Source organism: Streptomyces sp. NRRL B-24085, from assembly GCF_001282115.1.
GTDB lineage: Bacteria > Actinomycetota > Actinomycetes > Streptomycetales > Streptomycetaceae > Streptomyces.
In genome coordinates this window covers 1-56,590 of record NZ_LJBR01000069.1, presented here as the reverse complement: position 1 = coordinate 56,590, position 56,590 = coordinate 1, and the positions used below count along the sequence as shown (strand labels likewise).

The window sequence follows — 56,590 nt, the reverse complement described above, 5'->3', positions numbered from 1 at the left end:
GTCTCCGGCGGAGGATCCAGGTAGTAGATCCAGCGTGCGGCACGTACGCGGAGCATGCCGGCGGTGGTGGTCCAGGCCTCCGCCTCCGCTTCCGACCCCTCCGGCAGCGGCCTGGGGCGCGGCGTGCGTCGCAGTACGGCGTCCACGGCGACGTGGGCCGAGCGCAGTAGCTGCGTGGGAGAAGGCTCCGGATCCGAGGACGTGGCGGACAGGCGGAGGATCGCCTCGGCAAGGACCTCGAGTTCGCCAGGATGCCACTGGCTGAGGGCTGCCGTCTTCCCGGGGCCGCGGGTACGGGTGGCGAGGGCCGCCGACGCGAACCAGCACGGCGCCACGTAGTGCCAGGCGACGCAGTGCCTTCGGTAGCCGTCGAGGTCGTGGTGGACGTTGTCGGCGCTGTCCTTGTCGAGTTGGTAGCGGCCTCCGATCCGTGCGTCGAGGATCCCGCGATAGAACCTCTCGTCCGCGCGGCTCCAGGGCATCATCTGCGCACGGGACTGCCACCGCCCGAGAGTGGCCGCGCTGCCCGTGACCAGGCTCCAGGTGGAGGTCTCGGCTGGTGACACCTGGTTCCGGTCGAGCTCGCCCGTAGTGAACGCGAACCCGGGTGGATGTTCGAGCAGTCGGCTGTGGGATGGATCCAGGAGTACCGCCCGGTGGTGGGCGGTGGCCAGCCGCTCATTCCACTCCCACCATGAGGCAGGGGTCTCGTCGAGGACGACGCGGATGTCGATGTCCGAGTGCGGTGCGATGAGGTCGCCGGCCTGCCACTTGTGCGTGAGCATGCTCGCGGTGACGTCCTGGGCGGCCAACTGCTCGGCGTAGACGACGCCGAGCTGCGCGTACGACGCGGTGGAACGAGCCCTGGTCACTCGGATTCACCTCCGGGTCGGCGGAGTGAGCAGCCCCCACCCGTACCGCTGGCCACGGGCAGCAGGGGAAGGACGGGCACGCCCTGCGGTCGCTCCATGCGGTCCCAGCGAAGGTCGTAGTCGACGTAGTGGAAGCCCTGCCAGGCCTCGTTGCTGTCCCGTTCGAGCATGGCGTTGAAGAGGTGGGCGTAGGCGTCGGCCATGGTGCCGACCGCGAGGTGCTGCTTCAGGGCGATGTCGCGGTTGTGCAGGATGCAGGGCCGGGCGATGCCGGTGGGCGTGACCTTGATGCGGTTGGCGTCGGAGCAGGTGGCGCAGGAGGAGTTGGAGATGAACCCGATGGAGCCCGCCCAGCCCGGCGGCCGCAGGTACTGGCCCGGGCTTCGCACTCCCAACTCGGTCCGGGAGATCTCGCCGGCCTTCTCGAACCAGGCGTGGAGGCGTTCGCGGACCTCCGCCTCAGACACGAACTCCGTGGGGAACAGCGCCTCCGCCGGTCCGATGCGCTGCAGTTCGATCAGCCGTACGGCGATGGGGAGTCGCTTGGCGAGTTCGGCGACACCGAAGGCGTCGTCCAGGTACGACCGCTGGAGCACACAGTTGATCTTGACTTTGAGGCCGAGTTCGAGTGCGCGGTCGATCGTTGCGCGGGCGACTCGTGGGTCGCCGCCGCCCATGATCTCGGTAGACCGTGCGGGATCGAGGCTGTGCAGGCTGATGTTCAGGTACGTGAGCCCGGCATTGTGCAACTCGTCCACTGTCAGGCCGCGGCGCAGGTTGCCGTGGCTGGTCATGCCGACGGTCGCCTCGTCGCCGAGCCCGTCGGAGAGCGCTCCGATGATGTCGAGGATGTCGGCACGCAGCGTCGGCTCCCCGCCTGAGCAGTGCGCCTTGCGGATGCCCCAGAGTCCGGCCTCGTTCGCGATGCCCGCGTAGTCGGAGACGGTGAGCGTCTTGTCCTTGTGCCCGTAGTCGGGCATGCACCGTGGCTTGCAGAAGACGCAGTCGAGATTGCAGATCGAGTTGAGAGTGAATGCCAGGTAAGGATGGTTCCGGCCCGACTCGGCGAACCGCCGCAACAGGTCGTTCCTGGGCGACTGCTGGTCAGTGGGGGGCATGTGTCCCTCCGTGGGTTGGGGTGACAGCACCGTTGAGGGGCTGGCCGGCGAGGTGAAGCCGGAGGTTGTCGACGAAGAAGGCGACCGCCTGGTCCATGTAGGCGTGGCTGAAGACGGCGCTTTTCGGTGTGAGCACGATCCGCGGGTGGTGGCGGAGCGGATCGTCGAGCGCTGGCGGCTTACGCGGCTGTACGTCGAGGGCGGCGCCGACCAGCGGGCCTTGATCGAGGGCGCCGAGGAGCGCGTCGTGGTCGACTGTGCTGGCCCGCCCTAGGTTGATGAAGACCGTCCCGGGGCGGCACGCCTTGAAGGTGCTCTCGTTGAAGAAGCCGTGCGTCTCGTCGGTCGCGGGAAGCAGGTTGACGACGGCGCGTGAGCGCGGGAGTGCTTCACGAACGCGGTGTGCCGGCACCCACTCGATCCCGTCGGGTTCGGAGCGAGGAGCGCTGCGGCGTACTCCTATGACATGCATTCCGAATGCCTGCGCCACCTCCGCGAGGCGGAGGCCGACGGAGCCGCAGCCGACGATCGTGAGCGTCTCGCCGTAGAGGTCAAAGAAGCTGTCTGCGAGGACGTCCTTCCACCAGACGGACCGGGTCTGAAGTCGTGCACTCGTGAACAGGCCCCGCGAGAAGCCGAGAAGCAGGCCGATCGCGTGCTCGGCCATCGGCCTCCCGTGGTAGCCGTACCCGCGGGTGAGCGTGATGCCCGCGGCATCGAGCGCGGCGGCCGGCCAGTGATCGACGCCGGCCGACGGGGTGGCCGTCCAGCGGAGCCGTGGGGAGGTCTTCAACCACTCGGCGTCGAAGGACCAGCCGAAATAGACGTCAGCGGTGCGGATCTCGACGGGGACGTCGTGCTCGTGGGCGATCAGGAAGCGGACGCCAGGAAAGGCGGACCGTAACTGTCCGGCGTGCCGATCGGATAACCGCCAGAAAGGGTAAGGGGAATTGATGGCGACCAGCGCGGTGGTTGTCACGCTCCACTCCTCGAGGAGACGCTGAGCGCCATCGCCCAAGGGACGTACTGGCGCAGGTAGGAGTGGATCGTGGCCTCGTAGTCGTGCCGGGCCATGAGCAGGGCCCTGCCGCGTTCACGCATCTGCTCACGTTCTTGGGCGCTGATGTGAAGCGCCCGCCTGATCGCGTGGGTGAGGTCCATGGGGTCACGAGCTTCCGCCGTGAACCCGGTCACCCCGTCGACGACGGTCTCCATGAGCCCGCCCGCCCGAGTCGCCACTACCGGCGCGGCCCCCGAAGCGAAGGCTTCGAGAGGAATCCTCCCGAACGGTTCGGCCCGGGAGGGCACCACGACTCCACGGAGGGCCGGGCTCCGCAGCCATGAGCGGTACTGAGGGGAGAACCGCGGCAGGAACGTCGCGTCGATCGCGTAGTCGCGGACCATCGTCTGAAGTCGTTGCTGGTAGCCGGTCAGAGTCTCCGCGTGCGTCGTGGGCGCAAGTAGGAGGTGCGGCACCCGTTCGCCCTGCATACCGAGGATGCGGACGGCCTCAAGCAGGTCCTCGAAGCCCTTGCTCTCCACCGCCCGGCCCATGGCCAGCAGGAACCCCGCTTCGGCCTGCGGCGGCAGCGGAGCCGGGGCCATGTCCTCGTGGTCGCTCAGGAGCAGGCCGTTGGGGAGATCGACCACCACGTGGCGCGGGACGCCGTAGACCTGCTCAAGATGGCCGCGCATGTGGTGCGAGATGGAGGCTACGCGTGCACCGCCACGCACTGCCGCTGTCAGCCCCTTGTGCTCCCATCGGATGCGTCGCCGGTCCTCCGGGCAGGCGAGTTCGCTCGTCGACCGAGGCAGGAGAAGGAGGCTGAACGGATCATCGGCGCGCCGATGGGGGCCGAGCCCGAGGAAGGGGATATCCAGGCCGATCAGTTGGGCCATGGGCGCGTCGGCGAGACGCTCCCGGGCGGCTTCCGTGACCTGCTCGCACAGTGCTTCGCAGCCCGCGAGGGTGGCGGTCGCCGCTCGACCACCCGGAACCGGAACGACCTTGGCCCCGGCCTGCCGCAGCATTCCCTCCGTCTCGGCCACCCACCGGGGGTCGTAACTGGGGTCGGTGCGTGAGATGTGAACGGGCATGACCAGGAGGCGTCCTCGGGGCAGTGTCCGCGCGAGTACCTCAAGGAAGGCCCTGTTGCTGAAGCCTGTGCCCGATGTGCGCCCGTAGTAGCCGTCATGCAGTGCGACGGCGATCTTCGGCGAGATCGTGGTTGCGGCCGGCTCGACGGTTCCCTCCGTACCTCGCTGACGCTGAAGGGGGACCATTTTGCCGGTCGAAACCGAGGACACGTCGTCTGACCTGCGCGTACGGGCTGCCATGGGAAGACTCCTCCAGTGCGGGATAGGCGGCGGAGAGCGATGGCTCGGGCAGAGAGGCACCTGGGTCGCGCATGGGTGGTGCGGTCCGTCGGGGATTCGCGCAACGGAGTGTGAAGAGACGATTCCACTCCGCGAGTGCGACGAGCGGACAAAGTGTCCGCAGGAATTCGCCGACGACCTATTGACAGCAACAGGCTTTGTTTCCCGGAGCGTTGAGGGTTACCGAGGTCCTGAATGATCGCTTCGGGCCGGTAGGGATTGCTCGGGCGTACGCCCGCCACCCCTCGCGAATGCGCTCCGCAGGTGCGACGAGGACCTATCGGGCTGCCTGGACGAACTCGGCAGGCCGAAGGCAGAGAGTGCTGGAAACCGCCAGCAAACCTGCTCGGCTGATCTCCGCACCCTTCGTGTGACCTTGGTCGGTCCTTTCGCGTGATCTTCTCCGGCGCGTCGAGTTGGCCTTGGAGTTCCGCGGGGAGCCTGAGTGAGCCATGAGTTCGCGCGGGAGGAGGACGTAGGTGCTCACGCTCGGAATCGCCAGGGACGAGGGCGAGGTGCGACGGGCCGCGGCCGTCGCCGAGAGCAAGGGCCGGGGCGGTGGCTGGCCCGACCCGGCACTCGACCAGGAGACCTTCGGCGAATACGCGAACCGCTGGTACGAGGCACAGGACCTGGCCGCCTCGACCATGCAGAACTACAAGCGCCACATCGAGGAGCACCTGCTCCCAGCCTTCGAGGACAAGGCGCTCGCCGGCATCCTGCACACGGACGTCGACCTGTGGGAGAAAAAGGAGAAGGCCGTCTACGCGGCCTCCAGTGTCAGAACCTGGCGCTCGACACTCCACGTGATCTTCGAAGACGCGATCTACGAGGGTTTGATCACGACCAACCCAGCTGCCAGACGGCGCGGACGCGGCAAGCGCGCCGGCCGCTCCCGCAACCGCGGCCCGGAGAAGGTCGTCACCGACGCGCTCGGCATCCTACTGACCGCCGAACGCGCCGCCCTGCTCGCCGGCCGCGATGACGAGTTCGTCGCCGTCGTCCTGAAGGGGTACACCGGCATGCGTTGGGGCGAAATCGTCGGCCTGGAAACGGAATTCGCCCGCCCGAGCTCCGTCCGTGTCGAGTGGCAGCTGTACGAACTCGACACCGGCGAGCTGGTGCGCTGCCCGCCCAAGGACGACAGCTACCGGACCATCGACTCGATGGACTGGCTGTCGGCCCTGGTCGCTAACCACGTCACCCGCACGAAGCCGAGACCCTGCCTGTGTCACGGCAAGACCTATGTTTTCCGCGGGCAGGGCGCGGCTCGCGGCAGCGGCCACCAAGGCGCGAAACTCGTCGACGTCGCACGCCATGCAGAAGTCTCCGCGGGTACGGTGTCCAACGTCCTCAACCACCCCGACCGCGTCACCGAAGCCAAGCGGATGAGGGTGGAGCAGGCCATCGCAGACCTGGGATTCGTGCGCGGCGGTGCGGTGCCAGAGCACGCCGCCCACTGGCGCCGAAACGGCTTCGCGACGTGGCTGTTCACCCCTGCGGTCTCCGGCTGGTACCCGAAGAAGGCTCCGCAGCCGGCCCGCCCCGTACCCCTGCTCGGAGAGCCGTGGCCCGGCGTCCCGGCCCGAGGCCGCGCGGCCAGCGATCGGGCCGAGGCTTGCTGGCTCCCGATCGCCAAGGGCCTCACACCCCACGGCCTCCGCCACACCCACCGGACCGTGATGGAGGACCTCGGCACTGAGCGGGTCCTGATGGACCAGAGGATGGGCCACATCGACGGTTCCGTCTCGGCGCGCTACGCCCACGTCACGCCCGGCATGCGCAAACGACTGATGGTCGGGCTGACCGGGCAGTGGGAGGCAGCGCTCGACGCCCGACTGGTCCTGTCCCCGACTTCTCCGGTGCGCGTGCTCAACGATCTCCTACGGGGACGCGCGTCCATGGTGCGGTCGCCCTGCCATCGATCCGCACCCTGCCGCCCATCACGATGGAGGGGCCCAGCCCGGAGTCGTTGAAGCGGATCTCGTTGGTTGCACCTGACGCTCGGCGCTTCCTGTACCGGTTACCCGGCGGCTCGTTCTGGTGCGTCGCAGTGGTGCGCCTGGAAACGCGGAAGGCGAGTACCGCGCATGGGGACTTACGATGCCCCGATGCGGCCAGAGCCTGGACAGTTACTGCACTTCTCCGAGGATCCCACGATCACCCGCTTCGCCCCGCGCGCCTCCCCGACGTCGAAGGACCGGGGGGCCTTTGTCTGGGCCGTCGACGCGGTCCGTTCCCCCGACTACTGGTTCCCCAAGCAGTGTCCCCGGGCGATGGCATGGATGACACCCGACACGTCCCCGTCGGACCGCGAGCGGATCATCGGCCCGGGCGGGGGAGATCGAGTACACGCGATCGAGTACGACTGGCTGGAGGAGATCCGCGACGTTCGCCTCTACGCCTACCGGTTCGACTCCACACCCTTCCGACCCATCGGGGAGCCCGTCCCACGCGCCCACGTGGCGGAGGAACCCGTCCAGCCGCTGGGCCCACCCGAGCCCGTCGGTGACCTCCTTGCCCTGCACGCCGAGGCCGGCATCCAGCTGCGGGTTCTGGACATCCTGTGGCCGTACTGGGAGACCATCACCTCCAGCACGTGCGGGTTCAACGGCATCCGGCTGCGCAACTCCCTCGGGCACCCCGCACACCGGCCCGAGGCCCGACCGCGAACGCTTCTCGGCCAGTCGCGCTCCGGTGGAGGAGCCGTGGAACGGCGGGGAGACGAGAGCACGCGGCAGCGCGGGGAGTCGTAGCCATGATTGATTGACCGTCAGCTCTTGGAGGAGCGGTACGTCCTCGAGACTGTCGAGCACCACATCGGCGCCCGCTGAGGCCAGTTCACGAGACGTGGTCTTGCCGGACGCGATTCCAATCACCGTGAGCGCTTGACTACTGTCTGCGGCCGGATACCGAAGGCGGGTTTCGGGCACTTGCGGGATTCGCGCGGACAAACTGTCCGTAGGTATTTCGACGCCGACCTCTTGACAAGAGGGCGACGATTCTACTGACCTCTCGCCCACTTCGTGGCGATATGCCTCGATTCGTTCATGCGGTCGGAGGGTCAGGGGGGAGCGGCAAGCCGCTTCGGGCCCGTGCCGCGGATCCACGTCGTGGGCGCAGCGCCATCGACTCTGTTAACAGTTGGCGGCCAAGGGCGCAGGCTTGGACATTATCCGTACTCTGATCCAAGTGCTTCATCGCGAAGGGACAGGTCCACCGATGAGTGAAAACCTGACGCTGGGAGACCGTCTCCGTATCGCTCGTAGGACACGGAAACTGTCTGCCGCCCAACTGGCACAGAAGATCGCGGTCTCCCCGAGCTACGTGCAGAAGTTGGAGTCGGGCGCGCGCAAGGCTTCACCCTCGCTGGTGCTGGCTCTCGCCAAGGCGCTGCGCTTCGGCCCCGAGGTCCTGACCGGCCAGCCGTACTACGGCGAGCCGGAGGCGGAGGACGGCGTCCACGCCGTCATACCCGAACTCCGCCGTCTCCTGCTCTGCTACGACAGCCCCGACGACCTGGATGTCGCTCCGCGGGCGCTTCCCGTGCTCGCCTCGGAGGTCGACCAGGTGGCGGCCCTGCGCCGTGACGCCCGTTACGCCCCGATGGGCCCCCTGCTGCCGCCGATCATCACCGAACTCACGCACGTCGCCCTCGGCGGCGACAACGGCGACCGGGCCAAGGCGTTCTGGCACCTGGCGCGCGCCTATCGCGCCGTCAACTCCCTCGCCCACAAGATGGGTCACCACGATCTGTCGAACACGGCGTTGGAGCGCGTCCGTTGGGCGGCGGACCGTTCCGGCGATCCGCTGCTGCAGTTCACGGCCGGCTACCTCGTCGCCGGAGCGATGCTGCGCCAGGGCGCGTACTCGCCGGCGCGCCGCAAGCTCCTTGGGCTGCGGACCGAGTTGGAGCGGTTCCAGCCCGAACGCTCCTTCACGGAGGAGGCGCTCGCCGTCGACGGCGCGCTGCTGCTGAAGCTTGCCGTTCTTGAAGCCCGCGAGAACAACGCCGATCGCGCCGACGACTACCTGAGGGAGGCGGAGCAGGTCGCGGCCATGGCCGGCAACCGCGACTCCCTGGCGTACGAGATGTCGTTCGGCCCGACGAACATCCGCATCCACGAGGTGCACGCGATGATCGACACGGGTGACACCGAACAGGCTCTCGCCCGCCTCGCCGAATGGTCTCCGGTTCCCGGCGGCGAGTGGGCGCCGCCCAGTACGACCGTCGGCGAGCGTTCGAGCCACCACTTCATCGACGTGGCCTCCGCGAAGCTCGCGGAGAACGACCGGGACGGTGCCTTCGCGGACCTCAAGCGCGCACGGAAGGTCGCACCCAACCACACGCGTTTCCACCCGTCCGTTCGCGAGACCGCCGCCGCGCTGCTCAGGATGGACGCCCACCCCTCCAACGAGCTTTCCGCGTTCGGTAGTTGGACCGGCATTAGCACAACCTGAGCTTCTGTCAAGGACGTTGGCGAGCGGATCCCACGGACAGACTGTCCGCGCAGGGCACCTTGCTGAATGGAATGGTCTCTTCACACGCAGTGGTGAGGAGGCCTTTTCCATGTCCGACGACAATCCGGCGGCCCGCGCGAACCCGCCGCGCTGGATGCCCATCGGCGAGGAGCCCGAGCTGTGCTCGGCGGGGGAGTGGTGGGATGCCGTACGCGCCGTGGAGGCCGTGGGCCGACGCGCGATCGAGATCCTCGGCGAGGGTGACGAACCGGTCGGCCCGGTGATCCTTGACCACGGAGGTCCGGAGCCCCGGCTGTACTTCCTGGTTCCCGTGGGCACCGCGGCCCGCTGGGAGGAGCCGGGTACTGTCGCGCTGGGGCAGAAGTGCCACGTCGTCGTGCCGTCCGCCGAGAGCACGACGCCTCCGGGGATGCACTGGCACGTCTTCCCCCAAGGCCCGCGATCGCTGACACGGCCCGATGCTCTGCGCCGAGCCCTGAGTCAGGCTCGCCGGGAGCGGCGAGGGCCCGCGGAGGAAGCGGCCTCCTGATGGCTCTGAGTATCTCCTTCGTGGTGCTGCTCGGCATCGTCGTGGTCGTTTTGATTCGCAGCAAGTCCGTGAAACCTGGACCCGCGATCGTCTGTGTGCTCTTCGGGTTCTTCCTGGCGAGTACTTCCATGGCCCCGAGCATCAACCGGTTCATGACCGGCGTCGCCGACATGATCGGCCAGATTCGCTTCTAGGGAGCCCGGCTCGGCTTCCGAATCCCTCTTCCATCTCGGCCGGCGGTCCGTCCCAACCACTCGGCGGCCCCTTCCCCCCAACCTGCCTGAGGCCCTCGATGACATTCCCTTCCAGTTCGGAGAGCACGTCTCCCCGTACAGTCCGCGCGCACCGGTCGAACGGCCCCGATCCCGTTCGCCGGCGGCCCTTGGTCCGGGCCGAGGGAGTCTGATGCGTCTCGTCTACCACCCGGCCGGCCATGACGACGACCTACGTGTGGCCTTGGTCGAACTTCAGGCGGGGCGTTGGAAGTCGGCGCGGGAGCTGCTGGGAAAGACGGCCACGCACTGGACGCTGCGAACGTCACGCACCCAGTTACTGGCCGTGGCCGCCGCCCGGTCCGACGTGGTCGACGTCTGGCTCGCAGAGGAGCCCGACAGCTACGACGCGCAACTGATGGCTCTTCGTGTCGCGGTCGAGAGGGCGCTGCGCGCTCACCGTCAACAGCACCCCCGAACGCTGGAGTTCGAGACCCGGGCGCGGCGTGCGGCTCTGCTGGCGGCTCGTCGCGCTCCGTACGATCCCGTCCCGTGGGTGTGCCTGGTGGCCCTGGCCCAGGTGGACACACAGCAACTGCGGCAGGAGCACCGGATGAGGTCCGCCGAGCCGATGCTTCCCAGCGGCCCCTGGGGGCTCCTCTACGAGGTCAACCAGCGTGATCCGTACAACCGCGAGGCCTACCATCGCGTGCTGCAGTTCCTTCTTTCCCTCGATGGTCTTCGGGCTTCCTCCCTGGCGGCGGTCGTCGACTTTGCCTGGTCGGTGGCGGGTCAGAGGCCCGTCGGCTCGCCTCTGTTGCTTCTGCCCGCGTACGCGCAGATCGAGCAGCGTCGGGCCCGGGTGGATCCGCTGTGGCGGCGGCAGTGGGCGGAGGATCCCGCGCTCGGCTACACACTGAACGCCTTCCATGACTGGTTTCGGAAGGCGCCTCCCGAACTGTGCTCAGTGGCCGACCTGAACCATCTCGCCTATGCGTTGTGGGCAGGCCATCAATACCTCGAAGCGGCCGAGGTCTTCGAGGCCATGGGCCCCTACGCGGCACGTGAGCCTTGGGCCGCGGCGCACGACGGCGCGGCAGCGGCGGACCCCGGTGAGGCCCTGCTGCTTCGGGCGCGCGCCGAATCCCTCTCCTACGCCCGGAAGCGCTGGCCTCGCGCCGGGCCGCACCCGTGATCAACCATCGGCGCCCACTCAATGCCGATTGGCATGAACCTGCCTATTTGCTCACCTTTCGATGCCTTGGAGGTCTTCCAGTGTCCCAACCAGCTCCGCACCGCCGCGTTCAGCGGCAGAAGTCCGATGACGCGTATCTCAGGGAACTCGGTTACGAGCCCGTGCTGACCCGACGAATGGGTCCGTTCGGGAACTTCGCGCTCAGCTTCTCGATCATCAGCGTCCTGTCCGGGTGCATGACCCTCTTCGGCTTCGGGCTCGTCACGGGTGGTCCGGCCGTCATGCTGTGGGGCTGGGCGCTGGTGGGTCTGATGGTGCTGGTCGTCGGTGCCGCGCTCGCCGAGGTCACCTCCGCCTACCCGGTGTCCGGCGCCCTGTACTTCATGGCCAGCAAGCTCGGCGGTCCCCGCTGGGGCTACGGCACCGGCTGGCTCAACCTGCTCGGTCTGATGGGAGGGATGGCCGGCGGCTGCTACGGCACCGCCCTGTTCACCGGCGCCTGGCTCAACCTCCAATGGGGCTTCATCCCCACCCCGGAACGGACGCTGGTGATCTTCGCGGTCATCCTGCTGCTGCTCGCCACGCTCAACCTGTTCGGCGTACGCCTGGTCAGCATCCTGAACTCGATCAGCGTGTGGTGGCACCTCGGCGGTGTCGCGGTCATCGTCGGAGCGCTCGCGTTCGTGCCCTCCCACCATCAGCCGGCGAGCTTCGTGTTCGGCGAGTTCACCAACCACACGGGCTGGAGCAACCCCCTCTACGTCGGGTTGCTGGGGCTCCTGCTGGCCCAGTACACCTTCAGCGGCTACGACGCCTCCGCCCACCTCTCCGAGGAGACCGAGCACGCGCAGGTCAGCGCGGCCCGGGGTATCGTCCGCTCGATCTTCTGGTCGTGGGTCGTCGGCTTCGTGCTGCTCGCCGGGTTGCTGTTCGCGATCCAGGACTACGCCGGAACCATGGGCAGCGCGACTGGCGTCCCGCCTGCCCAGATCTTCCTCGACGCGCTCGGGCCGACGGCCGCCAAGGCCCTCCTGCTGGTGATCATCGTGGCGCAGCTGTTCTGCGCGAACGCGGGTCTGGCCTCCGCCAGCCGCATGGTGTTCGCGTTCTCTCGGGACGGCGCCCTGCCCTTCTCCAACGTGTGGCGTCGCCTGAGCCACCGCACCCAGACTCCCGTCCACGCTGTGTGGCTCGCCGTCGCCGTGCCCTTCGTACTGGCCCTGCCGAGCCTGTACAGCACGACCGCGTACACGGCGATCACGAGCATCAACGTCATCGGCATCACGCCGGCCTACGCGATACCGATCTACCTCCGTGTCAAGAACCGGCACCTGTTTCAGCCCGGCCCGTGGAACCTCGGCCGCTGGGGCGTGACGGTCGGCACAGCCGCTGTCGTCTGGGTGGGATTCGTGACCGTGCTCTTCTGCCTGCCGCAGACCCGCCCCGAGGGCGACGCGTTGGTGAGCGTCGACTCCTTCAACTACGCGCCGATCGCGCTGGTATCAGTTCTGGCCCTGGCCTGGATCTCGTGGCGATTCAAGGGGAAGCGGTCGTACGAGGTGCCCGCCCAGAGCCTCGACCGGGCGGCAGGCGCGTATGAGGACGAGGTCGTCTGATGGCCGCGCACTCCTCCGACAACGGGACGGTCGCCCGCCTCGCCACCCGGCGCAACTCCTCGCCGCACGGCCGCTCGGAAGGCCAGCTCTCCCTCACTGACCTGCCGTCCCTGGTCAAGGCGGGTCGGATACGAACGGTTCTGCTGGCCATCCCTGACCTGCAAGGGCGGCTGAAGGGGAAGTGGTACGACGCTCGGCACTTCATCAGGAACGTCGCCCATGACGGAGCCGAATTCTGCGCGTACCTGCTTGCCACGGACGTCGACATGAACCCGGTGCCCGGCTTCGCGCTGGCCTCGTGGGAGACCGGCTACCAGGATCTGGCCGTCAGCCCGGCGCTGTCGACGCTGCGGACGCTGCCCTGGATGGAGGGCACCGCCGTCGTGCTGGGCGACGCGGTGCACCACGACGGCACACCGATCGAGGTCGCGCCCCGCCAGATCCTCCAGGGACAGCTGACACGGCTGGCCCGGCACGGCCTGCACGTCAAGGCCGGCCTGGAGACCGAGTTCGTGCTCTACCAGGGCACGTACGCGGAGGCCGTCGGATCCGGATACCACGGGCTGAGGCCGCTGACGACGGAAAACCTCGACTACGCACTTGATCACCCGCCTGGAGCCCACCGGTTCTTCCGCCGCCTACAGCGGGCGCTCGCTGCGGCCGGCCTTCCCCTGGAGGCGATCAAGACCGAGGGCGCCCCGGGTCAGGTGGAGGTCACCTTCCCGTACGGCGGGGCGCTCGCCGCCTGCGACGGGCACCTGCTCTTCAAACACGCGGTCCGAGTCCTGGGTGCAGGGGCGGGGCTGGCACCCACGTTCATGGCGGCTCCGGAGACCGGTGTACAAAGCGGCCTCCACCTGCACGTGTCGCTGTGGAGGGGCGGCATCAGCCAGTTCAACGAGCCCGGTGACGGGCGTCTGTCGCAGATCGCACGCCAGGCCATCGCCGGACTCGTCGACGCCCTGCCGGAGTTGGCCCCGCTCTACGCGCCGAACATCAACTCCTACAAGCGGTTCCTGCCCGGCTCATGCGCGCCCACCACGATGACGTGGGGCTACGACAACCGCACCTGCGCGGTCCGTGTCGTCGGACACGGCGACGGCCTGCACCTGGAGATCCGCGTCCCGGGGGCGGACGCCAACCCGTACCTGGCCCTGTCGGCGGTCCTGGCGGCCATCGACCACGGCATCGAGCAGCAGCTCGCCCTCGGCGCGGCCGCAACCGGCAACGCCCATGACGTGGATGGCGTAGCGGTGCCATCCACTCTCCAAGAGGCGCTCCACGCCTTCCGGAACAGCGCCCTCGCGCAGGATGCCCTCGGCGCCGAGGTGGTCGCCCACTACGCCCACCTCGCCCAGTTGGAGATCGACCACCATCACGGCCTAAGGGCTGTCCCGTAAGTGATCTACGGTGTGGTCGGTGGCGGTGGGGACCGCTCGCCTATCCCGCGAGGTTCAGGTTGTGCAGGCGGGCAATGCCGCGCATGGCGTGATGGACTCCGTCGCCTTTGAGGCGGCAGTCGCGAAGGATCTTCCAGCACTTCATGCGGGCGAAGACGTGCTCGACGCGGGCTCGTACCTGCTTGTGGGACTTGTTGTGCGCTTCCTTCCAGACGGGCAGTTCCTCGCCCGTGCGGCGGCGGTGCGGCATCACCAGGCCGGTGCCCGGATAGCCGCCGTCGGCGATCGTCATGGTGGCCCCGACGGCATCCCTGGCGCCGGATTCCGCCCAGGCCCTGCAGTCGTTGCGGTTGCCGGGCAGCGGGCGGCCGATCACCACGACGAGACAGGTGTCGGCATCGATGACGACCTGATGGTTGGTGGAGTACCGGTAGTTTTTCGACTGTTCGGCCACCGCGTGGTCGCGGGTGGGGACCAGGGTGCCGTCCACGATGAGCACGGTGCCCTTGCGGAACCGCTTTCGGGGAGGGAGCGCGAGCATCGGTCCGAGCTGGGCGATGACGCGGTCCGCGGCGGACTTCGAGATGCCGAACAGCGGCGCGAGTTGGCGCAGTGTCAGGTTGGTTCGCCAGTACGCCGTGACCAGCAGAACTCGGTCTTCCAGGGGCAGGCCCCACGGCCGCCCCCGGCGCACCTCGTCGGCGCCTTCGCGGCGCAGCGCGGTCACCAATCTTCCGAAACATCGCGGGCTCACCCCGGTGAACGGGGCTATCCAAGACGGCTCCGACGCCGTGATCACACCAGCCACACCAAGATCATCTCACCCGTGGTCTACGGGCTGGAGATGGTTGTCACTGGCGCCCAGCGTCCAAGAGTGCGTCGCGTTCCGAGCGGATCCAGCACTGCTCGGCCAACATCTCAGCCGCGTCACCGCGGGCGAGGAAAGTCGCCCATGGCTCGGTGCCCTGCCTGCCGAGGCGTTCGATGCGCGCGGCCTCGCGGGACTGAAGGACATCCAGCGCCTGGATCACAGCTACGGGCTGCTCTCCGTAGGCGGCACAGAGTGCATGAAGGCGAGCCCGCAGGGTGCTGGAGCCAGTGACCGACGCCCGTCGCTGCTGCTCCAGAGGCCGCAAAGGGACGACGTACCAGGCAAGTTGGGCCAAGTCGTCGATGGCATGGCCGGGTGCCGCGAAGTCCCAATCGATAAAGCCAGCAAGCTGACTGCCGTCCCAGATCGAGTTCCACGGCCCGAGGTCTCCGTGTCGGATCACCATGCCTGGCCGCCACTCTTCTTCCTGGCCCAGCCAGTGGGCATCGGCCGGCGGCCGGAAGGTCCGGACGGCATCGTGGTAGCCCCGCAGCCAGCGGCCCAGCTCGCTGACTCCGTGTGAGGAGCGCAAACCTTCTGGCCAGGGCGTGAATGCGGGCTCGCCATAGAGCAACGACAGCACTTCGTCGGCGCCGTCTGTGCCCAACGCGCGGGGAGCCCTGCTGAATCCCACCGTTTCCAGGTGGTTCAGCAGGGCGTGTACGGCAGGTGTCCACGCGCCTGTCGGCCTACGGATCGTCGCGCCGATCCGTCGCACTGTCGTGACACTGCCGCGGTCAGTGGAGCCGTCCTCAATCACTCGGCCAGCGTAGACCGGCTACCCCAGCCGGTGCCCTGAATATCAGGGCGCCAGCCCCGCGTCCCACGTCCGGCTGACAACACATGTGGCCATGCCGCCAGTTACGGGACAGCCCTTAGTCACTGATACCGAGCGGCAGCGGTGGCTGGCGCGCGCGTGACCCATTCCCCACGAAAGGATCTCTGGTTTCTGTGAGTGCCCGCTTGGTCCGCTCATCGCATCCCGAGCCAAAGATGACCAGCTCAGACCGCACTGTCAGTGGCCCTTGGCATGCTGCTCCCCCACAACAGGACACTGAGCGCGTCCGACCTGTCACTCGTCGTGGCGCGGTCGGGCGGCCCGGCGAGCGGAAGGGCGCACCGTTGACCGACATGCCCAGTGCGCTCCACCACCTGGTGGAGTCGGCGACCGACACGTACGCGGTGGTCGCCGAGCATCCCCGGCCCGGAGACATCCGGCCTTCCGTCTGGGAGGTCAAAGGGCCTGGCGGCCAAAGGTGGTTCGGGAAGTGCCACGCGGGCGCGAAGCTCCACCGACGCGAGGTGACCGCGTACGAGAAGTGGACCGTGGCCCTGGGCGCAGACCGCGCCCCCGAGCTGGTCTCCGCGGACACGCAGACGCGCACCGTCCTGGTCACAGCCGTGCCCGGACGAGGCCTCGACACGCTGCGCCTGCCGGCCGAGCAGGAACGGGCGGCCTACGAGCAGGCCGGCGAACTGCTCGCCCGGTTCCACGCCGCGACGGCCGACGAGTCGATGCCGGAAGTGACCGAGGAGGCCTGGGACGAGACGGTCACCCGACTGCTGGACCGAACGGCGGGGAACGCGCCGGAACACGACCTCGCGATGGTGCGCACGCTCGCCGGGAAGGCCCCTCCACGCCTGCCGCCGGTATCGCAGCACGGCGACTACATGCCCAAGAACTGGATGTGGGACGAGACCGAGCAGCGCCTGCGGGTCATCGACTTCGAACGCGCCGAACTTCGGCCCGCCGCCTACCGCGACCTGAGCCGACTGCGCTACCGCATCCTGTGCAACCGCCCCGACCTCAACGCCGCCTTCCACCACGGATACGGCCGCCCACTCACCGAGGAGGAACAGATCGCGTGCCGGACGTACGGGGCGCTGGATGCCCTGGACTGCCTGGACTGGGGGATCAGGCAGCGCGACATCGGACTGGTCGACGAGGCACACACCATGCTGGAGAACCTGCGTCTGGAGACCGGCAAGAGCGTGTGGGGCGGGTGGCGTGCGTGAACACCCTATCTGGAACGGTTCGCACGGACCGCTGTCTCCCTGTGCACGGCGGTCGGTGATCTGAATGAACGCAGCAGGCTGGGGCGAGACGCTCGCCGCTGAAGTGTTGGCGGAAAGGTACGGACTGGTCGCCGATGTCGTCGAACCGGTGCACATGGGCACGGACACCATCAACCGGCGAGTCCTGACGGACGACGGGGTGCGGCTGTTCGTCAAGCAGTACCGCTCGATGGCCGACCTGGACGCGGCACGCAATGCGTGGGACATGTCGGAGTACTGCCGGGCCGCGAGGCTTCCCGTTCCACGGGTGTGGCCCGATGCCGACGACAACCTGGTCACCATCGCGGGAGGCAGCGCTTGGGCCGTGGTCGACGAGGCTCCCGGCCGGGTGACCTCGTCGGCGATGACGATCCGGCTCGCCGAGCACATCGGCGTCGTTATGGGGCGCATGCACCGTGCGCTCGCTGCGTATCCGATGCCCAGGCGCGTACAGCACACCCGCTGGCGGACCGAGCCCGTCGAGGACGCGGTAGCGAGATGCGACACCGTGATGGCCAGGGCCAGGCGCCAAGGCCACGACCATCTGGATGAACTGCGTGCCGATCTCGACCAGCGGCGTGAGGACCTGCGCGCTCACGTCCCCCGGTTGAGGGCTCACCTCCCCGAGACGCTGGTCGAACAGGCGCTGCACGCGGACCTGACCCGCACCAATCTGATCACCCTCGCCGATGCCGTCACCGGCGTCATCGACTTCCGCTGCGCCGGCGCGCTGCCGGCCTGGGAGCTGGGGCGGGCGGCGTTCGACCCGCGCACCGTCGCGACCAGCACCGAGTGGGCCGCTTGCGCCCTGGCCATGGCTAGGGCCTACCGCTCGGAGCACCCCAGCCTTCCGATTCGGGAAGTGCGGGCCTGCGCTCGGATCGCCCTGCTGTACATGCTGTCCAGCCTCTACGGGGCCACCACAGCCGAGTACGACCTGCCCGGAGAGGCGGAGACGGATCTGAAGCGCTACTGGCGTGAGCGCCAGATCGCAATCCGCCACCTGCTCGGTGACCTTGAGGGCCTCGAAGACGAGCTCACCGCCCTCGGAGCGAGTGGAGGCACGGCGTGACCATCCGTCTGGTTCCGACCGTGCCGAACGAAACGACCGACGAGCGACAACCTCAACCACCTACACCACACAGGGGGACGTCTTGGCGCATCGAACCGTGACCGGCCCGCACCCGTTACTCATCCGCGAACGGCGTGCTGCGCTGGGATCCCGTACGCCCCTGGTCGGGCACCGCAAGTCCACGGAGGGCTGGAGCTGATGACAACCATCCCAAAGCCCGCCGGGACAACCGCGCCGACGGACGAGTCGGAGGTCTCGGACGAGGAACTGAAGTTCGTCATCCCCGGCGATCGCCGCATCGAGGCTGCCAACGCGATCACGACCCGCTCGATGGCCAAGCGTCTGCCCCAGCTGATCCGCCGCTCCCTCGCATTGGGCTGGCAGGTGGACCGCACCGCGGTCATCGCGCTGCTCGGCGTTCAGCTCCTCTCCGGCGTGCTGGAGGCGTTCGGGCTGATGGCCACTACCGGGGTGATCAAGCCGCTGATCGCCTCGCAGCACATCAGCGGCGACCAGCTCCGCGCCGCCGTACCTTCCCTTGTCGTCCTGTCGGGTGCCATCGGTCTGCGCGCCCTGCTGGGTATTGTCTCCACAGCGCTGTCGGCCCGATTGGCCCCGCGTATCGCCCGGGAGGCCGAACTCAAGCTCCTAGACGCGGCGACGAAGGCGGAACTGGCCGCGTACGACAACCCCGGATACAACGACCGCTGGGACGCGGCCGACCGGGGAGTGGAGGTGTCCAGGGACCTTCTCACCCAAGCCCAGTACATCCTCGCCGCATCGGCATCGCTGATCGCGTCAGCGTCCGTTCTGACCGCTGTGCACCCGATCCTTCTGCCTCTGCTCGTCACGGCGGCCCTGCCGAAGGGCCTGGCCAGCGTGAGGGCAGCACGTATCAGCTACATCGCCTCGCTTGCCACGTCGAAGGACCGGCGGCTACTGGGCATGCTGCGCTGGTACATGGTCGACAAGCAGACCGCCGACCAAGTCCGCTCGGGCACCATGGCGCCGTTCCTGCTCGACAAGTACCGCACGGCTGGGTCGCGGATTGACGCGACGACCGACCAGGCCAGCTGGCGCTCTGCCAGGATCTCCCTTGTGGGTGGGGCTGCGGGAGGTCTCGCCCACGCGCTCGTGTGGGTGGCGTTGGCGTTGTTGGTGTCCGCCGGGCAGATCACGGTCGCCGCGCTCGGCACCGCGTTCCTCGCGCTGGGCCGCGTCAGCGCGGGACTGGACGGGATCGTCGGTTACGGAGCCCAACTCTTCCGCACGGGAATGTACTTGGACGACTGGGCGGACTTCATCGACGAAGCCGGCGGCCACCGCATCGACCGCGGCCCTCGGGTGCCGACCGCGCCCATGGTCGTCCGCGCCGAGAACATCACCTTCAAGTACCCGAGCGCCGACCGACCTGCTCTCCACGACGTGTCCCTGGAGGTCCGGCGAGGCGAAGTCGTCGCGCTGGTCGGCGAGAACGGCTCAGGCAAGACCACCCTTAGCAAGATCCTCTCAGCGCTGTACCTACCTGATCAAGGAGCCGTCTCCTGGGACGGCACCGACACCAGAGACTTGGACGCGTATGCCGCCTGGAACCGTGTCGCGGTCGTACCGCAGTCCTACGCGAACTGGCCTCTGTCTGCGAGGGAGAACATCACCCTCGGCCAGTCCACCGAGGAAGGAGACGACGCGGTGCTCGCCGCAGCGCGTGCCGCAGGTGCCGACGAGGTCGTCGATGGGTTGCGCAGCGGGTTGAACACCCTGCTGGCCAAGGAGTGGTGGGGCGGTCAGGAACTGTCCGGTGGGCAGTGGCAGAGGATCGCGCTCGCCCGGGCGTTCCATCGGCCGGCCGGACTGCTCGTCATGGACGAGCCGACGGCTGCCCTCGACCCGAGGGCCGAGCACCGTATCTTCACCGGACTGCGCCGCCTCGCCGCCGACCGCGCAGTCGTCTTGGTCACCCACAGGCTCACCAACGTGACCGTCGCAGACCGCGTCGTTGTATTGGACAAGGGGCATGTGATCCAGCAGGGCACTCCCGACGAACTGCTGGCCCAGCGCGACGGCTTGTTCCGTGAACTGTGGGACCTGCAGAACGAGCGCTCCGGGCGTGTACCAGCCCCGGCCGACTCCGAAGAGAACGTGCCGCTGAACCAGCCAGCCTTGTTCTGAACGATTCGACATCCGACAGAAGGACCCAGAGGTGAGCAGACACAACGTCTCCCGCCAGGCGCGACATCCCGTGCAAGGTTGACGACGGAGCCGACACACCTGATCCCTGCTCCGCCGCGTGATCGGAAGGTACGCTCGCTGCCATGGCTGTGGTCGGTTGGGCATACGAACTCGCGGAGTCCCTGCTCGCTGAGTCCCTGCCTCGCCGGTGGGCTCACACTCGCGGGGTGGCGGCCCGCGCCGAGTCGCTGGCTCCGGCCCTCGGAGATGATGGCGAGGAGCTGGTCGCAGCCGCGGTGCTGCACGACATCGGGTATGCGCCGGTCGTGGCGCTGACGGGCTTCCACCCTCTGGACGGGGCTCGCCACCTGCGAACGCTGCCTGGGGTGGAAGAGCGGGTCGTGCGGCTGGTGGCCAACCATTCCTTCGCCCTGCTCGAAGCCGAGGAACGTGGGCTGCGGGAGATCCTGACGAGGGAGTTTCCGCAGCTGGACGACGAAGTCCTGGTGGATGCCCTGGTGTACTGCGACATGACCACCACTCCCGACGGATCGCCAACGACGTCGTATGCGCGGGTGGACGAGATCCTCGGTCGCTACGGAACGGACAGCGTGGTCGGACGCTTCATCCGCAGAGCCGCACCCGCCATCCACGAGAGTGTGGCGCGGGTGCAGGCGCGAGCCGACGCGGCTGGGCTGACGGTATAGGCCCGGCTCAGCCCAGATACGGGTATTTGCCGGAGAGGTAGTGGCCGATCTGCTCCCGCATGCTCGCGTGGATGTCGAGGCCGTCGAGTTCCTCTGGCAGAACCCAGCGCACGCCGTCGGCTTCGTCGTTCACCGTCGGAGCGCCACCGACCGGGCGGCCGATGTAGGCGGCTTCGTACTGCTGCCGGATCTCTCCATCGGTGTACTCGATGATGTGCGCCGGGTTGGAGTAGACACCGAGGAACCCGGTGACTTCGGCGACGATGCCGGTCTCCTCCTCGCATTCGCGCACGGCGCACTGCGCGGGGCTCTCCCCGATGTCCTGGGCGCCACCTGGCAGGGCCCACTGTCCGGTGTCGCGGCGCCGCTGGAGCAGGATCGCGCCTTCGCTGTTGACGACGAGGAGGTTGCTGGCTGGGATCAGGGTGTTGGCCTTGGGTGCCATCGGGTCGTTGTAGTACTCAGTCCTGCCCACGCTGGTGGTGCTCCTGACGGTCGGGCGCCCAAGGGCGCGCGGTGTTCCATACGGCTTCGAAGCTCTCGGTGTAGCGGTCGCACCAGTCGGTGCCGTCCGCGCGTCGGAGCTGGAAGAGCGGGTTGGCGCTTGCCGGCTGGCCCCAAATGTGCGGATTGACCAGTAACTGATCGTCGTACCGGAAGATCGAGTTGTACAGCGTCGTGTCGTGCAGCCGTACCTCGCAGCCGGGGGCGCCGAACAGGGCACGGTAGTACGTCAGTGACGCCCGGATCTTCGCGGCGAGCGTGTCACCGATCCCTTCCTCGCGCCCCCGGACGGCCACCGCTTCTCCATATGGATCGCCGAAGCACAGTCGGACCTTGACTCCGGCCTGCGCACGTTCCTGCAGCATGCGGGCGATGTGTGGGTTGGTCTGGGCGAAGAAGGTACCGGAGAAGACGAGGACATCGATGTGCTTCACGGCGCCGAGCAGGAGGGAGATCCAGACGTCCCTGGGAACGCTGGCGCGGTTCGGGTAGACCTCGACGATCTCCGACCGTAGTGCTTCGAGGTGCACCGGTCGCTGGCGGTCGTTCGGCCAGAGGTAGACCTCGTCCACTTGCAGGTGCTTCGCGACGACGAAGCGGTGCCGACGGTGGGGCACCCTTCCGGAGAGCCAGCGCCCCACGGTCTTGGGGTCGACGGAACAGAACTCGGCGAGATCTTCTTCGGTGATCCCCCGCTGGACGAGTGCCGAGCGCAATCGTTCATTCACTCGGATAATCCAATCGCACCCATGGTCACACTCGCAAGGACGACCGGCTCATCGAGAGCACGCGAGCGGTGTGCTTACGCTGGCAGGATGCCGCTCATCGTGCTCTGGGACATCGACCACACCCTCATCGACAACGCCGGTGTCAGCAAAGAGATTTATGCCGCCGCGTTCACGGCTCTCGCCGGTCGGGTGCCGGTACGTCCCGCACGCACGGAGGGTCGGACGGACCGGTTGATCATCGCGGGCATGTTCCACGATCACGGCCTGGAACCGCCTGCGTGGGAAGACGCGCTGGTCGCGCTGGAGGCGGCAGGGGCAGGCCGTGAAGCGGACCTCAACCAGAGGGGCCGGGTTCTGCCAGGAGTTCGCCAAGCCCTCAAGGCCGTGGCAGAGGAGGACGACATGGTCTCCTCCGTCCTTACGGGGAACATCGCTGCGAACGCGCGGGTGAAACTCGGCGCCTTCGAACTGGACGCCCTCGTGGACCTCAGAGTCGGCGCCTACGGTGCCGACTCCGCTGACAGGGCGGCGTTGGTGGACGTGGCGCGGAGCAGGGTCCGGGCCGTCTACGACCTTCCGGACGACACCGCCGTGGTGCTCGTCGGCGACACCCCCCGCGATGTCGATGCCGCCATCACATCAGGCGCGCACATCGTGGCGGTGGCATCCGGAGTCAACAGCGAAGACGAGCTACGACAAGCCGGCGCCCACCTTGTTCTCCCTGACCTGAGCGACGTCGACGCCCTCATGGTTCACCTTCGCGAGTTCGCTCGCCCCTGAAACGTCCCAAGACGTCCTCGGATCGTCCCGGGATGCGGTTCTGCCGTCCCGGTGTTCTCCAGCACGCTCTTCTCTCATCGGCCCCGACGTGGAACGGGCCGCCGATGCAGTACCAGAACCCCATACGGCTGGCTGGGATGGAGTGCGCGCATGTCCGCAGTGCTTGGTGAACTACCCGCATCAACGGCTTCGCTCACGTCTGTTGAGCGCCTCGCGGCCCGATACGCGGTTCCCGTCGAGGACGCGCTGCTCATCTCCATCAACCTGCACGGGATCTCGTCGGACATCCCACGCCACCGGGCACGCGTGCTGGTGCGCCTTGCCACCGCTCCGTCCGTGCCCTGGCAGGTCATCGTCCCTCTGAACGCGGCTCGTTCGCCGTTCCGTCTGGAGGACGGACAGCTGACGATCGGCGGTGAGCCGATCGGGAGCATTGAACGCATCGACGCCGACGAGGCCGTTGGCGGGTACTTCCGTGACGGCGGCCGAGCGGCGACGTTCAACCCGAACGCCCGGAGCCGCTGTGTCGGATGCGCCTTCTGCCCCAACACCCTGGAGGCCGCCGCTGATCCCCGTCTGTCGGAGGAGCGGGAGCTGAACGAACTGCTGGCGGCGATGTCGGAACAGCATCCCCGCGGCGACCTGACCGAACTTCGTGAGATCACTGTCTCGACCGGCTGCTTCGAACGCGAGGGGGCAGCGACCGACCATCTCCGATCGCTCCGGAGCGTGCTCACCGAGCACAACATCAACGCACGGATCGGCTTCCTCACTTCGGTGCTGCGCACCGAGGAGGCGTTCGAGGACCTCGCCACGCACGCGTCCCCCTTCGTGCTGCGCCTCACCGCCGAGTGCTTCACCCGGCGCGACCTGCTGCTCAAGGCCAGCAAGGCCACACTCGCAACCTCCGAGATGGCGCAGGTACTCCAGCGCGCGCTGCGCGTCGGCCACGGCACCTCGTTCACGTACATCGTCGGCCTGGACGGACTCGAAGCACTCCGCGAGGGTGTCGCAGCGCTCGCGCCGTACGTCACCGAGTTCCCGAACTTCCAGGTGTACCAGGCCCACAACTCGATCATGGCCGGGTTGCGGGCCGACGGTGCCCAGGACCTGGAGTTCTACCTCCAGGCTCGCAGGGCCATCGAGGAGATCATGGGCTCCAGCGGTCTGCGTCCCGTGGCGTGGGAGTGCTACCGGCCCTTGTGGTACTTCACTTTCGCCGGCGAGAGCCTGGTCGGTGGGCGATGACCGACGTCGCGGTCTTGGCCGACGCCCTCTGGCGAGCCACGACATACGCCTCGGTGTGCCAGCTGCACCTCCGCGGGAACGTACTGCTCTCCGAGCCCCTGTCCCACGAACACGTGAAGCCCGACCCCTCCGGTCACTGGGGCACCGTTCCGGGCACGGCCTGGGCACTGGCGCATGTCGCGCTGGCCGCGGGCCAGACGTCCCCCGAGCGGGACGTGGTGCCGATCCTCGGCGCCGGCCATGCAGGGATCGTCCAGCTGTCGATGGCCTGGCTCAGCGGAGAACTCCAGGCGATCCGCCCCCAGTTCACGCCTGACGTGGACGGTCTGATCCGGCTTTCACGGGCATTCCCACATGTCGACGGACTCGGTGCCGAGGTACATCCCGCCCTGTGGGCCGGTGACTACCTCGGAGGACGGCTCGGCGGTGCGCTGGCGTTCGCCCAGGGTGCCGCGCTCGACGCGCCCGACCGCGTTCTGGTCCCCGTCGTCGGGGACGGTGAATGCGAGACGCCCACGACGGCGGCCTCGTGGCTGGCGACAGGCGTCGTGCCGGGCGCACAGGTTCTCCCCGTCATCCACGTCAACGGATTCCGGATGGGCGGCCAAAGCCTGCTGGGAGGAATGACCGACGACCAGCTGCGCGCGTACGCCACCGGCCAGGGCTGGGACGCCCGAGTGGTGCATGTCGTCGAGGGCTCCCAGGAGGAGCACGCGGCCTTTCACGAGATGTTCCAGCAGGCCCTGGACACGACCAGCCGTAGCCGCCGTGTCGCCGTCTTCCTACGGTGCACGAAGGGCTGGGGTGGACCGGAGACGGTGGAAGGCCGCCGGATTCTCGGCACCCCGCGCGCCCACAAGACCCCGCTGTCAGCCCCCGGACGCGTGGCCGACCAACTGGAACTCCTGGAGCGGTGGCTCGCCCGGTACTCGCCACACGAGCTGTTCGATCCCGACGGGCGCCCGCTAGGCGGACTGGCTCGTGCGATGGCAGCGGCCCGGTGGTGCCGACTACGCCCGACGCACGCCGAACAGAGGCCGGCCGATCACCGAACGCCGCTCGGTTACAAGGGCTTTGGCACGTTCGCCGGCGCCGTGACCACCGTGATCCGCGACCACGCCGCGGACGGCGGGTTCCAGGTGTTCAGCCCGGACGAGCTGGCCTCCAACCGTCTCGGGGGCTTGGCCAGAGAACCCTGGACGAAGGAGTTGCTGGCCGAGGAGGTCCTGCTGGAGTGGCTCGCCGGCTGGACAGCCAGCGGCCGTCGCGGAGTCCTGGTCTCCTACGAAGCCTTCGCTCCGCTGCTGCTGAGCGGAGTCGCCGCTCACCTCAAACAGCGCCGCCTCGCGGGGGCGCCGGTTCTGCCCAGCCTGAACCTGCTTCTGACGTCGTACGGCTGGAACAACGTCTTCACGCACGGAGATCCGTCCTTCGCCACAGCACTCCTGGCCATGGGCGACCCCGCTGTCCGAGTGCTCACACCCGCCGATCCGACCCGTACCGCAGTCGCATTGGAAGAGGCTCTCCATTCGGATGGAGGTGTCAACGTCGTCGTGGCGGGCAAGCACACCGCGACCGCCCACCCCACTGACACCGTGCACGAAGAGCAGGCCTACGGGCTCGCCATCTGGCCGCATCTGAGCGATGACGGCGAACCGGACATCACCATCGTCACCGCGGGCGACCTCCCGGCCGCCGTCGCCGCTGAGGCCATCCCGCTGCTTCGCGGAAACCGCGGATGCCGCGTCCGGGCCGTGAATCTCCTCGACCTGACCGTGCTCGGTGATCCCACGACATGGCCGCGAGGGTTGTCCGACGCGGACATCGATCAATACTTCGGCCAGCACGCCGCAGTTCTCGTGGTCACCCTCGGCCATCCGGCCGCCGTTTGGGGCCTACTGGCGGGAAGGCTTCGCCGCCCGGCCGAGGTCATCGGCTGGCAGGAGCCGACCGGGCCGACGCCCCAGGCGCAACTCGCCGACACTCTGGGTCTGACCCCCGCCGGCCTGGCCCAGGCGGCGAATCGCCTTCTCGCGGCCCGGGAGGCGGCCTGATGAGCGCGATCCGCATCGACCGGATCGAAGTCGTCGACGTACGGGATGCCGAACCTGCGGGGGATGACACGGCGTTCATCGCCCTTCACGCGGCTGGGGAGACGGGCTGGTACGGCCCCGTCAGCACTGCCATCGCCTCCTACGCGGACAAGGTCCTCGCGCCGACCGTGATCGGAGCCGATGCCACAGACCATCAGGCGCTCCGCCAGTGCCTGTTGGGGCCTGCGATCGCGAGTCCGCACCCGCAGGCCCCGTGGGCCATGGGTGCCATCGACTGCGCGGCGTGGGATTTGCACGGGCGCCTTGACGGTCGTCCGGTGGCGGACCTCCTGACTCCGAAGACCGCGCGCCGATCCGTACCGGCGTACGCGTCGTGGCTGACACAGGAGCTGACCGGCCCTGTCGAGTCGGACGTCCTGAGCGAAGTCCTGGCAGGCGGTTGGGCCTTCACCAAGTGGGGGCTCCGCTGCCGAACACCACACGACGCGACGGGGGCAGCGCGGACTCTCGCCATGGCTGTGGAACACGCGGCCGAGGAAACAGGGATCCGGATCGCCGTGGACGCTGTGGGTACGTGGACTCCCTCCCTGGCCATGGCATTTGCTGGACTGGTCGATCCGTCCGCCTTGATCTGGCTGGAGGATCCTCTGCCACGTCACGATCTACGGGCATACGACCGACTGGCATCGACGCCCGTGCCCGTAGCCATAGGCGAGCGCCTCTCGCTCCGCGAGGACCCCGCCACCGTGCTCGACACGACCCGCCCTGTGGCCCTGACACTCGACGTCGTCGGATGCGGCGGTCTCACCAGGGCTGTCGAAGTCCTGGCAGCTGCTCGCGCCCGCAAGGTGCCGGTCTATCCGCATGGCCGCTCGCTGGTCCCCGGCATCCACCTTGCCGCCGCGTTCCCCGAGGCCGCCCTCGCGATCGAGTACCGCCTTCAGTGGGAGCCGGGCCGGCAGCGACTCTACGACCACACCTGGCTCCCCGAACACGGACACCTACGCCTGCCGGAATCTCCCGGTCTCGGCACCATCCCGAGGAGGACACCATGCCGCGAACATCAGTAAGCCTCCCTGTCGAGGGATCCGTGGGGCGCACGCCCGACGGACCGCTCCTGGTGCTGACCGAACGCCTCGGCGGGCACGACACCTTCCTGTCCGGACGTCTCGACCTGGACGGTACGAACATCCCCGTACGCATCATGACCCTGGACGACGTCACCGTCCTGCACCCCACGGACCCCGGAACCGTACCCGCGCTCCGAGCGCGCTGGTCCGGGACACTGCACCTACCGCACGGCCTGCGTCCGCAAACGGCACCAGGGGACCTGGAGTCGGCCGCCGAAGCCGAGGGGCGGATCCTCGAGGCCTTGGACGACGCGGAACTGCGCTACGCCCTCACCTTCCTGTCCGAGGCCACGACGCGTGAGATCCGTAGCGCCCGCATCGCGGCCATCGTCTCCGCACTACCTCCCGCGAGGAGTGCCGCGTGACCCGCCGGCGCCCCCACCTCATCAGCGTCGACGTCGGCGGAACGCTGGGAACCGCGGAAGGCCCCGGCCTCACGATGCGGCTGACCGCGGCATCCCCCCTGCCGGCGAAGCAGGCGCGCGAGATCATGCGCGACCGCCTGCACACGCAACCGTCGCTCGGCGACGCCGTCGTGGCCGACGTGTGCGAGGCCCTGCAGGTCGCACCCGCCGACTTCCCCCGGGATCTACCACCGGCTCCCCTCACGCTGTTCCCCGGGACCATGGACGCCCTGCGCGTGCTGAGCGAGGTGGCGACGGTCGTGACCCTGTCCAACGTGACCTGCGCGGACGCGGACACCGACGGGCTCCGGCGTCGCACAGCGCCGTGGGTGAGCGACTTCTTCCCCTCGTGCCGTATCGGCTACGCCAAGCCGGACCGGCGGGCGTTCCTCGCGGTCGCCGAACACTGCGCGGTGGATCCTGCGCGCATCCTCCACATCGGTGACGACTGGGCCTGTGACGTGGTCGGGGCCGTCAACGCCGGATTTGGGGCCGTCTGGATATCGCGTGGCCGACCAACTCCCGAGCCGGATCTAATCGTTGATCACGGCGTGCTCGTCGCCGACGACCTCTCGGCCGCAGCCAAGCACGTCCAAGCATTCTCACGCACGGAGGAAATCCCATGAGCAGCCTGTTCACCGGCACCGTCGGCTTCTACCGGCAGTACCGTCCGGGCATCCCGGCCGAGGTGGCCGACGTCCTGGACCGGGCGACGGCCACCGACCGCCCGCGCCGCCTGCTGGACGTCGGTACCGGAACGGGCCTTGTCGTGGAAGCACTGCTGGACCGCTTCGACGACATCATCGCCATCGACAACGACGCCGACATGCTCGCCGCCGCCGAGTCGGCGCTCCGCCCGGCGCTTCTGGAAGGCGCGAGTCTGTCGCTCGTCGAATGCACGGCCGAGGAGTTCACGCCGCCGTCCGGCTGGCGCGCGGACCTTGTGACGATCTGCCGGGCATTCCACTGGCTCGACCAGGCAGCGGTTCTCTCCGGTCTTGACGCGCAGGTCGCCCCGGACGGAGCTGTCGCCATCTTCGGCGACAACAGCTTCTGGGCGGCGGGAAGTCCCTGGAAGGAAGCCGTCCGCAGCGTCATCAAGGAGTTCCTCGGCGAGGAACGGCGCGCTGGTCAGGGGACCTTCCAGCACCACAACCGGCCGTACAGCGAGATCATGGAGGAGTCACCCTTCAACCAGGTCGAGGAGGTACGGGTTCCGGTCGAGCGCACCTGGACGACCGACAGCATCCTCGGATACCTGTACTCGACCTCCTTCGCGGCTCCGCACCTGTTCGGCGCCCGCCTGGGCGAGTTCGAGTCGAGGGTGAAGACGACGCTGGCCGAGTTCAGCGACGACGACACGTTCGGCGAGGAGAACGAATTCCTCCTCAGGATCGGCCGCCGGAGCCGGACATGAGGGAAACCGGGAGACCGCGCACGTATGACCAGCTGACCGCGCCGGACGTCTCGGCGCGGCTCAGCCGCCACTCGGTCCTGGTCCTGCCGATCGGCTCGACGGAGCAGCACGGCCCACACCTGCCGCTCAATACCGACACCGTCATAGCCGAACGATTCGCCCAGATGCTGGTCGGACGCTACGGCGACCACCACGACCTGTGGGCCCTGCCCGCCCTGCCGTACGGGCTCTCCCCGGAGCACGCGTGGTCGGCCGGCGTCGTCTCGTTGAAGATCACGACATTCAGCAGCCTGCTTGACACCATCGTCGGTCAGTACGTCAGCGCCACCACCGCCCGTCGGCTGCTCATCGTCAACGGGCACGGCGGAAACCGCGGCGTCCTCGAAACGCTGGCCTACGAACTCCAGCAGACCTACGGCATCGCCGTCTGCGTCATCAACCCCGTCTCGCTGTCGCCCGAGGCCACCGTCAGCGAGTTGCCCGAGATCCACGCGGGTGTCCGCGAGACCTCGATGATGCTCGCCCTCGCCCCGGACATGGTGCATCTCGGCCGAATCCCTGCCGACCACACCCCCGATCCGGGCCGACGCGAGGAGATTCAGCGGCTCATACTCCGACGCGGCACCGCGTGGCCGTGGTCATCCTGCGACCCGGCGATCTCCTCACTCGGCATCATCGGCGGCGATCCCCGAAAAGCCAGCGCCGCCGCCGGCCACTCGATCATCGCGAGCGCCGTGGACGCTGGCGCGGAGGTACTCGCCCGCCTTGCGGCCCCCAATACCGATGTCCCGGACACCCTTCGGAGGACCAATGTCCCTCACCTATGAAGAGAAGGCCGGTTTCGCAAGGGACGGCGTTGCCGTCCGACGCGGCCTCGTACCCGATGCCCTGATCGCCCGAGCCTCGTCCCTCATCGACGCCTGGTTCCGCGAGGAGATGGACGCCTCGCAGATCTCCGCGTACACGCAACGCACCTTCGCACCCGAACTCGGCCAACACCCGGACCTGCTGGGCCTGTTCTCGGATTCGGGAGCGGAGGAACTGGCGACCGATCTACTCGGTGACATCCAGCCGGTCACCACGACGCAGATCCAGATCCGGATACCTGAGGACGCACTGCCAACGTCACAGCCCGAGAAGGCGATGCACGTCGACGGAGTCGCCTGCCCGCATCTCGATCCTGATGAACTGCGCACCTTCTCACTGCTCGTCGGCGTGGTGCTATCCGACATCAGCGATCCGGATGGCGGGGCGTTGCGGTACCTGCCCGGTGGGCACCAGGCCATGGCCCGGTGGTTCCGTTCCGAGTGGTCCCTCGGCGTCACCGAGCAGGTCCCCCCGCAGATCGATACCGAGAGCGGAACAGCCTTTCTGGGCAAGCCTGGCGACGTCCTGCTCATGCACCACCTCGTTCCGCACTCGGTGGGCCGCAACTACACCTCGACACCCAGAGTCATGGCGTACTTCCGTGTGTCGCATTCCAGCCACGCCCAACGCCGCCTCGAAGCCCTCCGCGACCCGTGGCTCGACTACCCGCCCCTCGCCACCGTCACGGCTACCGCGCCGACCGCCCGATGAAAGCCGACCGCCATCTCGTGAGGAGCACGTCCATGCGTCTGATCCACCCCACCGACCTCGACATCGCCGCACGCGCGATCGAGGCCGGCGAGTTGGTGATCGTGCCGACCAAGCGCTGGTACATGATCTGCGCCGACGCCGGAAACGCGGATGCTTGCAAGCGCATCTTCGACGGCAAGAAACGCCCGCCCGGCAAGTCTCTGGCGTTCGTCCTGCCCTCCCTTGAGGCATGCGAGCAACGCTTCCAGCTCACGGCGGAGTCCAGGCGGCTCGCCGACGCGTTCTGGCCCGGAGATCTCGCGCTCCTCCTGCCGTGGCGCGATCCGGCCGACGCCGCCGGGTACACAGCCGTCGGCTCCCCCGCTCTGACCACCTACGACTCCGGTCTCCTCGGCCGCCTGGCGTCCCTCTCCACCGCACCCGTCGCCGCCACCACGGTCAACATCTCCGGCGACGCAGGCCCGGACGACCCCGGTCCTGCCATCACCGTCGACGAGGTCAACCACTTCCTGACAACAACGGGCGTGGGCGCGTCCGTGATCGTGGATGGCGGCATCTGCCCGGCCGCCAACCACATGACGATCGTCGACTGCTTCACGCCGGAGGCCCGGCTGGTACGCACCGGACTTGTCCATCAGCGCGCTATCTCGGCCGCTTTGGGACGCGACGTCCGCGGCACCTGAGATTCGCCGAGCGTGGGGTAGCGGGCGCCGACCGCCCGCCGTCAGACCGACGGCGGGCTGATCAGCGTGCCAGCTGGAACACGGCGGCGGCCACGACGGTGCCGAGGATTGTGCCCGCGATGACCTGGTTGCGTGTGTGGTCCCGCAGCTCGACCCTGGACCATCCGACGATGACGACCAGGAGGAACCCGAGGGTCATCCACGCACCGTAGGTCTGTACGAGCATCGCGCAGGCACCTGCCGAGACGGCCTGGTGCACGGAGATCTTCCAGACGAACGTGATCACGGCGAGGATCGCGAGGGTGACCAGCATCGACACGATGAGGGCGGTCATCGTCCGCGGGGCGCCTGCAGCGGCCATGAGGAGGATTCCGGTGGCCACGGAGAGCAGGATGACGGCCATGACGACGAGCCGTGCAGGCTTGGCCCCGACGTGTCGATCGCCCCAGTGGCCCTTCCTAATTCCGTACTTGATGAAGGTGATGGGAATGATGGCGGCGAAGAGTGCGCCGACCGCTCCCCAAGCCACGCCGGTCCATTGCGCCGTGTGCCAGCCGATCAGGAGGGTGACGGCGATAATCCAGTTTTTCGGCTCAAGCCAGTCGGTGATGCGGCGCGCCAGTTTGGACTCCGCGGGGTGCACGTCAGTTGTCATGGGAGGAGTCCTTTTCCGGTCCGCCTGTCGGCAAGGAGGCAAGCGCGACTTCCTGGCGGGTGAATTCTGTTACGACGGGTGAAGAAGCGTAGGCGCGGGATACCGCGTGGAGCCACGCGAGTTCACTCGGCCGGTCCCTTCCAGTGACACCGAGGGGCGGGTACTCAACACCTTCAAGTTGGTTTCCTGTTCGAGCGGCGCTAGCGGCCACGTGCAGCCAGGCGGCTTCTGTCACCGCATCAACTTCCTGCTCACTTACGCCTTTTTGGAAGGCGAGCGCGCGAGCACGCTCGCGGACATCTACTGACACGTATTCACGTAGGGCCAGGCACGCGTCCTCGATTTCGATGACGCATCGTTCAAGTCGGAAGCCGACACGCTGCTTTGGAACCGATGTGGAGAGCACCACGTGGGGAGCGGCGTCTGTCAGGCGCTTCCACAAAGGCTGGAGCCGCCTGAGCATGATCCAGGATCTGACGTACTCCACGGCCACGGAGAGCGGTGGCAGGCAACTGCCGAGCGCGATCGACAGAATCGCCAGTTGCTTGAGTACGGTGGAGATCTGGTACTCCAGCGTCGAATACCGGACTCCGGTGGTGAGGTCCAGCGTGACGAAGCCGATGCGCTGCAGGGCATAGAGGCTGCCGAGCAGCGTGCCGAGCCCCATGAGGCCGAGGCCGGCCCTGCCCAGGAGGGTGCGGCTGTGCCGGACGCCGCTGAGGAAAAGCCAGGTGGCGACGAACATGGCGATGCCGATGTACAGCGTGAAGACCGCCGTGTAGAGAACCGGATAGATGGCGCGCTCGCCCTCGCCGACCCGTACTGGCCCACCTGGCATCCAGTTGGCCAGCGTATAGAAGAGGACCATGAGGGGGAGCGTGGCTGCGATCGCTGCCAGCCTGGTGCGGCGGGCCAGGCCCTGCGGGCGGACGACGGCGACGATGAAGTCCAGGAGGAAGGCCGCGGAGGTAACGCCGAGCAGGTGCTTCAGCAGCGGAGTAAGGCTGGTGACGCCGGCGTTGTCGCTGATGGCGGCTTTGACGGCGGGCACCTCGAAGGTCATGGCCGCAGCCAGGGCCGCGAACGTGAGCGCAAGGCTCCGCTGCTTGTGGGAGTGACGGATGGACGGCAGACGCCACACGGTCACGAGCCACAGGGAACCGGCGACGAGGGTCGGGGTGTTCATGAGCGGCGGTTCCTCCGGGGATGGACGAGGGCGTCGTCAAGACGCGTCATGGCGCCCGGCCGCCCTGGTTCTCGGCCTGAGTAGGCCAGTTCCTCGAACAGCTCACCGAGGGACGAGGCAGCCATCTCGGCGTCATACTCGGTCTCACTGTCGTAGCTGGTCCGTCCGAGCGCTGTGAGCACGGCCGAGGGGTCGACGCCCTGCGGCATGATCGACAGGAGCGACTCCACGACGCTCGTGTTCTCGCTTGCATGTCCGAGGAGTAGGTGCGCCAATTCATGGCGGACTATTTGCGCGCGGTGCCGCTCACTTGTGGCCGTCACATGAAATATGTGATCTCCACTTTCGAAGGAGATCATGAGACCGCACGGGGCATTGACACCCCCCAGGTCGGGCAATTCGTGGAGGTGCAGCGGGCGCCCACGCCTGACCGCCAACTGGCGGCATACTTCATCCACCGCGTAGGGGTCAGATATTTCGATTCCCCGCAGTTGCTCCTCGCACAGTCGCCTCAGCTGCGCTTCTTTCCGCGCATAACGCCGATTGAACATGAACGAGATCCTCGCTATGACCCCCGAGCAAGCGCAGTACGCAGTTCTCACTCGACTCTTACTCACTGACACGCGGAGAATCCCCCGCGACCAAGCGGAGCTTTACACAGCCTCGCCGGGCGACCAAGAGGATCTTGAAGGCATATCCGTCAAAACGGGATAGCGGGTGAGAGAGGTCACGTTACTGAGGGATTATCAGGCTTATCGAGGCCCTCTAGGCGACGCGCCTGTTCAATTACCGTCGTGATCATTTTGAGGCTGTCAGCCGAGAGCCCATTGGCTCGCAGTGCGAGCCCTCGCACCTTGGTGTCTCCCACGGCCGCGATCAACTCCATGGAGGCCCGGATCTTCTCGGACTCCTCGGCGTCGAAGTCCGGGAAGAAGTATTGGGGCGTGACATTGAAGTGGCGCGCCAGCGCTTCGACGGTATTCACGGTCGGGTTCGGCTTGGCTCCGGAGCGTAGCTGCGAAATGGCGCTCTCTGAGACAGTGAGGCCATCCGCCTCGCCGGCCTCACGAATCGCGCGAGACACCTCCGCATTGGTGAACTTCTTGCCCGTCGCCGGGTTTTTCACCGTTTCGAAGAGGTGGTTCAGCTTGTCGGCGAGGCTCAGCTGCCGACCGCCGGACGACCCCGAGGGCACCTCCGCCGATCCGCTGGACTCCACCATCACTCGGCTCCTCCCATTACACCCTGAGGCGCTGACGATACTCCAGTGTTGACATGAGACCAACCCGCAAGACGGAACACTAGGGTGTTGACAGCTCGGGATCACTTTGGCGTATGTTCCAGGTACGGCAACACCAAAGTGTTGCAGCCGTGGCGAGGGATGCTGCTCGCATCGCTACCCGTGGCGTTCGCTGCACCCCTAGGCACGAGGACCACTCATGATCACCCGCCCCGCGTCGCGCCCGACCGCGCGACTTGTAGAGGGTTTAAGAGCCAAGTCTGGATCTTGACGCAGGGTCGTGCGTATGTTCGTCGTCCCTCCGGGCAGCCCGCCCGGCACGTCGAACACGAGGAGCAGCGGCATGCCCACACTCCGGGCTTCCTAAGCCCGCATACAGCGACGGCGCCCGAGAGACGCAACTCGCGGACGCCGAACGCCTCACGGCACAAACCGCCCCGGCAAGGGCGGATATCGCCACCATCACCACGCTGATCCCTTCCGCGGGGCGTTTCAGCGCGGCAACACCAAAGGAGATTCTCGCATGCGATCTGCCCTGCGCAAAAGGCCCGACGGCCTTGCCTGCGCGGCAGCCTGTGCCCCCTCCACCTCCATCCGCCAAGGGCTGGCAACGGATCAACCGTCGGTGCGGCAGTGTGGGGGTGATGCCTGATGGCACGCATCCGCACCGTCAAGCCCGAGATGTTCGAGTCGGAGTCGCTGGCCGAGTGCTCGGTGACCGCCATGCTCACCTTCATCGGGCTGCTGACGCAGGCCGATGACTCCGGCCGACACCGTGACCACCCGGCGATCATCGCCGGACGGCTGTGGGCCCTGCGCCCGGAGCACACCGCCGCCCACGTCGCCCAGGACCTGGAGGAACTGGCCGCCGCTGGGCTGATCTGCCGCTACACCGGCTGTGACGGGCGCACGTGGCTCCACGTGATGACGTGGGAGCAGCACCAGAAGATCAACAAGCCCACGGCGTCCCGAGTGCCGCGCTGCCCCAGCCACCAGGGCCACCACCCCTGCGGCAAGTGCCAGACCCGGGACTGCCCCACGCGCATAGTGCCATCCATGACGCCTCCCGGAACCCTCCCGAATGACTCCGGGAGCCCTCAGCGCGGGGTGCACCGCCCGGTTCCGACCGCCACGCAGCCGGCGGGGACCACGGCGGACCCTGGAGAGCCGGTGTCCGTGCCGCTGGCTGACCTAGCTGCCCCCACTGCGGCAACGCCAACGAAAAGCCCAGGTCAGAGGGATTTCCCGGAGGACTCACGGAGGACTACGGGAGGACTACGGGAGGACTCCCGCTCTGGATCTAGGATCTTGGATCCTGGATCATTCCTTACGGGGCGCGAGGCGCCCGCACCCGACGCCGTCCCCGGATCGGTCTCCGCCAAGGAGCTGGTGGCCGAGTACATCCGGGACTGCCAGCGCCGACCGCCTGAGGACTTCCTCGGGCTCCTGGGGCGCAAGATCAAGGCACTCCTGGACGAGCGCTTCGACCCGCAGGACATCGGCACCGCGCTGGAGCGGCTGCGGGCCAAGGGTCTGCACCCGAGCGTCCTGCCGAGCCTGGTGAACGAGGTCGTCAATGCCGCCCCGCAGGCCGCCTCGGTGCCGTCGTCCGCCTCCGGCGCGGGGCCATGGGCCAGCACCTCCGGTTACACGCCCTACCTCAATCCGACCGAGCCGACGACGTTTGGAGGCCGCCTGTGACCCGCGCGCATCTCGCCGACCCCCAGCCCGCCATCGGCGAGCGGCTCCGCGCCCGCCTGGAGGCCAAGCTGGCCGAACGCGGCATCGACCCGACCTCGCCGCTGCCGGACACCCCGGAGCCGATCCCGGCCCTGGAGGCCGCACAGGCTCGCATCCCGGTCGACTACCGCCACGCCGTGGTCGAGCACCCCGAGGTCACGGCCTGGGTCCGCTCCATCACCGAGGCGGCGGTCGAACCGAACGCCGGCGGGCTCAATCCGCACTTCGGCACGGCCGGACGCCGACGGATCGCACACGGCCCGTCGCTGCTGCTGTGGGGCAGCACCGGAGCGGGCAAGACCCACCAGGCGTACGGCGCGATCCGCGCCCTGACCGCCGCCGGATGCGGTGTGTCCTGGCACGCGACCACCGCCGCCGACATGTACGCCGACATGCGCCCGCAGTCCGGCGTGGACCCGGAGCACATGTTGCGCCGGATCGTACGGGTGCCGCTGCTGCTGCTCGACGACCTCGGCGCCGCCAAGAGCAGCACGTGGACGGAGGAGATCACCTTCCGGCTGGTGAACTGGCGCTGCCAGAACCGCCTGCCGACGATCTTCACCACGAACCTGCCGCCCGTACGCGAGCTTGGCATGCCGCCACGGCAGCCGGTCCTGCGCGACGTGATCGGCGACCGGATCCTGTCCCGCCTGTCCGGCATGTGCACCCCGGTTCACTTCGACGGCCCGGACCGCCGCTTCCAGCGCCGCTGAACCGGCCCTTCTCGCACACCTCCCTCACCTCCGGTGCGGCATCGCCGTGCCCTCGCCCCGCCTCACCTCCGCGCCACGCCGCCCTCACCCACGCCGGCGCCGCGCGAGTGCTGAGGCGTACCCGGAGATCCTCTTGCGCACCATCACCACGAACGACACCGCGCGCTCGACGCTGCGCGGGATCGCCGACCACAGCTGGCATGCCCGGGGCCTGTGCCACGGGATGCCCGCCGAGGACGCCGACGAGCTGTTCTTCCACGCCCCGCGCGACCACGAGGCCGCCGCGGAGGCCAAGTCCATCTGCGGCCGGTGCCCGGTCAAGAAGGACTGCTTCAACTACGCCCTGGACAACGACATCCGCCACGGGATGTGGGGCGGGCTGACCGAGATCGAGCGCCGCCCCTGGCACGCCCGGGTCAGCAAACGCCTCGACTACGCCCGGGTCAAGGCGGCCTTCCAGGGCCGCGACGTGCACCTCAGCGACGCCGAACGCGAGGCCGTCGTCCGACACGCCTACGTCCGCGGATGGAGCCCTGAGCGCCTCGCGTACACCCTCCAGCTCGAACTCGACTGGGCGCGCGACCTGATGCGCCGGGCGGCCCATGCCGTCGCCGACCGCGACCGCTACTGGGGCCTGTACGACGAGACCGCCCCCACCGCCGACGAAGACGAGGACGAGGACGAGGCCATCTCCTCGCCCGTGCCCCGGCAGGTGCAGACCCGCGCGCTGATCACCGCTCTTGGAAAGGCAGCATGACCCACCCCACCGCCATACGTCTGGCCGGCGTCTCCATCGAGCTATCGCACCTGATCACCGGCGCCGTTGCACTGTCGGGCCTCGCCGTGCTGGCGGGCGGCTGGCTGGTCCTGCGCCGTGGTGCCCGCGCGGGCAGGGCTCGCTCGTCCGCCCCAGCGGTGTGGGTCGCGGCGCTCGCCGCGCTCGGCTGCACCGCCTACAGCGCCGACACCAGCTGGCGGTTCGCCGCCGACTACCTCGACATGGCCGGCACCGCCGAGCGTGCCGCCATGTTCGGCGCTGCCGAACTGGCGCTGTTCGCCACCGCGCTGATGGCCCGCCAGAACCTCACCATCCAGGGCGCTCCGGGCCTGCCGGGGATCCTGGTCTGGATGATCACCGGCGTCCAGGTGATCCCCGCCTACGCCGAATCCGGCCCGGTCGGGGGCACCGTACGGGCGTTCGTCGGGCCCGTCATGGCGGCGATGCTGTGGCACCAGGCCATGGGGATCGAGCTGCGCCTGCGCAAGCCCGGTGCCGCCTCGCACGGCATCCTGGCCGTCCTCGGACGGGAAGCACGCGAGCGCCTGCTGTCCCGCCTCGGCATCGCCGAGCGCGACCGCGACGCAGCCCAGATCACCCGCGACCGCGCCACCGCCCGCGCGGTCACCCTGGCTACCCGCCTGGCCGGACGGTCCCCGAAGCAGGGCGACAGCTGGCGGAGCCGATGGATCGCACGCCGACTTGAGTCGGCCCTCGGACGCTCCGGCGTGGGCAGCGATCCCCAGCAGCTCCGCATGCTCCTGAACCAGCTCGCCGCCCGCCGACATGCCACCGCGCTCGCCACGATCGACCTGCCCTCGCCCTGGACGCAGCCCTCACCGGGCGCGGACCACACTCCCCTCGGCCGGCCCGCCCTTGACGGGACGGCAGCCGGGGACCAGACGAGCCAGCCACGCACGGTCCCCGACGCAGACACCGCACCGGCCGGGGACGGTCCCCATGGGGACCGTCCGGATCAGGTCGCGGGGACGGCGCCCGCACAGAACGGGGACCAAGAGGAGCACCCAGCCCCCGACATCGACGCTACCGGGGACCGGGCAGACGCAGGAGGGGACCGGGACCACGGAGACGAGGATTACGAGGCCGGGGACCACGGGGACCGGCGGATCGACGAGGACAAAACTGCAGCTCGAAGCGCGGATAGCTCGTCCCTGACGCCGGTCCCCAGCACCAGGGACCGTGGTGCCCCCGACTCCGACACGGGGACCGAGCCCGCCGGGAACCGTCCCCGACCGGTCCCCGACGACGGGGACCGGGACCCCGCAGACTCCCGCTCCGAGACGGGGACCGACCCGACTGGGGACCGTCCCCACGCGGTCCCCGCGCGCAGGATGCCGAAGGCGACCCGGAACCGGTCCCGAGGCGGGCAGGGCAAGCCGTCCCGGAAGCAGCCGCGGCCGAGCGTGGACCAACTCGTCGCCCAACTCCGTCCCCACGTACCCGAGCTGCTGGAACGGGACGGGAACGCCGAGGTCACACGCACCCAGCTCAGGGAGATCATGCGCGCCCACAACATCGGCATCCGCAACGACCGCCTGACGCCGGTCCTAGAACGCCTGCGCCGTGAAACGGCCACATCCACCACGCAGAAGAGGAGTGCACGGTGAAGACGTGCCCGCGCATGTCGCGCATCAAGTCCGACTTCGAGAAGGACATCTGCTTCCTGACCAGCTATGCAGAGCGCAACGCCGGCACCCCACCGGCCAAGACCAGCGCGAAGCAAGCGATCACGGTCAAGCACAACATGGCCCGCGCGATGAGTCGGCACTTCGCACGCTGCAGCGAGTGCGGCTGACACCTGCAGAGACGCAGGTCAGGCGACTCCATTCCGCTGAATCGATCCGGTGGCCCGGCATCGTGCCGGGCCACCGCTCCCGCCACAAGAGGAAAACACCATGACACGCGCATCCGCACCCAACCATTTCGAAAACCGCCTGATCTGGGCGTTCCTGCAAACCTTCCTCCGGTACCGGCTGATCCACTCGGCCGTGGACGGGCCCGAGGGACAGTGGTTCGTCCAGATCTCCCCCACCGAGCAGATCCATCACCTCACCGACGTTGAGGACGCCTTCGACTTCGTCCTCGACATCCTGGAGATCATCCACGACGCTCAGGACGGTGGGCAGTGACGAACCCGAGCTCAAGCCCCGCCCCCACCCCTGGTGAGCCGGTCTCCAACTCGCTCCCCGTGCGAGCAAGTTATCGGCCAAGACACTCTTCCCCGTCGGGGAAGGCGTCCTTGGCCTTGCCCGCCCCAGGGGTGGCGGGAGCCGACCAGCACCGGGGGGCGCAGGTCGGCCAGGCAGCGACCGAGGGCGGATCGCAGCAGGAGAAGCCCGCGCCGCAGCGCAAGCGCCGCGCCACGAAGAACCGCTCACGCAAACGCTCCCCGAAGTCCCACACCAACAAGCGCGTTCACGTGTGCAGCGTCCGCCTCAACGACGACGAGAAGTACGTGCTCACCGCAGCCGCCACCGCCACCCGCACCAGCCTGCCCGCCTTCCTCGCCCGCAGCGGGCTGGCCGCCGCCAGTGACCTTGACGCCAGTGCCGCCGCCATCGCCGGGCGCCGCGAACTGATCACGGAACTCTTCGCCGCCCGCCGGCACCTCGGCCACGTCGGTAACAACCTCAACCAGGTCGCCCGCGCCCTCAACTCTGGTGCCCAGCCTGCCGAACTCGATGCCGTCATCGCCGCCACCGAACACGCCGTCCAACGCGTCCAGCACGCCACCGACCAGTTCCTCGCCCAGTCCTAGAAAGTCGCCTCACCGAATGGTTCCCAAGATCCATGCCCGCGGGAAGCGGACCTTCGGCCTGCTGTATTACTTGTACGGGCCGGGCACCCACGAAGAACACATCGACCCGCACCTCGTGGCGTCCTGGGACAACAACGCCCCCGATCCCGGACGCGATCCGCAGGCCACGTACAAGGATCTGCAGCGGCTGCTGGACCAGCCCCTGGACGCCATCGACCAGGACGACCGGCCGAAGAAGCACGTGTGGCACCTGTCCGTCCGTAACGCCCCCGAAGACCCCCTGCTCAGCGACGAGCAGTGGGGCGACATCGCCCGCCGCATGGTTGCCGCCGCCGGCATCGACGACCCCGCCCAGGGCGCGGGCTGCCGGTGGGCGGCCGTACGGCACGCCGACGACCACATCCACATCATCGCCACCCTGGTGCGCGAAGACGGCTACAAGCCCGACCTCGACCACGACGCCGCCCGCGTCCAGGCCGAGGCCCGCCTTCTGGAGGCCGAGCTAGGACTGCGCCGCCTCAACAAGGGGGACGGCACCGCCGCCAAGCGCCCCACCAGCGCCGAACGCCACAAGGCCGAACGCCAGGGCAAGGACCGTGCCTCCCGCGAGGAGTTGAGGGAAACCGTGCGCCGCGCGGTCGCCGGCGCCACCAGCGAGAAGGAGTTCTTCGAGCGGCTGACCGCCGCCGGCGTGCTGATCCGCAAACGCGTCGCGCCCTCCGGCGACCTGCTCGGATACAAGGTCGCCCTCCCCGATGACCGCAACGGGAACAAGGAACCGGTCTACTACGCGGGCTCCACCCTCTCCCCCGACCTCTCCCTGCCCCGCATCCGCAAACGCTGGTCGTCCGATGCCCCACCCCAGAACGCCGACGGCCTGTCTGACCCGACCACCGCAGCTCCCGCGCCGAGCGGACCGGCCACGGCACGCCGCCGGGCCGCTGCGGCGGCGTGGCAGGCGGTGCTGGTCATCGATGGCGGTGAGGACACGCTCGTGGCGGCGCAGATCGCGGCAGCCGGGGAAGTCCTGGACGCGCTCGCCCAGACCTCCGCCGCACACACCCGTGCCCAACTGCGCGAGGCGGCCTTCGCGTTCGAGCGGGCCACCCGCTCCCACATCCAGGCCGAACGCGGACACGACCGCGCCCTCCGCCAGGCCGCCCGCGACCTCGTCTACAGCGGCCCCGCGCTCGGCCGCGGAGAGGACGGGGCGACCACGGCGATGCTGATCGACATGGCGTTCTTCCTGGTCACCGCCGCCGCTCACTGGCATGACAAGAAGCAGCATGCCCAGCAGGCCGCCGCCGCACGCCAGGCCACCGAGTATCTGCGCGTCGCCTACCAAGCCGCGGCCGAGGTTCCGCTGGGCGTGCTGTTCCAGCGCGGCCGACGCCTGTCGCAGCCTCTTCGGCACAAGCAAGCCGCCTACCTGCGGGCGACCGTGCCGCATCTGGCCGAGCAGATCCTGGCCGAGCCGGGCTGGTACGCGCTGGCGGCCACCCTCGCCGACGCCGAAAACGCCGGCCACGACCCGGCCGCGCTCCTGACCGAGGCCGCCGAGCGGCGGGAACTGGACACTGCCGACTCGGTCAGCGACGTCCTGGTGTGGCGGCTGCGCCGCACGGCCGGCCTGCCCGCCGACGCCTCGACGATGCCCGACCACACCAGCAGCGCCTCGACCAGCTCCCCGCGGCGGACGACGCCCAGGGCGAGCCGCAGCGAGGGGCCGGGCAAGGCCCGCTGATTACGGAGTCTGAGAGTTGAAGCAGGTCAGGCGTATAAGGCACTCTCGCTGTGGCCTGTCAGACGAAAGAAGGGCACCGGGTGTTCGGATTCCAACGTGGTCGTGCCGACCGTGAGTTCCGTGAGGCCCAGCAGGCGGGCCAAGCGCTGCTGGAAGCCGTTCAGTCCTTCGAGCCGCCCGCGCCTGCCCCGGCCGCCGAGACGGTGGTGCCCGACTTCCTGCCGCCGGACCTGCGGGTGCCGTCGCGGACGGAGGTGGCGGGGCTGATGATGCGCTGGCAGCGTCCGCTCGTAATCGACGGCGAGGTCCGTGCCTGCCCGCAGTGCGGCGCGTACCGGGACTGGATCATCTTCAGCATGCGCGACGACTCGATCTGGCTGCGCTGCCGCGCCGGACACGAGACGAAGGAGCCCGAGCTAGACCCGGCCTGGTACAACCGCAACTCCGGTCCGGTGGACCACTTCCACCCCACCCTCGAAGAGGGCCTGCGCCACCTCGGCCACTAAAGCCCGCGAAACCCCAACCCCCTTATTCCCGCGTACGTCGGCGCCCGGAGGGCCGACCCAGTCAGACCGTTCGCAGGCCACTTAGGGGTTTTCGCATGCGCCTTCCCACCACGACCGTCCTCAGCCTCAGCGCCCTCGCCGTCCTGACCGTGGCGAGCTGCTCCACCAGCCCGGCGCACTCGGCCCACTCCCCAGCAGGGCAGGACGGCACGAGCGTCTCCGCGCCCGCGCCGTTGTCCTCGGCCGCACTGGACAAGCGGCTCCTCGACGAGAGCGACCTGGGCGAGGACTACACCCGTGTGCCGCAGCGGCCTGCGGCACACGACGACGTCACCGTGATCGGCTGCCCGGCGCTGGAAAAGCTCGGCGGCGACACCGCCACCGGCACGAGCCTCGCCTTCCCGCGCAAGGCGAAGGCGTCCTTCACCTACGCTGGCGCCACGGGCTCCGAGTTGAGCGAGGAGCTCTACAGCGACACCGCGGCGAAGCTGTCGAAGGGCATCGGCGAGATCTTCGACGCGATGGTGTCATGCCCCGCCTATCAGGTGCTGTCGGGCAGTACGGCCATCGACATGCGCACCCAGGAGACGGCCGCGCCGGCACTGGGCGACGAGCAGTGGAGCCAGCTGCTCACGTTCTCCGCTGGCGGGCAGCGCAGCATCGTCAAGCAGACGGCACTCCGCTCGGGCACCGTTGTGGTGATCGTCTCCGGCTCGCCGGGGCTCGTGGACGCCAACCTGAAGAAGGCGCTCGACAAGGCCCAGTCCGCACGCTGACCACCTTCCACCCGCAGTGCCCTCTGTCTTCCGCAGAGGGCAGTGTCGTATCCGGTGCTCGCGGCGCCGCCGTGACGGCTCTACGGTGCAGGTCATGGCAGACGGACTGGACTGGTACTGCTCGCAGGTTCTGCCCGGGCATATCGCTGTGGACGTGGTGTGCGAGACGGATGACGTGCTGGCCTTCCGCCCTCCCGTGCCGGGATTCGGCGCCGAGCACATCATCGTCATCCCCAAACAGCACGTCCGCTCGCTGCTGGAGCTCGACGCGGACACCGCCGTGAAGCTCCTTGCGGTGCAGCAGACCGTGGCGGCGGAGGTCATCGACCGCCACGGCGGGTGTCAGGCGATCACCAGCATCGGCGACGAGCAGCACAACCGTCACCTGCACATCCACATCGCCGCCGGTGAGGGCGTCGCCCGCTTCATTCAGCGTGCCCCGCAGGTCCCCGATACGCAAAAGCCCGGCAGGCCGAATAGGCCTGCCGAGCACGACGGTTGAACGGCGGACAGCGGAATTCGCCTATGAGGCAGGCGGGTTCGGCACGGCCCCGGGCCGTGGCCGCTGGATGGTGACCAGACGGTCCCTGCGTACGCGGACGTCGGTGACGCGTTCCGCGGCGGGGAGGTAGAGGAGGACGTCGGTGTGGCTCTCACCGGCACGGTCGGTCATGGCGACCACGAAGTGAGTCTGGGAGCAGCCGGAGAGGGTGTAGGCGTCCCCGGAGCGCAGGGAGCAGGCAGGGGCATCGAAGACATCGAGGGCGCGCTGCGCCCAGCCTGCAGCGTGCGTCTGCATGTGGGGCAGGGTGTGGGCGTGGCGTCCGGCCTGGGCTTCCCGATAGTGGCGTCGGCACGGTGCGCATTCGTTCGGGGCCCCAGGGTTGGGGCCGGCGAGGTGCCGCTCGCAGTAGGCGTGGCCCGTGACGGAGTTGCGCCGGTGCCCGGTCACCAGATTCACTCTCCCCTTGGCAGTCCACAGCAAGGTGTCGTCACCATGGCAAGGGTCGGCATCGGGCAAGAGGAGCTGACCCGCACGCTGTCGGAAGCGGTCGAGGGCAGCGCGCAAGCTGGTGCAGTTGGCGCACACCCGTCGGGCCATGCTCCGGCGGCTATCGAGGGATTTGCCGCAGTAGCCCATCAGGTGGCCCGGGATCGGCAGATGCGCGGCAGCGCCCTTGCCTGTGCCGGCGGCGGGCCGGGTCTCGGGTTCGCCGCCGGGGTGCGGCGGCGTAGTGAGGATGAGACGGGCCCGGGTGCAGCTCTGGCACAGGGAGTGCGCAGTGTCCGGGGCGATCGGCGCCAAGTCGGGTGAGTGCGTGGCGCAGGCCGTCAAGGGCTCGGAGTCAAGCAGCACACCGTGGTGGGCCGTGCCGGTGGTGGCACTGATGGCGAGCCGGATCAAGGGCAGGGGCAAGCGGACCTCCGGGAGTCGGGCGTGGGATGGGGTGACGACGGTGGTGTCGTCAGAGGGTCGGGAAGCGGCTGGGCAGAGTGGTAAGCACCCGTACGTCCTCGGCGGCTCGTTCGGCTTCCATTCGGGCGAGGATCACGGAGCAGGCGCCGTACTCGCGCCGGTTCAGCTCCCCGGCCTCCGTACACCGGCCGTCTTCGAGGACGTAGCGGGTTACCTTGCGGACCGGGCCCGTGCCGGTGGGCACATCCGAGACCAGCGACAGCACAGATGATCCGCACCGACTCGTCGTGTCCGACAAGGCCATATCCACCAGGTGGGCCAGGCGGTCGAGCCGCTGTGCGCTCACAGGGCCGAGGGCCAGGCCGTTGCCGCCCAGGTAGAGGACTTCGGCAAGTACCTCCCGGGCAATCACTGGTCGGACAATGTGCAGGTAGTGCCGTCCCGGTCCGGCCGCCGCGATGGCATCTGCGATCGCACGGCGTCCCGGGGACATGGGTGAAACAGACAGGGTCAAGTGACCTTTCCTGAAAGGGGCGCCTGCGGAGGGTGCCGTCGTCAGCTTCGGCGGACGACGGTCAGGCGACCCTCCGCGCCGTCCGGCAGGGTGCGCCGTGGCACGGGGGCCGAGGAGGCGAGCGAAGAGGCGAAGACCGCGACCAGGTCGTGGGGGACGCTGGAGCTGAAGCTGGCGCACCACAGATACGGGGCGCCCAGAACGGGTTCCGCCCACGCCTGCCAGCCCGCAAGATCGGGGCGCGGGTCCGCGTCCTGGATCAGAGGCGGCACCTCCTCCAGCGACACGCTGGAGGAGAAGCCGGGGTCGGTGACCGTCGTGCGAGGGCGGTCCACGTCCCGTATCCAGCCCCGGGCGACCAGCGCGGTCAGGACCGTCTCCGGCTCGTCGAATCCGGCGTCGGGGCTCTCGCCGGCGTCGAGCGCGAGGAGGAGGTCGGCGAGCGCCTCGTGCGGGACGCCCGCGGTGAAGTAGGCGTTCCATTCCGTCATGGCGCTGAAGGAGTGGGTCCGGGCGGAGAGTTGCCAGGCGACGGGCAGTCCGCCGAGTTCGAACGGATAGCCCGCCAGGATCCACTCGGCTCCACGCAGCTCATCCGGGCTCACGTACAGCAGGGTGTGACGGGACGTCGGCCACATACGCCAGCCCATGCCGGCCAGGAGGTCGCAGATCCGCTCGGCGAGAGCGCCGTCGTCACCGGCCAGATGGCGCGGGGTGACCCAGTACACCGGGTCTGGCGAATCGGGGTGGGAAGGATCGAGGGGGTGATAGGGGTTCAGGGGCGCCTCCATGGGCTCGGGGGTGGCTCAGCTGCCGTTGTCAGGCTCGGTCGCCTTGCGTCGGCGGCGGGCGGGAGCCTCGGTCGGCTCATGCCAGGCGAGGGCGACGGCGACGTCGGGCGGGAGATGGCCGATCTGTTCGGCGTCATTGGCCTCCGCGATGAAGACCAGCGGTGTGCCGTTCTCGTCCCGCGAAGGGATCACTGCGCCGATGCGGTGGGCCATAGGGAAGAGAGGGTTGATGGCGAGTTGGGCCGGCGCGTCGCGGTCGCAGGCGGACAGAAGCTCGATGAGTTCGCCGACGGTAATCTCCGGGATGGGCGGTTGATCCACGGTGGTACTCCTTGCGGTAGCGGACACACGGGTGCCCCAAGGGTCGGGCAGGGCAGGGTATGCAGTGCGTACGAGCGCCCCGTTAGGCGTGGAGCGATGGCTGTACGCCGATCAGCACGGCTGGGATGTGGCCAGGACTTGCGCCACGGCGGCGGCGACGATGTCCGCCGGGGTCTCGATGTCGAACGACATCCGGTACCCGCGGGTCTTAGCAGTGCCGGTGACCGCGATCACCCATCCCTCACCATCGGTGCCTGGACGGCCCGTCGGGAACCAGCCGAGGTAGAACCGGCCGTCCATGCTGTTCACATGAACATCGGCGCGATCGTCCACGACCAGCTTGAAGTCGGCATCGGTGAACTGGTCGGTCACCAGCGCCGGCTGACCTGGACCGAGTTTCCAGGAGCGCAGGCGTAGGGCATGGACGGTCGTAGCGAACCCGGACTGGGCAACCTCCACGGTCACTGGCGACACCTCTCTGACCTGCAGCTTTTCCGGGAAGACGTCCACGTTGACATGCTTCGGAAGCGTTGGCCAGTCCTTCCGTGATCTTTCCTGTCTGCCCCAGGCGAACTGTCCGTTCTCACTCATGGTCGGGTAGGTGCGGCGCATTACTGCGCCGCACCCCCCTCAGAACCGGACGTGCACCTCACAGCGCATCCGGCTCAAGCGGGCCGCGGCTCGCGATCTAGATTCCTTTCCGGTGGTCATCAGCATGGAGTTGCTGATGACACAACGTGTGCCGCACCTCCAGATTGGTGGTTTCGTCTGTACCTCCGTCACGTCGGTACGTCTTGTGGTGAATATGGATCCCCCGAAGGTTCGCCGTAAACCACTTCGCCCAGTCGTTGACATCGTCTGGGTCGTACCCCGCGCCTTCGATCAAGTCGAGGCCACACCCCGGGCATAGCCCCTTTTGGCGGGCTGCCAGGTTCAGAATCCTTTTGGATTCTGTCTGCGGCAGCCGCTTTCGGGATCTGGCGGCCCAGTAGCTTGCCAGTGTCGCATCGTCTTTGGAGGAGTCCCCTTTGACGATGGTGTGGCGAACAATCTTCGTCCAAGAGAACTTGGTCAGATGGCGTTCTGAGGTTCCGAACACCCATCTGTCGTTCCGACCTGTTTGGCGCTTCCCCCAGTAGTGGTAAGCAACCCATGCCCAGGATTTACGGCGATGGCTCTTGAGGGCCCATCGCCGCAGGATCGTGAACATGTAGTTATCCAGGTCGGCAAAGGTCTTCTTGGAAACGACTGGTTGGTAGTACGTTGCCCATCCTCGGATCAAGGGGTTGAGGCGAGTGATCAACTTTTGGGCTGATCCTCCCTGTGACTCCTTGACGATGGTGCGCAACTTTGCCTTCAGTCGTTGTACGGCTTCCTTGCTCGGTGTGATGATCAGCTTTCCGTTGAACTTCCGGACGGTGCAACCCAAGAAGTCGAATCCTTCGTCGACATGGACCACGCGGGTCTTCTCATCGTTAAAGGACAGACCTCTCGGGGAGAGCCATACCGATAGTTTTTCCTTGAGCTGCCATGCTTCGTCCTCCGTGCGACAGAAGATCACGAAGTCGTCGGCGTACCGAACTAAGGCTGGAGCGCCTGCCATCTTTACCCGCATGCTCCGGGGTAAGTTGGCTCCGATGGCGTCTCCCATCCCATGCAGGGCAATGTTTAAGAGCAACGGGCTGATGACTCCCCCTTGTGGGGTGCCTTCCTCCGTGCGGGAGTATGTCCCTCGCTCCATAACACCTGCCTTCAACCACTCGCGTACCTGCTGTCTGGCCGGGAAGTTTCCCAACCTGCCCATCAGTACGTCGTGGTTGATGCGATCGAAGGCGGCCGACAGGTCCGCGTCCAACACCCACAATCTTTTCGCCCGCTTCAGGGAGGCAATCTTGAAGATGCTGTCGATGGCGTCGTGGCAGCCACGACCGGGACGGAAGCCGTAGCTTCGGGCCTCGAATCGTGCTTCCCACTCCGGCTCCAGGGCATTTTTCGCCCTGGCCTGCTGCACCCGGTCAACGATGACCGGGATACCAAGAGGCCGCTTCTTTCCGTTGGCTTTAGGGATGTATACACGTTTGACAGGCTTGGCTGCGGACACAGGCTCGGCCAGTAGCGTCCTGGCTAACTTGCCCCGACGTTCCGGGGTAAGTGCCGTCTGTCCGTCGATTCCTGCTGTCTTCTTTCCGGTGCTCCGCTGCGTTACGCGCCGGACGCTCGTGAGCGTGTTAGCCCGTGACCGCAGCATGAGCTTTTGCAGGTTACGTACCTGCTTCAGGTTTCCGTCTCGCGATGCCTTGTAGATCCTCTGGCGCAATTTCCTTACAGCGCCCTCTTCTTGGCCCCAGTCGATGCTGTGCCAGAAGTCGCTGTCCCCGACTCCGTTCGTCAGGGCCGTAGCGCTGTCCACCATGACCATTGCCTTGCCCCTCCGTCTAACTTGCATCAAGGGTGCGGGATTTTGCCCGCGTTCACTACATGGCCTACCAAGTCCACGTCTGCGCACGTTTCCGTGCCGAGCATTTGCCCGGTATCCGCCGGGTTATAGCCGGAGGGAGAGAGTTCCCTGTGTCCGGCCTTTCCCCTGGGCTTTCACCCCAGCGGCTTTCGCTTCTTGGACTTTCCTGTTCCCGTGGGGGATTTGAGCCATCGTTACCTCTGGCTTACCGACGACAAGGCCGGACCCACACGGGGTTTCCGCGTTCCGCAACTACTAGTTACTCCCTGGGAGGACGCCCTCTCTGACCCGATCCCCACGGTGACCTACACGCGAGCTGGTTCGCTCGTGTCCCCACCCAAGTGGGACAGTGCCGTGTGACGCGATTCCAACGTCAGGGATTTCCACCGCCGATTTCCTGGCCATAGACGCGGTGTATCTGTAACGAGCCTTAATTATGAGGGTTCACTTCCGTTCGTCCTTCAGGGATTCCCCTTCACCTGTTGCTTGCGATGGCTCCGCTCGCTCTTGGGCTTGACCCCCCTGGCTTAGCACCCCGCCGTTACCGGCAGCGCACCCAGAGGTGGGGACTGGCCTTCGGTCACTGGCCAGGGCCGGCTTCTCCTCTCCTTCGCGGCCGGCCACTAGTTGGTTGCGACCTCGCGTCGCACTGGGATCTCAGATTCCGTGGCCGGATCGCACGACCGATGGCCACCCGGCGGCCAATTGGCCACGAATCAGAGACCGGGCCGGCCGGTTACTGCTGATCCGGCGCGCCGTCGCCGAGGTCGACCTCCTTTGGGCACTCCCCGGCGGCACCATCGAACCCGGCGAGAGTCCGGAATAGCCGCAGTGCGGGAGACGCTGAGGAGACCGCCCTTGCCGTAGAGGCGCTCCAACAAGCTAGGGGAAACGCACCCACCCTGGCACCGGACGGCACATCATCTACATCGCTTGCCGCGCCACGGAAGTGGCGCACGCGCGGCCTCGCTGCGGGAAGTGGTTGAGATCGCCTGGGTCTTGCCTGAGGACCTGCGCCGGTACGTTCCACATGGCCTTACCCACCCATCCTTGACTACTCGTCAGGCGCGCCGCTTTCACCGTGTTCGAATCGGGCGGAGCGTGCGGCGGCGTAGGCGGCCAGGATGCGTGGGGTCCGGTGGCCGAAGCAGGGGTACAGCGGGCCATATCGGCGTTCGATCTCTTCGAGGGGCAGGTCGCCAAACTTGGGGCACCACGACCTCTGCCCCTTGGTTGAGATCTTGATGTATCCGCATGCGGTGCACTCCGCCCACCAAAGGAACCCGCTCTTCTTTTGCCTGGCACGCTGCGGGCCGAAGAGGAACGCTGTGGGCTTCAGGCTGGCTTCCCAAGAGTCAGGCCCAGCGGGGCCCTCATCCCACCCCTGATCATTTGTCCAGGTGTAGTCGAGTTCGTGCGGCCCGACGTACTCAGCCATGGACAGACGGCTCAGGTCTGGGGCCGGGGGCTCCAGTTTGGCCCAGTAGACGAAGGCCCGTATCCCTGTACCTTCGGCCAGGCCCCGCGCCTTCAGAAGTTCTTCTTCACTGGGATAGCTGCCTTTGATTTCCAGCCAGAACGCGCCTTCTTTATCGTCTGGTCGGACGAGGAAGTCGGGCAGATATGGCTGACCGTCAACGATGTAGCCCTGGGGTTCGTAGTCCCATGGGATGCCGAGCTGGTCCATGAAGACCGCCCACCGTGCTTCGAGGCGGGAGCGAAACCGGTATCCCTTGTAGCGGGTCTCGATGGGTTGGATGTTCTTCGCGGCCACGTCTCCCCCCGAGGATGTGCTGGTGTGCATCGTGACCCTACTGCGACGCGACCGGAGGCTCACACACGTGATCCTTATGCCTCACAAGGATAGGGAAGCGGGTAGCGGCTGAAAGTCCCCGAGGCGCTTCGGCGACGAGCCGAACGCCCCCCATCATGGCGATGAACCGATGAACGGCTGCCCGCGTCGCACACGGGGACGACTCCCGCGTGCCGGATCCGCGAACAGCCACCTGCTCGCCCGGCCGAACAGCGCCCCCATGTCTTGACCAACCCCACCGCAGCATACCCACGACCGCTCGCCCACGGTTCCCAGAGGACGCACCGGACGCCCGCCACAATTCCCGTGTCAGAACCCTAGGAAATGGCCAGGCTCCTGAGACAGAAGCATGGCCATCGGTACGAGACAGAGCAGAGATCGGCAGGTCACAGCATTGGTGCATGCCGAGCGCTCTGAGATCCCACAACTCAAGTCAGCCGCCGTGTCATTGATGTCCGGCCGAGCAGAGGACGTCCGTCGCCGACTTGCCCGGAAGGCTCCACGAGTCACGGACAATTGCGTCGGATAACCTCCCAACGCGACAATCGCGAAATGACGGCCGGTCCGTGCCGGTCCTTCCGATAGGGGATTGATGAGCACCGTCACTGAGTCCGCGGCCCCGGCTGGCGAGCTGACCCATGCCGCCGCGCTCACCAAAGCTGACGTCGACGCACTGGAAGCCTTCCTCAGCGCGCGGTTCGACGCGATGCGGTCTGCGAACCACTTCTCCAGCGACGCGTACAACGCGGCGGCCGCTCTGGCGCGTGTCCTGCGGGACCTAGTCAAGCCGGTGCGCGCCTCGTTCCGCTACGACGACGGCTCGCCCGAACTCCTCCGGGCTCGGATGCGTCACTGGAACCGGCTGCGCGGCCTCGCAGAGCCCTGGGAGAACACCGACGGCTACGACCGGGGCCGCTGGGACTATCTCGTGCACCTCGACGCCTCAGAAGTCGCGAGCTCGGCGGAGTACGCACGTCGGCGCGAGGAGGAACAGGCCGCGTACGAGCGGGACCGTCTGCTGCGGAGCCTGTGAGGACGCAACATGATGCCCGCCCTTCAGGTCAGCCGACTGGCTTCGATGAGACGGCGGCTGGCTTGGGTGAGAACGGACAACTTTGTCCTCTGTCATAGATCGTCATAACCGTTCTCCGGATCTGCCACCTCTGACCAAGTCGTGTTGGCTACCGTCCCCCGATGAAGTCACAGGTCGCCGAAACCACCGAAGCTTGTAGCTGCCCTGCGAAGGGCAGCATCTGTCAGGACTGCAAAGGCGAAGGGTGGGTGACGCAGCTGCCTGAAGACGGGCGACGACGAGACGCCACCGGCCGCTGCACGTCGTGCGCTAGGCGGGGAAGGCCACCGCTTGCCACACGAACCGATGTGCCCCGTGATACGGAAACACCCTGGGCTTGAGTACTTCGCACCCCAGCTCATCAGCGACTCGGGCAACATCACGTTCTTCAGCACCGGCAACGCTCCCGCTCGACCAAAGGTGCGGCAGCGTCTCGCGCAGATCCCGTTCGGGCCCCGGCCCTGACGACCGGGGTCACGCCAGCAGTCCTGCGCGTCAGCGGCCGAGGAGAACAACAGCGGCGACCACGTCCGCCCCATGAACCAAGTGGATCACAGCGTGCAGCCGCAGCCGCCGACGAGCTCCTCCAACTATGTGAGTCGCCACCACCCTGCAGAAGGACGGCCCCGAAGGCGGTAAACTGAGAGTGGCCGTACGGGAGCGTTCTTGGTCACACTTGAATCGTGTCCGTGCGGCCTTTCGCATGCCTTGTCTCCTGCTGATCTTGAGGCGAAAAGCCAGGCAAGTGCAGGGACGTCGGGCCCATAGAATGGCCGTCGTGACCGACAACTCTCAGCGCCCCGCCAGCGGGCCGAACAGCGTCCCCGAACTGCCGACCCAGTACACGCCGGCCGAGGTAGAGGGGACGCTGTACGAGCGCTGGGTAGAGCGCGGTTACTTCGAGGCTGACGCGAAGAGCGAAAAGCCCGCGTACACCATCGTCATCCCGCCGCCGAACGTCACCGGCTCCCTGCACCTGGGCCACGCCTTCGAGCACACGCTGATCGATGCCCTCACCCGCCGCAAGCGCATGCAGGGCTACGAGACGCTGTGGCAGCCCGGCATGGACCACGCCGGTATCGCGACGCAGAACGTCGTCGAGCGGGAGCTCGCCAAGGAAGGCAAGTCCCGCCACGACCTGGGCCGTGAGGCGTTCGTCGAGCGGGTCTGGCAGTGGAAGGCCGAGTCCGGCGGCCAGATCGCCGGTCAGATGCGACGGTTGGGCAACGGCGTCGCATGGAGCCGCGACCGCTTCACCATGGACGAGGGCCTGTCCCGTGCCGTCCAGACCGTCTTCAAGAAGATGTTCGACGACGGTCTGATCTACCGCGCCGAGCGCATCATCAACTGGTGTCCGCGCTGTCTGACGGCCATCTCGGACATCGAGGTCGACTACCAGGACGACGACGGTGAGCTTGTCTCCATCAAGTACGGCGAGGGGGACGACGCGGTCGTCGTCGCCACCACGCGTGCGGAGACCATGCTCGGTGACACCGCTGTGGCCGTTCACCCGGACGACGAGCGCTACAAGCACCTCGTCGGCAAGCGCATCAAGCTGCCGCTGACGGGCCGGACGATCCCCGTCGTCGCCGACACGCACGTCGACCCGGAGTTCGGCACCGGTGCCGTCAAGGTCACGCCCGCCCATGATCCCAACGACTTTGCCATCGGCCAGCGGCACGGCCTGGAGTCGCTGACCGTCATGGACGAGCGCGGTGTCATCACGGTCCACGGGCCTTTCGAGGGGCTGGACCGATTCGAGGCGCGTTCCGCGATCGTCGCCGCGCTGCGGGCGGACGGCCGGATCGTCGCGGAGAAGCGGCCGTACGTCCACTCGGTCGGCCACTGCTCGCGCTGCAAGACGACCCTTGAGCCGCGGCTGTCTCTGCAGTGGTGGGTGAAGGTCGAGACGCTCGCCAAGGCCGCGGGGGACGCGGTCCGCGACGGCCGTGTGGACATCCACCCCGCCGACCTGTCGCAGCGGTACTTCGACTGGGTCGACAACCTCAACGACTGGTGCATCTCACGGCAGTTGTGGTGGGGCCACCGCATCCCCGTCTGGCACGGCCCGAACGGCGAGACCGTGTGCGTCGGCCCCGACGAGCAGCCGCCGACCGGTGAGGGCTGGGAGCAGGACACCGACGTCCTCGACACCTGGTTCTCGTCCGGCCTGTGGCCCTTCTCCACGCTGGGCTGGCCCGAGAAGACCGCGGACTTGGCCAAGTTCTATCCGAACTCGGCCATGGTCACCGGCTATGACCTGATGTTCTTCTGGGTCGCGCGGATGATGATGTTCGGCCTGTACGCGATGGACGGCGAGATCCCCTTCCATACCATCGCGTTCCACGGCATGGTCCGTGACGAGCACGGCAAGAAGATGTCGAAGTCGTTCGGCAACACGGTCAATCCGCTGGACTGGATGGACAAGTACGGCTCCGATGCTCTGCGGTTCACGCTCGCGCGGGGCGCCAACCCCGGTACCGACGTGCCGATCGGCGAGGACTGGGTCCAGGCGTCCCGGAACTTCGCCAACAAGATCTGGAACGCGACGCGGTTCGCGATGATGAACGGCGCCACGATCGAGGGCGAGCTGCCCCCGGCCGAGCAGCTCTCGGCCACGGACCGCTGGATCCTGTCCCGGTTGAACACCGTCGTGGCCGAGGCGGACGCGTATTACGACGACTACCAGTTCGCGAAGCTCGCCGATGCCCTGTACCACTTCGCGTGGGACGAGGTCTTCGACTGGTACGTCGAGCTGTCCAAGACGACGTTCATGGCCAGCGGTGAGGCGGCCAAGGTCTCGGCGCGCGTCCTGGGCGAGGTCCTGGATGTGACGCTGCGCCTGCTGCATCCCATCGTTCCGTTCGTGACGGAGACGCTGTGGACCACGCTCACCGGCCGAGAGTCCGTCGTGATCGCCGACTGGCCGGCGGACAGCGGCTTCCGCGATGCCGCGGCCGAGGCGGAGATCGAGAGCCTCCAGCAGGTGATCACCGAGGTTCGCCGCTTCCGCTCGGACCAGGGCCTCCAGCCCGGCCAGAAGGTCCCCGCCCGCCTCGACCTGGCGGGTACGCAGCTCGCTGCCCACGAGGCCGCCATCCGTCAGCTGCTCCGGCTCCAGCCTGAGGGTGACGGCTTCAGCGCCACGGCGACCCTCCCGGTCGCCGGCGCCACGGTCGCGCTCGACCTGTCCGGCACGATCGACGTCGCGGCCGAACGCAAGCGGCTGGCCAAGGACCTCGCTGCGGCCGAGAAGGAGAAGGCCCAAGCGAAGGCCAAGCTCGGTAACGAGGCGTTCCTGGCGAAGGCCCCGGACAACGTGGTCGAGAAGATCCGCACCCGACTGACGAAGGCCGAAGGGGACATCGTCCGGCTGCAGGACCAGATCAGCAACCTGCCGCCCGCGTAGTAGCCAGACCAGAGAAGGCAGCCCCGGACACATAGTCCGGGGCTGCCTTCGTGAGGTGGCCTCTCCCTACGGGATTCCCAGACCCTCGAAGGGGCTTGCCAGGGAGAACTGCCGCTGCCGGGCGACCGTCAGGGCCTGTTCGAGGTCGAACTCGGCCGTCCGGATCAGGTCGACGAGCCGGGACGGCTTCGAGGCAAGGACGAGGCTCGTGACGTCCCCGGCCGTGTCATCGCGGTTGAAGTGGTGCCGGAACAGGTCGAGGTTCCTTTCCACCACCAGCAGGGTCATGTCGAACTCGGAGATCTCGGCGTTGGAGCGCCCGTTCGGCGGCCAGGCCACGTTCCGATGAGGCGGTGTCGGCTCGGGAAACTTACAAGATCGATGAGATTCCACCGCGCGGGCTCTCTGTGGTTCTGTCACTTGCCTGGTCGGCGCTCACCGGAGCTGACAAGACCATTGGGACATTGACCCCGTGACGGCCAAGCCCATTGATCCCCAGCCGGATCGCTGGCCCGTCAAGGCAGTGTCAGTGCGCAGCTCACCGACATGGCTCCCTGACACGATGGATGAGAACGGACAGGTGCTGCTGCTCAGCGCCTCGTCTCGTACCTGGTCAGGATCACGCCGCAGGGAAGCGTCCGCGTCTCCACCAGGTTCAGGTTCACCCAGTTGTCCAGCGCAGTGAAGAACGGCGTGCCGCCGCCCACCAGGACCGGCGCGGTGGCCAGCACGTACTCGTCAATCAGCCCGGACCGCATGGCCGCCCCGGCGAGCGTCGCGCCGCCGATGTCCATCGGGCCGCCGTCCTCGGCCTTGAGCCGGGTGATCTCGGCGACCGCGTCGCCGGTGACCAGGCGGGTGTTCCAGTCGACCTTGTCGATCGTCGAGGAGAACACCACCTTCGACATGTCCCGCCAGCGGCGCGCGAACTCGATCTCCGCCGGGGTGGCGTTGGGCTGCTGGTCGCCGGTCGGCCAGTGGGAGCTCATCGTCTGCCACAGCTTGCGCCCGTACAGCGTCAGGTCGGTCGCCTGTAACTGGTCGGACCAGAACTGGAACAACTCGTCGCTCGGCACTCCCCAGCCGATGTCGTCGCCGGGCGCGGCGATGTAGCCGTCCAGGGTCAGGTTCATGCCGTAGATCAGTTTCCGCATGGCGCCAGCCTTCCGTGAGTCGGTCTCACGCGTACAGACCGGCGCGGCGCGGGAAACTCATCGGTGCGCGATCTGAGCTCACATGTAGTCCTCGTGCTCGGGGCTCAGCGTGGTGTACTCGGCCGACTCGGACAAGCCGCCTGATCTCGACCTCGCCCTCGCGAGGAATTGCCACGGATTTGAGACTGATCATGAGTGACAAGGCCGTGAGACAGCCAAGAACGCCCAGGTCACGCAAGATCGACATGTCACGAGCGGCGAGACCCTACAGGCGAAGTGGTCGGGTAGGTGCGGCGCATTACTGCGCCGCACCCCCCTCAGAAC

56 protein-coding genes and 1 pseudogene (1 of these 57 cut by a window edge) are annotated in these 56,590 nt (G+C 67.7%); 36 read left to right on the top strand and 21 right to left on the bottom strand.

What is annotated here, in order from left to right; all coding sequences use genetic code 11:
* The 4 genes in view from AOJ26_RS10710 to AOJ26_RS10695 are tightly spaced (each overlapping or abutting the next) and all read right to left on the bottom strand, a layout consistent with a single transcriptional unit that may run on beyond the window.
* Positions 1–872, bottom strand: the 5' portion of a protein-coding gene (locus AOJ26_RS10710) for a hypothetical protein (protein ID WP_053847991.1). 229 nt of this gene lie to the left of the window's left edge; 872 of the gene's 1,101 nt are visible here — the first part of the coding sequence; the start codon lies at positions 870–872; its stop codon lies beyond the left edge, outside the window.
* Positions 869–1,990 carry a radical SAM protein gene (locus AOJ26_RS10705; RefSeq protein ID WP_053847990.1) on the bottom strand — a complete coding sequence of 374 codons (1,122 nt, stop codon included), beginning with the start codon at positions 1,988–1,990 and terminating at the stop codon, positions 869–871. Before AOJ26_RS10705 ends, AOJ26_RS10710 begins: the two co-directional genes overlap by 4 nt.
* Positions 1,977–2,969 carry a D-2-hydroxyacid dehydrogenase gene (locus AOJ26_RS10700; RefSeq protein ID WP_053847989.1) on the bottom strand — a complete coding sequence of 331 codons (993 nt, stop codon included), beginning with the start codon at positions 2,967–2,969 and terminating at the stop codon, positions 1,977–1,979. The genes AOJ26_RS10705 and AOJ26_RS10700 overlap by 14 nt, the downstream gene beginning before the upstream one ends.
* Positions 2,966–4,087 carry a glycosyltransferase family 4 protein gene (locus AOJ26_RS10695; RefSeq protein WP_159044257.1) on the bottom strand — a complete coding sequence of 374 codons (1,122 nt, stop codon included), beginning with the start codon at positions 4,085–4,087 and terminating at the stop codon, positions 2,966–2,968. Before AOJ26_RS10695 ends, AOJ26_RS10700 begins: the two co-directional genes overlap by 4 nt.
* Positions 4,088–4,872: 785 nt before the next feature.
* On the opposite strand from AOJ26_RS10695, the pseudogene AOJ26_RS10690 reads away from it, so the two are divergent.
* The 8 genes and pseudogenes from AOJ26_RS10690 to AOJ26_RS10655 form a co-directional block, all read left to right on the top strand.
* A pseudogene (locus AOJ26_RS10690) lies at positions 4,873–6,342 on the top strand (LacI family DNA-binding transcriptional regulator); the annotation flags it as partial.
* Positions 6,343–6,477: 135 nt separating this feature from the next.
* Positions 6,478–7,122 (top strand): DUF6886 family protein, encoded by a 645-nt coding sequence (locus AOJ26_RS10685; protein WP_199828844.1) that lies wholly within the window; start codon positions 6,478–6,480, stop codon positions 7,120–7,122.
* A gap of 466 nt (positions 7,123–7,588) precedes the next feature.
* On the top strand, positions 7,589–8,827 hold the full coding sequence (locus tag AOJ26_RS10680) for a helix-turn-helix domain-containing protein (protein WP_053847987.1): 1,239 nt from the start codon (positions 7,589–7,591) through the stop codon (positions 8,825–8,827).
* A gap of 109 nt (positions 8,828–8,936) precedes the next feature.
* A complete protein-coding gene (locus tag AOJ26_RS10675) occupies positions 8,937–9,377 on the top strand; it encodes a hypothetical protein (RefSeq protein ID WP_053847986.1) in 441 nt (146 codons plus the stop codon).
* Positions 9,377–9,571: a hypothetical protein gene (locus AOJ26_RS10670; protein WP_046912638.1), complete on the top strand. Its 195-nt coding sequence runs from the start codon at positions 9,377–9,379 to the stop codon at positions 9,569–9,571. The genes AOJ26_RS10675 and AOJ26_RS10670 overlap by 1 nt, the downstream gene beginning before the upstream one ends.
* A gap of 211 nt (positions 9,572–9,782) precedes the next feature.
* Positions 9,783–10,784 carry a hypothetical protein gene (locus AOJ26_RS10665; RefSeq protein WP_053847985.1) on the top strand — a complete coding sequence of 334 codons (1,002 nt, stop codon included), beginning with the start codon at positions 9,783–9,785 and terminating at the stop codon, positions 10,782–10,784.
* Positions 10,785–10,960: 176 nt separating this feature from the next.
* Positions 10,961–12,400: an amino acid permease gene (locus AOJ26_RS10660; protein WP_078959836.1), complete on the top strand. Its 1,440-nt coding sequence runs from the start codon at positions 10,961–10,963 to the stop codon at positions 12,398–12,400.
* On the top strand, positions 12,400–13,800 hold the full coding sequence (locus tag AOJ26_RS10655) for a glutamine synthetase family protein (protein ID WP_053847983.1): 1,401 nt from the start codon (positions 12,400–12,402) through the stop codon (positions 13,798–13,800). The genes AOJ26_RS10660 and AOJ26_RS10655 overlap by 1 nt, the downstream gene beginning before the upstream one ends.
* A gap of 40 nt (positions 13,801–13,840) precedes the next feature.
* Here AOJ26_RS10655 and AOJ26_RS10650 read toward each other — a convergent pair whose 3' ends face one another.
* Both AOJ26_RS10650 and AOJ26_RS10645 read right to left on the bottom strand, forming a co-directional pair.
* Positions 13,841–14,608, bottom strand: a complete 768-nt coding sequence (locus tag AOJ26_RS10650; RefSeq protein ID WP_078959835.1) for a transposase — start codon at positions 14,606–14,608, stop codon at positions 13,841–13,843.
* A gap of 43 nt (positions 14,609–14,651) precedes the next feature.
* On the bottom strand, positions 14,652–15,431 hold the full coding sequence (locus AOJ26_RS10645; RefSeq protein ID WP_053847981.1) for a phosphotransferase: 780 nt from the start codon (positions 15,429–15,431) through the stop codon (positions 14,652–14,654).
* A 371-nt stretch (positions 15,432–15,802) separates the two neighbouring features.
* Between AOJ26_RS10645 and AOJ26_RS10640 the strand changes: the two genes are divergently transcribed.
* The 4 genes from AOJ26_RS10640 (at position 15,803) to AOJ26_RS10625 (ending at position 20,674) form a co-directional block, all read left to right on the top strand.
* A complete protein-coding gene (locus tag AOJ26_RS10640) occupies positions 15,803–16,687 on the top strand; it encodes a phosphotransferase enzyme family protein (protein ID WP_078959842.1) in 885 nt (294 codons plus the stop codon).
* Between the two features lie 64 nt (positions 16,688–16,751).
* Positions 16,752–17,798 (top strand): phosphotransferase enzyme family protein, encoded by a 1,047-nt coding sequence (locus tag AOJ26_RS10635; protein ID WP_053847979.1) that lies wholly within the window; start codon positions 16,752–16,754, stop codon positions 17,796–17,798.
* A 198-nt stretch (positions 17,799–17,996) separates the two neighbouring features.
* A complete protein-coding gene (locus AOJ26_RS10630; protein ID WP_053847978.1) occupies positions 17,997–19,967 on the top strand; it encodes an ABC transporter ATP-binding protein in 1,971 nt (656 codons plus the stop codon).
* 143 nt (positions 19,968–20,110) lie between these two features.
* Positions 20,111–20,674 (top strand): HD domain-containing protein, encoded by a 564-nt coding sequence (locus AOJ26_RS10625; protein ID WP_053847977.1) that lies wholly within the window; start codon positions 20,111–20,113, stop codon positions 20,672–20,674.
* A 7-nt stretch (positions 20,675–20,681) separates the two neighbouring features.
* On the opposite strand, the gene AOJ26_RS10620 is transcribed toward AOJ26_RS10625, so the two are convergent.
* Together AOJ26_RS10620 and AOJ26_RS10615 are read right to left on the bottom strand one after the other, a co-directional pair.
* Complete coding sequence (locus AOJ26_RS10620) at positions 20,682–21,149, bottom strand: NUDIX hydrolase (protein ID WP_053847976.1); 468 nt, start codon at positions 21,147–21,149, stop codon at positions 20,682–20,684.
* Entirely contained in the window at positions 21,136–21,906 is a 771-nt protein-coding gene (locus tag AOJ26_RS10615; protein ID WP_053847975.1) for a helix-turn-helix domain-containing protein, read from the bottom strand. The genes AOJ26_RS10620 and AOJ26_RS10615 overlap by 14 nt, the downstream gene beginning before the upstream one ends.
* An 87-nt stretch (positions 21,907–21,993) precedes the next feature.
* Between AOJ26_RS10615 and AOJ26_RS10610 the strand changes: the two genes are divergently transcribed.
* The 10 genes from AOJ26_RS10610 to AOJ26_RS10565 all read left to right on the top strand — a co-directional run bounded on the left by AOJ26_RS10610 (position 21,994) and on the right by AOJ26_RS10565 (position 31,200).
* On the top strand, positions 21,994–22,686 hold the full coding sequence (locus AOJ26_RS10610; RefSeq protein WP_053847974.1) for an HAD family hydrolase: 693 nt from the start codon (positions 21,994–21,996) through the stop codon (positions 22,684–22,686).
* Positions 22,687–22,836: 150 nt separating this feature from the next.
* Positions 22,837–23,934 carry a hypothetical protein gene (locus AOJ26_RS10605; protein WP_053847973.1) on the top strand — a complete coding sequence of 366 codons (1,098 nt, stop codon included), beginning with the start codon at positions 22,837–22,839 and terminating at the stop codon, positions 23,932–23,934.
* Positions 23,931–25,988 carry a hypothetical protein gene (locus AOJ26_RS10600; RefSeq protein WP_053847972.1) on the top strand — a complete coding sequence of 686 codons (2,058 nt, stop codon included), beginning with the start codon at positions 23,931–23,933 and terminating at the stop codon, positions 25,986–25,988. Before AOJ26_RS10605 ends, AOJ26_RS10600 begins: the two co-directional genes overlap by 4 nt.
* A complete protein-coding gene (locus tag AOJ26_RS10595) occupies positions 25,988–27,058 on the top strand; it encodes an enolase C-terminal domain-like protein (RefSeq protein WP_053847971.1) in 1,071 nt (356 codons plus the stop codon). The genes AOJ26_RS10600 and AOJ26_RS10595 overlap by 1 nt, the downstream gene beginning before the upstream one ends.
* Before the next feature lie 20 nt (positions 27,059–27,078).
* Positions 27,079–27,483, top strand: a complete 405-nt coding sequence (locus tag AOJ26_RS10590; RefSeq protein ID WP_053847970.1) for a hypothetical protein — start codon at positions 27,079–27,081, stop codon at positions 27,481–27,483.
* Positions 27,480–28,148 (top strand): HAD family hydrolase, encoded by a 669-nt coding sequence (locus AOJ26_RS10585; protein WP_050399607.1) that lies wholly within the window; start codon positions 27,480–27,482, stop codon positions 28,146–28,148. Before AOJ26_RS10590 ends, AOJ26_RS10585 begins: the two co-directional genes overlap by 4 nt.
* On the top strand, positions 28,145–28,939 hold the full coding sequence (locus AOJ26_RS10580) for a class I SAM-dependent methyltransferase (RefSeq protein WP_053847969.1): 795 nt from the start codon (positions 28,145–28,147) through the stop codon (positions 28,937–28,939). The genes AOJ26_RS10585 and AOJ26_RS10580 overlap by 4 nt, the downstream gene beginning before the upstream one ends.
* Complete coding sequence (locus tag AOJ26_RS10575; protein WP_053847968.1) at positions 28,936–29,766, top strand: creatininase family protein; 831 nt, start codon at positions 28,936–28,938, stop codon at positions 29,764–29,766. The genes AOJ26_RS10580 and AOJ26_RS10575 overlap by 4 nt, the downstream gene beginning before the upstream one ends.
* Positions 29,723–30,517 (top strand): phytanoyl-CoA dioxygenase family protein, encoded by a 795-nt coding sequence (locus tag AOJ26_RS10570; RefSeq protein WP_234358525.1) that lies wholly within the window; start codon positions 29,723–29,725, stop codon positions 30,515–30,517. The genes AOJ26_RS10575 and AOJ26_RS10570 overlap by 44 nt, the downstream gene beginning before the upstream one ends.
* Positions 30,518–30,549: 32 nt before the next feature.
* Positions 30,550–31,200 carry an L-threonylcarbamoyladenylate synthase gene (locus tag AOJ26_RS10565; protein ID WP_053847967.1) on the top strand — a complete coding sequence of 217 codons (651 nt, stop codon included), beginning with the start codon at positions 30,550–30,552 and terminating at the stop codon, positions 31,198–31,200.
* A gap of 61 nt (positions 31,201–31,261) precedes the next feature.
* Here AOJ26_RS10565 and AOJ26_RS10560 read toward each other — a convergent pair whose 3' ends face one another.
* The 4 genes from AOJ26_RS10560 to AOJ26_RS10545 all read right to left on the bottom strand — a co-directional run bounded on the left by AOJ26_RS10560 (position 31,262) and on the right by AOJ26_RS10545 (position 34,263).
* The gene (locus AOJ26_RS10560; RefSeq protein WP_046912656.1) at positions 31,262–31,855 is read right to left on the bottom strand and encodes a hypothetical protein; all 594 of its coding nucleotides are present in this window, start codon (positions 31,853–31,855) and stop codon (positions 31,262–31,264) included.
* Positions 31,845–33,041 (bottom strand): MAB_1171c family putative transporter, encoded by a 1,197-nt coding sequence (locus AOJ26_RS10555; protein WP_046912657.1) that lies wholly within the window; start codon positions 33,039–33,041, stop codon positions 31,845–31,847. Before AOJ26_RS10555 ends, AOJ26_RS10560 begins: the two co-directional genes overlap by 11 nt.
* On the bottom strand, positions 33,038–33,271 hold the full coding sequence (locus AOJ26_RS44330) for a hypothetical protein (protein ID WP_233443723.1): 234 nt from the start codon (positions 33,269–33,271) through the stop codon (positions 33,038–33,040). Before AOJ26_RS44330 ends, AOJ26_RS10555 begins: the two co-directional genes overlap by 4 nt.
* A gap of 497 nt (positions 33,272–33,768) precedes the next feature.
* Positions 33,769–34,263 (bottom strand): helix-turn-helix domain-containing protein, encoded by a 495-nt coding sequence (locus AOJ26_RS10545; RefSeq protein ID WP_053847966.1) that lies wholly within the window; start codon positions 34,261–34,263, stop codon positions 33,769–33,771.
* A 669-nt stretch (positions 34,264–34,932) separates the two neighbouring features.
* On the opposite strand from AOJ26_RS10545, the gene AOJ26_RS44325 reads away from it, so the two are divergent.
* The 11 genes from AOJ26_RS44325 (at position 34,933) to AOJ26_RS10490 (ending at position 43,819) form a co-directional block, all read left to right on the top strand.
* Positions 34,933–35,982: a hypothetical protein gene (locus AOJ26_RS44325; protein ID WP_053847965.1), complete on the top strand. Its 1,050-nt coding sequence runs from the start codon at positions 34,933–34,935 to the stop codon at positions 35,980–35,982.
* A complete protein-coding gene (locus AOJ26_RS10535) occupies positions 35,979–36,734 on the top strand; it encodes an ATP-binding protein (RefSeq protein WP_053847964.1) in 756 nt (251 codons plus the stop codon). The genes AOJ26_RS44325 and AOJ26_RS10535 overlap by 4 nt, the downstream gene beginning before the upstream one ends.
* 133 nt (positions 36,735–36,867) lie before the next feature.
* Positions 36,868–37,491, top strand: coding sequence for a WhiB family transcriptional regulator (locus AOJ26_RS10530; RefSeq protein WP_053847963.1), 624 nt, complete (start codon positions 36,868–36,870; stop codon positions 37,489–37,491).
* Positions 37,488–39,140, top strand: coding sequence for a hypothetical protein (locus AOJ26_RS10525; protein ID WP_053847962.1), 1,653 nt, complete (start codon positions 37,488–37,490; stop codon positions 39,138–39,140). The genes AOJ26_RS10530 and AOJ26_RS10525 overlap by 4 nt, the downstream gene beginning before the upstream one ends.
* A 14-nt stretch (positions 39,141–39,154) precedes the next feature.
* Positions 39,155–39,328 carry a hypothetical protein gene (locus tag AOJ26_RS10520; RefSeq protein ID WP_234358524.1) on the top strand — a complete coding sequence of 58 codons (174 nt, stop codon included), beginning with the start codon at positions 39,155–39,157 and terminating at the stop codon, positions 39,326–39,328.
* A gap of 100 nt (positions 39,329–39,428) precedes the next feature.
* A complete protein-coding gene (locus AOJ26_RS10515) occupies positions 39,429–39,662 on the top strand; it encodes a hypothetical protein (RefSeq protein WP_053847960.1) in 234 nt (77 codons plus the stop codon).
* A gap of 116 nt (positions 39,663–39,778) precedes the next feature.
* Entirely contained in the window at positions 39,779–40,291 is a 513-nt protein-coding gene (gene mobC / locus AOJ26_RS10510) for a plasmid mobilization relaxosome protein MobC (RefSeq protein ID WP_234358523.1), read from the top strand.
* A gap of 16 nt (positions 40,292–40,307) precedes the next feature.
* On the top strand, positions 40,308–42,035 hold the full coding sequence (locus AOJ26_RS10505) for a relaxase/mobilization nuclease domain-containing protein (protein ID WP_053847958.1): 1,728 nt from the start codon (positions 40,308–40,310) through the stop codon (positions 42,033–42,035).
* Positions 42,036–42,115: 80 nt separating this feature from the next.
* On the top strand, positions 42,116–42,541 hold the full coding sequence (locus AOJ26_RS10500) for a hypothetical protein (protein ID WP_234358522.1): 426 nt from the start codon (positions 42,116–42,118) through the stop codon (positions 42,539–42,541).
* A 95-nt stretch (positions 42,542–42,636) separates the two neighbouring features.
* On the top strand, positions 42,637–43,317 hold the full coding sequence (locus AOJ26_RS10495) for a hypothetical protein (RefSeq protein WP_053847957.1): 681 nt from the start codon (positions 42,637–42,639) through the stop codon (positions 43,315–43,317).
* 94 nt (positions 43,318–43,411) lie between these two features.
* Positions 43,412–43,819: an HIT family protein gene (locus AOJ26_RS10490; protein WP_143663502.1), complete on the top strand. Its 408-nt coding sequence runs from the start codon at positions 43,412–43,414 to the stop codon at positions 43,817–43,819.
* A gap of 21 nt (positions 43,820–43,840) precedes the next feature.
* Here AOJ26_RS10490 and AOJ26_RS43450 read toward each other — a convergent pair whose 3' ends face one another.
* The 6 genes from AOJ26_RS43450 to ltrA form a co-directional block, all read right to left on the bottom strand.
* A complete protein-coding gene (locus AOJ26_RS43450) occupies positions 43,841–44,116 on the bottom strand; it encodes a hypothetical protein (RefSeq protein WP_143663501.1) in 276 nt (91 codons plus the stop codon).
* A gap of 667 nt (positions 44,117–44,783) precedes the next feature.
* Complete coding sequence (locus AOJ26_RS10480; RefSeq protein WP_143663500.1) at positions 44,784–45,227, bottom strand: hypothetical protein; 444 nt, start codon at positions 45,225–45,227, stop codon at positions 44,784–44,786.
* A 62-nt stretch (positions 45,228–45,289) separates the two neighbouring features.
* Positions 45,290–46,039, bottom strand: coding sequence for a DUF317 domain-containing protein (locus AOJ26_RS10475; protein WP_046912670.1), 750 nt, complete (start codon positions 46,037–46,039; stop codon positions 45,290–45,292).
* Between the two features lie 15 nt (positions 46,040–46,054).
* Positions 46,055–46,360, bottom strand: coding sequence for a hypothetical protein (locus AOJ26_RS10470; RefSeq protein WP_234358521.1), 306 nt, complete (start codon positions 46,358–46,360; stop codon positions 46,055–46,057).
* Positions 46,361–46,471: 111 nt separating this feature from the next.
* On the bottom strand, positions 46,472–46,825 hold the full coding sequence (locus AOJ26_RS10465) for a DUF317 domain-containing protein (RefSeq protein WP_046912687.1): 354 nt from the start codon (positions 46,823–46,825) through the stop codon (positions 46,472–46,474).
* 223 nt (positions 46,826–47,048) lie between these two features.
* The gene (gene ltrA, locus AOJ26_RS41720; protein ID WP_179200222.1) at positions 47,049–48,779 is read right to left on the bottom strand and encodes a group II intron reverse transcriptase/maturase; all 1,731 of its coding nucleotides are present in this window, start codon (positions 48,777–48,779) and stop codon (positions 47,049–47,051) included.
* 601 nt (positions 48,780–49,380) lie between these two features.
* Here ltrA and AOJ26_RS44320 point away from each other — a divergent pair.
* Positions 49,381–49,644, top strand: coding sequence for an NUDIX hydrolase (locus AOJ26_RS44320; RefSeq protein ID WP_234358520.1), 264 nt, complete (start codon positions 49,381–49,383; stop codon positions 49,642–49,644).
* A gap of 228 nt (positions 49,645–49,872) precedes the next feature.
* Here the strand turns inward: AOJ26_RS44320 and AOJ26_RS10460 are convergent, their stop codons facing one another.
* Positions 49,873–50,592 (bottom strand): hypothetical protein, encoded by a 720-nt coding sequence (locus AOJ26_RS10460; RefSeq protein WP_143663499.1) that lies wholly within the window; start codon positions 50,590–50,592, stop codon positions 49,873–49,875.
* Positions 50,593–51,223: 631 nt separating this feature from the next.
* Here AOJ26_RS10460 and AOJ26_RS10455 point away from each other — a divergent pair.
* Both AOJ26_RS10455 and AOJ26_RS10450 read left to right on the top strand, forming a co-directional pair.
* Positions 51,224–51,664 carry a hypothetical protein gene (locus AOJ26_RS10455; protein WP_050399602.1) on the top strand — a complete coding sequence of 147 codons (441 nt, stop codon included), beginning with the start codon at positions 51,224–51,226 and terminating at the stop codon, positions 51,662–51,664.
* An 817-nt stretch (positions 51,665–52,481) separates the two neighbouring features.
* Complete coding sequence (locus AOJ26_RS10450; RefSeq protein WP_053847997.1) at positions 52,482–55,112, top strand: valine--tRNA ligase; 2,631 nt, start codon at positions 52,482–52,484, stop codon at positions 55,110–55,112.
* Between the two features lie 66 nt (positions 55,113–55,178).
* On the opposite strand, the gene AOJ26_RS10445 is transcribed toward AOJ26_RS10450, so the two are convergent.
* Both AOJ26_RS10445 and AOJ26_RS10440 read right to left on the bottom strand, forming a co-directional pair.
* A complete protein-coding gene (locus AOJ26_RS10445; protein ID WP_053847952.1) occupies positions 55,179–55,451 on the bottom strand; it encodes a hypothetical protein in 273 nt (90 codons plus the stop codon).
* A gap of 251 nt (positions 55,452–55,702) precedes the next feature.
* The gene (locus AOJ26_RS10440; protein ID WP_053847951.1) at positions 55,703–56,266 is read right to left on the bottom strand and encodes a dihydrofolate reductase family protein; all 564 of its coding nucleotides are present in this window, start codon (positions 56,264–56,266) and stop codon (positions 55,703–55,705) included.
* Between the last annotated feature and the right edge of the window lie 324 nt (positions 56,267–56,590).

Bases quoted from the DNA above. Each gene is read 5' to 3' on its own strand.
- AOJ26_RS10655 (WP_053847983.1), top strand. From the start codon at position 12,400: ATGGCCGCGCACTCCTCCGACAACGGGACGGTCGCCCGCCTCGCCACC.
- AOJ26_RS10605 (WP_053847973.1), top strand. From the start codon at position 22,837: ATGTCCGCAGTGCTTGGTGAACTACCCGCATCAACGGCTTCGCTCACG.
- AOJ26_RS10455 (WP_050399602.1), top strand. From the start codon at position 51,224: ATGAGCACCGTCACTGAGTCCGCGGCCCCGGCTGGCGAGCTGACCCAT.
- AOJ26_RS10695 (WP_159044257.1), bottom strand. From the start codon at position 4,087: ATGCCCGTTCACATCTCACGCACCGACCCCAGTTACGACCCCCGGTGG.
- AOJ26_RS10705 (WP_053847990.1), bottom strand. From the start codon at position 1,990: ATGCCCCCCACTGACCAGCAGTCGCCCAGGAACGACCTGTTGCGGCGG.
- AOJ26_RS10670 (WP_046912638.1), top strand. From the start codon at position 9,377: ATGGCTCTGAGTATCTCCTTCGTGGTGCTGCTCGGCATCGTCGTGGTC.
- AOJ26_RS10480 (WP_143663500.1), bottom strand. From the start codon at position 45,227: ATGTCCCCGGGACGCCGTGCGATCGCAGATGCCATCGCGGCGGCCGGA.
- AOJ26_RS10570 (WP_234358525.1), top strand. From the start codon at position 29,723: ATGTCCCGGACACCCTTCGGAGGACCAATGTCCCTCACCTATGAAGAG.
- AOJ26_RS10630 (WP_053847978.1), top strand. From the start codon at position 17,997: ATGACAACCATCCCAAAGCCCGCCGGGACAACCGCGCCGACGGACGAG.
- AOJ26_RS10575 (WP_053847968.1), top strand. From the start codon at position 28,936: ATGAGGGAAACCGGGAGACCGCGCACGTATGACCAGCTGACCGCGCCG.
- AOJ26_RS10505 (WP_053847958.1), top strand. From the start codon at position 40,308: ATGGTTCCCAAGATCCATGCCCGCGGGAAGCGGACCTTCGGCCTGCTG.
- AOJ26_RS10560 (WP_046912656.1), bottom strand. From the start codon at position 31,855: ATGACAACTGACGTGCACCCCGCGGAGTCCAAACTGGCGCGCCGCATC.
- AOJ26_RS10490 (WP_143663502.1), top strand. From the start codon at position 43,412: ATGGCAGACGGACTGGACTGGTACTGCTCGCAGGTTCTGCCCGGGCAT.
- AOJ26_RS10580 (WP_053847969.1), top strand. From the start codon at position 28,145: ATGAGCAGCCTGTTCACCGGCACCGTCGGCTTCTACCGGCAGTACCGT.
- AOJ26_RS10515 (WP_053847960.1), top strand. From the start codon at position 39,429: ATGACACGCGCATCCGCACCCAACCATTTCGAAAACCGCCTGATCTGG.
- AOJ26_RS10565 (WP_053847967.1), top strand. From the start codon at position 30,550: ATGCGTCTGATCCACCCCACCGACCTCGACATCGCCGCACGCGCGATC.
- ltrA (WP_179200222.1), bottom strand. From the start codon at position 48,779: ATGGTCATGGTGGACAGCGCTACGGCCCTGACGAACGGAGTCGGGGAC.
- AOJ26_RS10640 (WP_078959842.1), top strand. From the start codon at position 15,803: ATGCCCAGTGCGCTCCACCACCTGGTGGAGTCGGCGACCGACACGTAC.
- AOJ26_RS10595 (WP_053847971.1), top strand. From the start codon at position 25,988: ATGAGCGCGATCCGCATCGACCGGATCGAAGTCGTCGACGTACGGGAT.
- AOJ26_RS10610 (WP_053847974.1), top strand. From the start codon at position 21,994: ATGCCGCTCATCGTGCTCTGGGACATCGACCACACCCTCATCGACAAC.
- AOJ26_RS10440 (WP_053847951.1), bottom strand. From the start codon at position 56,266: ATGCGGAAACTGATCTACGGCATGAACCTGACCCTGGACGGCTACATC.
- AOJ26_RS10475 (WP_046912670.1), bottom strand. From the start codon at position 46,039: ATGGAGGCGCCCCTGAACCCCTATCACCCCCTCGATCCTTCCCACCCC.
- AOJ26_RS10685 (WP_199828844.1), top strand. From the start codon at position 6,478: ATGCGGCCAGAGCCTGGACAGTTACTGCACTTCTCCGAGGATCCCACG.
- AOJ26_RS10545 (WP_053847966.1), bottom strand. From the start codon at position 34,263: ATGGTGGAGTCCAGCGGATCGGCGGAGGTGCCCTCGGGGTCGTCCGGC.
- AOJ26_RS10635 (WP_053847979.1), top strand. From the start codon at position 16,752: ATGAACGCAGCAGGCTGGGGCGAGACGCTCGCCGCTGAAGTGTTGGCG.
- AOJ26_RS10660 (WP_078959836.1), top strand. From the start codon at position 10,961: ATGGGTCCGTTCGGGAACTTCGCGCTCAGCTTCTCGATCATCAGCGTC.
- AOJ26_RS10555 (WP_046912657.1), bottom strand. From the start codon at position 33,041: ATGAACACCCCGACCCTCGTCGCCGGTTCCCTGTGGCTCGTGACCGTG.
- AOJ26_RS10625 (WP_053847977.1), top strand. From the start codon at position 20,111: ATGGCTGTGGTCGGTTGGGCATACGAACTCGCGGAGTCCCTGCTCGCT.
- AOJ26_RS44325 (WP_053847965.1), top strand. From the start codon at position 34,933: ATGGCACGCATCCGCACCGTCAAGCCCGAGATGTTCGAGTCGGAGTCG.
- AOJ26_RS10665 (WP_053847985.1), top strand. From the start codon at position 9,783: ATGCGTCTCGTCTACCACCCGGCCGGCCATGACGACGACCTACGTGTG.
- AOJ26_RS10600 (WP_053847972.1), top strand. From the start codon at position 23,931: ATGACCGACGTCGCGGTCTTGGCCGACGCCCTCTGGCGAGCCACGACA.
- AOJ26_RS10680 (WP_053847987.1), top strand. From the start codon at position 7,589: ATGAGTGAAAACCTGACGCTGGGAGACCGTCTCCGTATCGCTCGTAGG.
- AOJ26_RS10675 (WP_053847986.1), top strand. From the start codon at position 8,937: ATGTCCGACGACAATCCGGCGGCCCGCGCGAACCCGCCGCGCTGGATG.
- AOJ26_RS10520 (WP_234358524.1), top strand. From the start codon at position 39,155: ATGTCGCGCATCAAGTCCGACTTCGAGAAGGACATCTGCTTCCTGACC.
- AOJ26_RS10495 (WP_053847957.1), top strand. From the start codon at position 42,637: ATGCGCCTTCCCACCACGACCGTCCTCAGCCTCAGCGCCCTCGCCGTC.
- AOJ26_RS10525 (WP_053847962.1), top strand. From the start codon at position 37,488: ATGACCCACCCCACCGCCATACGTCTGGCCGGCGTCTCCATCGAGCTA.
- AOJ26_RS43450 (WP_143663501.1), bottom strand. From the start codon at position 44,116: ATGCAGACGCACGCTGCAGGCTGGGCGCAGCGCGCCCTCGATGTCTTC.